The organism is Micromonospora radicis (assembly GCF_003583405.1).
GTDB classification, from domain to species: Bacteria; Actinomycetota; Actinomycetes; order Mycobacteriales; family Micromonosporaceae; genus Micromonospora; species Micromonospora radicis.
Genome location: NZ_QXEC01000014.1, coordinates 56,402 through 113,892 on the forward strand (window position 1 = coordinate 56,402; position 57,491 = coordinate 113,892).

General features: G+C 72.3%; 53 protein-coding genes and 1 pseudogene (2 of these 54 running past the window's edge). 26 read left to right on the top strand and 28 right to left on the bottom strand.

The genetic code is table 11. The features are described from left to right. Both D2L64_RS15950 and D2L64_RS15955 read left to right on the top strand, forming a co-directional pair. A protein-coding gene (locus tag D2L64_RS15950; protein WP_119577301.1) for an ABC transporter ATP-binding protein crosses the window boundary here: on the top strand, positions 1-196 show its 3' end. 773 nt of this gene lie to the left of the window's left edge; only the last 196 of its 969 coding nucleotides appear in the window; its start codon lies beyond the left edge, outside the window; its stop codon occupies positions 194-196. Then, positions 193-891 (top strand): ABC transporter ATP-binding protein, encoded by a 699-nt coding sequence (locus tag D2L64_RS15955; protein WP_119577303.1) that lies wholly within the window; start codon positions 193-195, stop codon positions 889-891. The genes D2L64_RS15950 and D2L64_RS15955 overlap by 4 nt, the downstream gene beginning before the upstream one ends. Before the next feature lie 32 nt (positions 892-923). Here D2L64_RS15955 and D2L64_RS15960 read toward each other — a convergent pair whose 3' ends face one another. The 5 genes from D2L64_RS15960 to D2L64_RS15980 form a co-directional block, all read right to left on the bottom strand. Beyond that, positions 924-1,382: an Rv0361 family membrane protein gene (locus D2L64_RS15960; RefSeq protein ID WP_119577305.1), complete on the bottom strand. Its 459-nt coding sequence runs from the start codon at positions 1,380-1,382 to the stop codon at positions 924-926. A 60-nt stretch (positions 1,383-1,442) separates the two neighbouring features. Further along, positions 1,443-2,441, bottom strand: coding sequence for a tyrosine-type recombinase/integrase (locus D2L64_RS15965; RefSeq protein ID WP_119577307.1), 999 nt, complete (start codon positions 2,439-2,441; stop codon positions 1,443-1,445). A 166-nt stretch (positions 2,442-2,607) separates the two neighbouring features. After that, positions 2,608-3,033, bottom strand: coding sequence for an Hsp20/alpha crystallin family protein (locus tag D2L64_RS15970; protein WP_119577309.1), 426 nt, complete (start codon positions 3,031-3,033; stop codon positions 2,608-2,610). A 119-nt stretch (positions 3,034-3,152) separates the two neighbouring features. Next, positions 3,153-3,569 (bottom strand): DUF6069 family protein, encoded by a 417-nt coding sequence (locus D2L64_RS15975; protein WP_119577311.1) that lies wholly within the window; start codon positions 3,567-3,569, stop codon positions 3,153-3,155. A gap of 129 nt (positions 3,570-3,698) precedes the next feature. Next, positions 3,699-4,169 (bottom strand): MarR family winged helix-turn-helix transcriptional regulator, encoded by a 471-nt coding sequence (locus D2L64_RS15980; RefSeq protein ID WP_119577313.1) that lies wholly within the window; start codon positions 4,167-4,169, stop codon positions 3,699-3,701. Between the two features lie 93 nt (positions 4,170-4,262). On the opposite strand from D2L64_RS15980, the gene D2L64_RS15985 reads away from it, so the two are divergent. The 9 genes from D2L64_RS15985 to D2L64_RS16020 all read left to right on the top strand — a co-directional run bounded on the left by D2L64_RS15985 (position 4,263) and on the right by D2L64_RS16020 (position 12,083). Then, positions 4,263-5,804 (top strand): ArnT family glycosyltransferase, encoded by a 1,542-nt coding sequence (locus D2L64_RS15985; RefSeq protein WP_119577315.1) that lies wholly within the window; start codon positions 4,263-4,265, stop codon positions 5,802-5,804. A gap of 55 nt (positions 5,805-5,859) precedes the next feature. After that, on the top strand, positions 5,860-6,627 hold the full coding sequence (locus D2L64_RS15990) for an FkbM family methyltransferase (RefSeq protein ID WP_119577317.1): 768 nt from the start codon (positions 5,860-5,862) through the stop codon (positions 6,625-6,627). Between the two features lie 4 nt (positions 6,628-6,631). Further along, a complete protein-coding gene (locus D2L64_RS15995; protein WP_119577319.1) occupies positions 6,632-7,099 on the top strand; it encodes an HNH endonuclease in 468 nt (155 codons plus the stop codon). 619 nt (positions 7,100-7,718) lie between these two features. Next, complete coding sequence (locus D2L64_RS27935) at positions 7,719-8,192, top strand: recombinase family protein (RefSeq protein ID WP_267898677.1); 474 nt, start codon at positions 7,719-7,721, stop codon at positions 8,190-8,192. Beyond that, positions 8,167-8,721, top strand: a complete 555-nt coding sequence (locus D2L64_RS28295) for a recombinase family protein (protein WP_267898678.1) — start codon at positions 8,167-8,169, stop codon at positions 8,719-8,721. The genes D2L64_RS27935 and D2L64_RS28295 overlap by 26 nt, the downstream gene beginning before the upstream one ends. Before the next feature lie 281 nt (positions 8,722-9,002). Beyond that, positions 9,003-9,425, top strand: a complete 423-nt coding sequence (locus D2L64_RS16005; protein ID WP_147376246.1) for a hypothetical protein — start codon at positions 9,003-9,005, stop codon at positions 9,423-9,425. Positions 9,426-9,451: 26 nt separating this feature from the next. Next, positions 9,452-10,207, top strand: coding sequence for an ATP-binding cassette domain-containing protein (locus tag D2L64_RS16010; RefSeq protein WP_119577323.1), 756 nt, complete (start codon positions 9,452-9,454; stop codon positions 10,205-10,207). Further along, positions 10,204-11,466 carry a hypothetical protein gene (locus D2L64_RS16015; protein WP_147376247.1) on the top strand — a complete coding sequence of 421 codons (1,263 nt, stop codon included), beginning with the start codon at positions 10,204-10,206 and terminating at the stop codon, positions 11,464-11,466. Before D2L64_RS16010 ends, D2L64_RS16015 begins: the two co-directional genes overlap by 4 nt. Further along, positions 11,463-12,083, top strand: a complete 621-nt coding sequence (locus tag D2L64_RS16020) for a hypothetical protein (protein ID WP_119577327.1) — start codon at positions 11,463-11,465, stop codon at positions 12,081-12,083. The genes D2L64_RS16015 and D2L64_RS16020 overlap by 4 nt, the downstream gene beginning before the upstream one ends. Positions 12,084-12,174: 91 nt before the next feature. On the opposite strand, the gene D2L64_RS16025 is transcribed toward D2L64_RS16020, so the two are convergent. Both D2L64_RS16025 and D2L64_RS16030 read right to left on the bottom strand, forming a co-directional pair. After that, a complete protein-coding gene (locus D2L64_RS16025; protein ID WP_119577329.1) occupies positions 12,175-15,198 on the bottom strand; it encodes a Tn3 family transposase in 3,024 nt (1,007 codons plus the stop codon). Positions 15,199-15,264: 66 nt separating this feature from the next. Continuing rightward, complete coding sequence (locus D2L64_RS16030; RefSeq protein ID WP_199714558.1) at positions 15,265-15,849, bottom strand: nitroreductase/quinone reductase family protein; 585 nt, start codon at positions 15,847-15,849, stop codon at positions 15,265-15,267. A gap of 368 nt (positions 15,850-16,217) precedes the next feature. Between D2L64_RS16030 and D2L64_RS16035 the strand changes: the two genes are divergently transcribed. Next, on the top strand, positions 16,218-16,868 hold the full coding sequence (locus tag D2L64_RS16035) for a LysE family translocator (RefSeq protein WP_119577331.1): 651 nt from the start codon (positions 16,218-16,220) through the stop codon (positions 16,866-16,868). A gap of 26 nt (positions 16,869-16,894) precedes the next feature. On the opposite strand, the gene D2L64_RS16040 is transcribed toward D2L64_RS16035, so the two are convergent. Next, positions 16,895-19,003 carry a beta-galactosidase gene (locus tag D2L64_RS16040; RefSeq protein ID WP_119577333.1) on the bottom strand — a complete coding sequence of 703 codons (2,109 nt, stop codon included), beginning with the start codon at positions 19,001-19,003 and terminating at the stop codon, positions 16,895-16,897. A 492-nt stretch (positions 19,004-19,495) separates the two neighbouring features. On the opposite strand from D2L64_RS16040, the gene D2L64_RS16045 reads away from it, so the two are divergent. From D2L64_RS16045 to D2L64_RS16070, 6 genes are all read left to right on the top strand, one after another. Beyond that, a complete protein-coding gene (locus D2L64_RS16045; RefSeq protein WP_119577455.1) occupies positions 19,496-20,713 on the top strand; it encodes an ROK family transcriptional regulator in 1,218 nt (405 codons plus the stop codon). Between the two features lie 229 nt (positions 20,714-20,942). Continuing rightward, complete coding sequence (locus tag D2L64_RS16050) at positions 20,943-23,387, top strand: glycoside hydrolase family 3 C-terminal domain-containing protein (RefSeq protein WP_119577334.1); 2,445 nt, start codon at positions 20,943-20,945, stop codon at positions 23,385-23,387. Then, complete coding sequence (locus tag D2L64_RS16055; RefSeq protein WP_119577336.1) at positions 23,384-24,463, top strand: LacI family DNA-binding transcriptional regulator; 1,080 nt, start codon at positions 23,384-23,386, stop codon at positions 24,461-24,463. The genes D2L64_RS16050 and D2L64_RS16055 overlap by 4 nt, the downstream gene beginning before the upstream one ends. After that, complete coding sequence (locus D2L64_RS16060; RefSeq protein ID WP_119577457.1) at positions 24,460-26,685, top strand: glycosyl hydrolase family 95 catalytic domain-containing protein; 2,226 nt, start codon at positions 24,460-24,462, stop codon at positions 26,683-26,685. Before D2L64_RS16055 ends, D2L64_RS16060 begins: the two co-directional genes overlap by 4 nt. A gap of 12 nt (positions 26,686-26,697) precedes the next feature. Continuing rightward, positions 26,698-27,834, top strand: coding sequence for a hypothetical protein (locus D2L64_RS16065; RefSeq protein ID WP_119577338.1), 1,137 nt, complete (start codon positions 26,698-26,700; stop codon positions 27,832-27,834). A 258-nt stretch (positions 27,835-28,092) separates the two neighbouring features. Then, positions 28,093-28,434 (top strand): RNA polymerase-binding protein RbpA, encoded by a 342-nt coding sequence (locus D2L64_RS16070; protein ID WP_046564157.1) that lies wholly within the window; start codon positions 28,093-28,095, stop codon positions 28,432-28,434. 63 nt (positions 28,435-28,497) lie between these two features. Here the strand turns inward: D2L64_RS16070 and D2L64_RS16075 are convergent, their stop codons facing one another. The 4 genes from D2L64_RS16075 to D2L64_RS16090 form a co-directional block, all read right to left on the bottom strand. After that, positions 28,498-29,031, bottom strand: coding sequence for an FxsA family protein (locus D2L64_RS16075; RefSeq protein ID WP_119577340.1), 534 nt, complete (start codon positions 29,029-29,031; stop codon positions 28,498-28,500). A gap of 85 nt (positions 29,032-29,116) precedes the next feature. Then, a complete protein-coding gene (locus tag D2L64_RS16080) occupies positions 29,117-29,926 on the bottom strand; it encodes a polyprenol monophosphomannose synthase (RefSeq protein WP_407663114.1) in 810 nt (269 codons plus the stop codon). Between the two features lie 30 nt (positions 29,927-29,956). Further along, positions 29,957-31,591: an apolipoprotein N-acyltransferase gene (gene lnt / locus D2L64_RS16085; protein ID WP_119577342.1), complete on the bottom strand. Its 1,635-nt coding sequence runs from the start codon at positions 31,589-31,591 to the stop codon at positions 29,957-29,959. A gap of 82 nt (positions 31,592-31,673) precedes the next feature. Next, positions 31,674-33,254: an FAD-dependent oxidoreductase gene (locus D2L64_RS16090; protein WP_119577344.1), complete on the bottom strand. Its 1,581-nt coding sequence runs from the start codon at positions 33,252-33,254 to the stop codon at positions 31,674-31,676. Between the two features lie 74 nt (positions 33,255-33,328). Here D2L64_RS16090 and D2L64_RS16095 point away from each other — a divergent pair, with 74 nt between their 5' ends. Then, entirely contained in the window at positions 33,329-33,910 is a 582-nt protein-coding gene (locus D2L64_RS16095; protein ID WP_119577346.1) for a helix-turn-helix domain-containing protein, read from the top strand. A gap of 452 nt (positions 33,911-34,362) precedes the next feature. Here D2L64_RS16095 and D2L64_RS16100 read toward each other — a convergent pair whose 3' ends face one another. From D2L64_RS16100 to kdd, 6 genes are read right to left on the bottom strand one after another with little or no spacing between them, the layout of a single operon-like run. Continuing rightward, a complete protein-coding gene (locus D2L64_RS16100; protein ID WP_119577348.1) occupies positions 34,363-35,694 on the bottom strand; it encodes a glutamate mutase L in 1,332 nt (443 codons plus the stop codon). Then, a complete protein-coding gene (gene kal / locus D2L64_RS16105; RefSeq protein WP_119577350.1) occupies positions 35,691-36,083 on the bottom strand; it encodes a 3-aminobutyryl-CoA ammonia lyase in 393 nt (130 codons plus the stop codon). The genes D2L64_RS16100 and kal overlap by 4 nt, the downstream gene beginning before the upstream one ends. After that, positions 36,083-36,838, bottom strand: a complete 756-nt coding sequence (gene kamE, locus D2L64_RS16110) for a lysine 5,6-aminomutase subunit beta (RefSeq protein WP_119577352.1) — start codon at positions 36,836-36,838, stop codon at positions 36,083-36,085. Before kamE ends, kal begins: the two co-directional genes overlap by 1 nt. After that, the gene (gene kamD / locus D2L64_RS16115) at positions 36,835-38,397 is read right to left on the bottom strand and encodes a lysine 5,6-aminomutase subunit alpha (protein WP_119577461.1); all 1,563 of its coding nucleotides are present in this window, start codon (positions 38,395-38,397) and stop codon (positions 36,835-36,837) included. The genes kamE and kamD overlap by 4 nt, the downstream gene beginning before the upstream one ends. Before the next feature lie 41 nt (positions 38,398-38,438). After that, on the bottom strand, positions 38,439-40,001 hold the full coding sequence (locus D2L64_RS16120; protein WP_119577354.1) for an amidohydrolase: 1,563 nt from the start codon (positions 39,999-40,001) through the stop codon (positions 38,439-38,441). 4 nt (positions 40,002-40,005) lie between these two features. Continuing rightward, the gene (kdd, locus tag D2L64_RS16125; protein WP_119577356.1) at positions 40,006-41,058 is read right to left on the bottom strand and encodes an L-erythro-3,5-diaminohexanoate dehydrogenase; all 1,053 of its coding nucleotides are present in this window, start codon (positions 41,056-41,058) and stop codon (positions 40,006-40,008) included. Positions 41,059-41,197: 139 nt separating this feature from the next. Here kdd and D2L64_RS16130 point away from each other — a divergent pair, with 139 nt between their 5' ends. Beyond that, positions 41,198-42,601, top strand: a complete 1,404-nt coding sequence (locus D2L64_RS16130) for a KamA family radical SAM protein (RefSeq protein ID WP_119577358.1) — start codon at positions 41,198-41,200, stop codon at positions 42,599-42,601. A gap of 96 nt (positions 42,602-42,697) precedes the next feature. On the opposite strand, the gene D2L64_RS16135 is transcribed toward D2L64_RS16130, so the two are convergent. Next, positions 42,698-42,892 (bottom strand): CsbD family protein, encoded by a 195-nt coding sequence (locus tag D2L64_RS16135; protein ID WP_119577360.1) that lies wholly within the window; start codon positions 42,890-42,892, stop codon positions 42,698-42,700. 176 nt (positions 42,893-43,068) lie between these two features. On the opposite strand from D2L64_RS16135, the gene D2L64_RS16140 reads away from it, so the two are divergent. Continuing rightward, a complete protein-coding gene (locus D2L64_RS16140; RefSeq protein ID WP_119577362.1) occupies positions 43,069-43,680 on the top strand; it encodes a histidine phosphatase family protein in 612 nt (203 codons plus the stop codon). A gap of 72 nt (positions 43,681-43,752) precedes the next feature. On the opposite strand, the gene D2L64_RS16145 is transcribed toward D2L64_RS16140, so the two are convergent. The 5 genes from D2L64_RS16145 to D2L64_RS16165 form a co-directional block, all read right to left on the bottom strand. Continuing rightward, entirely contained in the window at positions 43,753-45,438 is a 1,686-nt protein-coding gene (locus D2L64_RS16145) for a CDP-glycerol glycerophosphotransferase family protein (protein ID WP_119577364.1), read from the bottom strand. Then, positions 45,435-46,895, bottom strand: coding sequence for a polysaccharide pyruvyl transferase family protein (locus D2L64_RS16150; protein WP_158603509.1), 1,461 nt, complete (start codon positions 46,893-46,895; stop codon positions 45,435-45,437). The genes D2L64_RS16145 and D2L64_RS16150 overlap by 4 nt, the downstream gene beginning before the upstream one ends. 398 nt (positions 46,896-47,293) lie before the next feature. After that, positions 47,294-47,791: an Lrp/AsnC family transcriptional regulator gene (locus D2L64_RS16155; RefSeq protein WP_119577368.1), complete on the bottom strand. Its 498-nt coding sequence runs from the start codon at positions 47,789-47,791 to the stop codon at positions 47,294-47,296. A gap of 144 nt (positions 47,792-47,935) precedes the next feature. After that, on the bottom strand, positions 47,936-49,078 hold the full coding sequence (locus D2L64_RS16160; RefSeq protein ID WP_119577370.1) for an acyl-CoA dehydrogenase family protein: 1,143 nt from the start codon (positions 49,076-49,078) through the stop codon (positions 47,936-47,938). After that, a complete protein-coding gene (locus tag D2L64_RS16165) occupies positions 49,075-49,839 on the bottom strand; it encodes a M24 family metallopeptidase (RefSeq protein ID WP_119577372.1) in 765 nt (254 codons plus the stop codon). Before D2L64_RS16165 ends, D2L64_RS16160 begins: the two co-directional genes overlap by 4 nt. Positions 49,840-50,016: 177 nt before the next feature. On the opposite strand from D2L64_RS16165, the gene D2L64_RS16170 reads away from it, so the two are divergent. Beyond that, positions 50,017-50,229 (top strand): hypothetical protein, encoded by a 213-nt coding sequence (locus D2L64_RS16170; protein WP_119577374.1) that lies wholly within the window; start codon positions 50,017-50,019, stop codon positions 50,227-50,229. A gap of 37 nt (positions 50,230-50,266) precedes the next feature. On the opposite strand, the gene D2L64_RS16175 is transcribed toward D2L64_RS16170, so the two are convergent. Then, positions 50,267-50,647 (bottom strand): VOC family protein, encoded by a 381-nt coding sequence (locus D2L64_RS16175; RefSeq protein WP_119577376.1) that lies wholly within the window; start codon positions 50,645-50,647, stop codon positions 50,267-50,269. An 84-nt stretch (positions 50,648-50,731) separates the two neighbouring features. Here D2L64_RS16175 and D2L64_RS16180 point away from each other — a divergent pair. Then, positions 50,732-51,628 (top strand): annotated as a pseudogene (locus D2L64_RS16180) (5'-3' exonuclease); the annotation flags it as partial. A gap of 299 nt (positions 51,629-51,927) precedes the next feature. On the opposite strand, the gene D2L64_RS16185 reads toward D2L64_RS16180, so the two are convergent. The 3 genes from D2L64_RS16185 to D2L64_RS16195 are packed head-to-tail and all read right to left on the bottom strand — an operon-like array spanning position 51,928 to position 55,045. Continuing rightward, on the bottom strand, positions 51,928-52,746 hold the full coding sequence (locus D2L64_RS16185) for a sugar phosphate isomerase/epimerase family protein (RefSeq protein WP_119577378.1): 819 nt from the start codon (positions 52,744-52,746) through the stop codon (positions 51,928-51,930). Then, entirely contained in the window at positions 52,743-53,897 is a 1,155-nt protein-coding gene (locus tag D2L64_RS16190; protein WP_119577380.1) for a dihydrodipicolinate synthase family protein, read from the bottom strand. Before D2L64_RS16190 ends, D2L64_RS16185 begins: the two co-directional genes overlap by 4 nt. Next, positions 53,894-55,045 carry a Gfo/Idh/MocA family protein gene (locus D2L64_RS16195; protein ID WP_119577382.1) on the bottom strand — a complete coding sequence of 384 codons (1,152 nt, stop codon included), beginning with the start codon at positions 55,043-55,045 and terminating at the stop codon, positions 53,894-53,896. The genes D2L64_RS16190 and D2L64_RS16195 overlap by 4 nt, the downstream gene beginning before the upstream one ends. Positions 55,046-55,253: 208 nt before the next feature. Here D2L64_RS16195 and D2L64_RS16200 point away from each other — a divergent pair, with 208 nt between their 5' ends. The 3 genes from D2L64_RS16200 to D2L64_RS16210 all read left to right on the top strand — a co-directional run. Continuing rightward, positions 55,254-56,162, top strand: a complete 909-nt coding sequence (locus D2L64_RS16200; protein WP_233558977.1) for a class I SAM-dependent methyltransferase — start codon at positions 55,254-55,256, stop codon at positions 56,160-56,162. A gap of 10 nt (positions 56,163-56,172) precedes the next feature. Further along, the gene (locus tag D2L64_RS16205; protein ID WP_119577463.1) at positions 56,173-57,201 is read left to right on the top strand and encodes a LacI family DNA-binding transcriptional regulator; all 1,029 of its coding nucleotides are present in this window, start codon (positions 56,173-56,175) and stop codon (positions 57,199-57,201) included. Positions 57,202-57,295: 94 nt separating this feature from the next. Further along, positions 57,296-57,491: the 5' portion of a S9 family peptidase gene (locus D2L64_RS16210; RefSeq protein ID WP_119577384.1), read on the top strand. Its footprint extends 2,540 nt past the window's final position; 196 of the gene's 2,736 nt are visible here — the first part of the coding sequence; it begins with the start codon at positions 57,296-57,298; its stop codon lies off the right edge, out of view.

The following is a 57,491-nucleotide window of genomic DNA, read 5'->3' on the forward strand; positions in this document are numbered from 1 at the left end:
GCACCGCACCGCGCGGATCGGCGCCGACGGTGTCGAGGAGCTGGTCACCGAGGAGTACGCGGTGCTGGACCGGGCCGGGCGGATGCAGCTGCCCGCCGGTTTCGTCGACGCGTTGGCGTTGCGGGACCGGGTGAAGTTGACCCTGGAGCCGGATCACGTGCAGGTCCGTTCCGGTGTGGAGAGGGGTACGTCGTGAGCGAGGATCTGGTCCGGGTGCAGGGGCTGTGCCGCGACTTCGGCAGCGGCGACCGGGTGGTCCACGCGCTGCGGGAGGTGTCGCTGCGGGCCGGGCGCGGTGAGCTGGTCGCGGTGCGGGGCCGTTCGGGTGCCGGCAAGACCACCCTGCTGAACCTCATCGGCGGGCTGGACCGGCCCACCGCCGGGCGGGTGTGGGTGGCCGGGCAGGAGGTGACCGGCGCTGCGGAGCGGGAGCTGCTGCGGTTGCGGCGCGACACCGTCGGGTTCGTGTTCCAGTCGTTCGGGCTGATCCCGATCCTGTCCGCGGCGGAGAACGTCGGCGTGCCGATGCGGCTGGCGAAGGTGCCGGCCGCGCAGCGGGAGGAACGGGTGTCGGTGCTGCTGGAGCTGGTCGGGCTGGGTGGACACGCGGCGCAGCGGCCGTACGAGATGTCCGGCGGGCAGCAGCAGCGGGTGGCGATCGCGCGGGCGTTGGCCAATGACCCGGCGTTGCTGATCGCCGACGAGCCGACGGGGCAGTTGGACTCCGAGACCGGCCGGGCGGTGATGGACCTGCTGCGGGCGTTGGTGCACGCCCGGGGCATGACGGCCCTGGTCGCCACCCACGACCCGACGCTGATGGAGTTGGCCGACCGGGTGCTGGTGCTGCGCGACGGCCGGTTGGTGGGGGCCGGTGCACCGGTCGGGGTGTGACCGGGTTGGTCGTGACCGGGGCCGGGGTGTGATCAGTACGGGTCGCCGCAGATCCGCCAGTCGCCGTCCTCCCGCACCACCGACAGGTCCCGCTGTTCGCTGGTGCCGCTGTCGCGGGTCAGCCGTACGGTGACGGTGCCGTGCGGCTGACCGCCGCGGGTGGCCACCGACACGTCCACGATCTCGTAGTCGCGTACCACCGGTGGGGTGCGTACCCAGCTGGTGAAGCCGAGTTGGCTCCACCGGCCGCGCGCGTCGGCGCAGAGCCGCTCGTACGCGCCGTCGGTGTCGCCGGCGGTGACCTGGCGAAGGAAACCGTCGGCGGTCTCCCGGACGGGGCCGGCGGCCTGGGTGACCAGCTGCACGTTCCAGGCACCCAGGCCGGCGACGCCGACGCAGCACAGGGCGACGCCGACAGCGGCGACGACGAACCCGGTCCGGACCGGGTGGCGTCGCCGGGCCGGCCTGCTCCACGGCTGCGCAGCGCCCACACCACCAGACGGTAGAGGTATCGGCCGCGTCGGCGGGCCGAAAGTGGCGCCGCCCGGTGGTCAGCCGCGGCGGCGGGCGCGGGCGGCCCAGATGGCGTACGCGGGGTCGCGGTCGAGGTTGTGTCGGTCCCGGTCGTAGCGTCGGGTGGTACGGGGGTCGGCGTGACCCATGGCGTCCTGCACGTCTTCCAGCGGTACGCCCTCGGCTCGGGCGGTGGTGGCGAAGGCGTGCCGCAGCGAGTGCGGCGACAGCCGGGCCCAGGCCGGGATGCCGGCGCTGCGGGCGAGCCGGCGCACCAGCCGGAACACCGAGTGGCGGTCCAGCCGGGCGCCGCTGGTGGTGACCAGCAGTGGCCCGGTGAGCCGGGTGGTCTCCACGCCCTGTTCGGTGGCGCGCTGCGCCAGGTAGGTGTCGACGGCGTGGGCGGTGGACGGGGTCAGCGCCCGGCGGCGGGCCTTGCCGCCCTTGCCGGTGAAGCGCACGCTGCGGTGTCCCCGTTCCGCGCCGAGGTCGGCCAGGTCCAGGGCGACCAGTTCACCGACGCGCAGCCCGAGGTCGGCCAGCAGGGCGATGGCGGCCCGGTTGCGGGCGGCTGTCGGGCCGGTCTCGGCGTCGGCGGCGGCGAGCAGCGCGTCGACCTCGTCGGGGGTGAGCCCGACGGTGGCGGAGTGGTCCCGGTCGACGCGGGGCCGGTCGGCGTCGGAGACCGGGTTGGTGTCGACCGCCCGCAGCTTGACCAGGAAGTCGTACCAGCTGGACAGGGCGGACAGCCGACGGGCCACCGTGGCCGGGGTCAGCGGGCGGCCGGTACGCGCCACGACGGTGCCTTCGAGTGTCCGGGCGTACTCGTTCACGTGCAGGAAGTTCGCCCGCAGCGGGTCGAGCTGTCGCTGGGTGCACCAGGCGAGCCAGGTGGCGACATCGCGCCGGTACGCGTCACGGGTGTGTTCGCTGAGTCGGCGGTTGCGCAACCACGCCTCGGTGACGGCGACCGGGCCGCCAGGCAGCGCGGGATGGTCCGGGGTGCGCAGCAGCACCGCATTGTCGAGCGAACGCATGTGAAAAAGGCTCTCAGCCCTGGGGTCGGTTGACGATCAGGCGCGCCGGGGCGGGTGGACTCGGCTGCCGAGTGTGCGGGGAGGCATACGGGTGGCGGCCGGGTTCGGCGGGAACCGCGACGGCGGGGGCGGGACGCGGTGTCCCACCCCCGCCGTCGCGCGGCGTTCAGGCGTTGATCTGCTTGCGGCCGTTGCCGGTGGCGCTGACGGTGACCCGGCGGGGCTTGGCCCGCTCGGCCACCGGGATCCGCAGCGTCAGCACGCCGTTGTCGTAGCCGGCCTCGAGCTTGTCGGTGTCCAGGGTGTCGCCCAGGAACAACTGCCGGCTGAACACACCCATCGGACGTTCGGCGGCGACGAGTTCGACCTTGTCGCCGGCGGGCCGGCGACGCTCGGCCCGCACGGTCAGTACGTTGCGTTGCACCGTGCAGTCGATGCTCTCCGGGTCGACGCCGGGCAGGTCGAACGCGGCGTAGAAGTAGTCGCCGTCGCGGTAGGCGTCCATGTGCATGACGGCGGGGCGGCTGGTGGTGCCGAAGAACTGCTCGGCGAGCCGGTCGATCTCCCGGAACGGGTCGGTGCGCATCAACATGTCGTGCCTCCTCGGTTCCTCTGGCCGAAGGTTCGGGTGGTAGTTGAGCCTTGTGGACTCAACTTCCTGCTTCTTGTTTAGCGCCTCCGCCGGGCGTCGTCAACTGCGGCCCCGATGTGTCAGTGGTCACGCTTGGGTAGCAGGGCGACCAGGGCGGCCGGCACCACCAGGTGCATCGCCCCCAGTGCGAGCTTGGCGCCGCTGGTGGCGTCGGCCTGCAGCAGCGGCGCAAAGGACAGCAGCGTGCCGGCGATCGCGAGGCTGAACCAGATGCTGGTGGCCCGGTCACCGGCGAACCGCTCCAGGGTCGCCAGCGCCACCCACCCCAGCAGCGCCGAACCGAGGGAGACCACGATCACCGGGGCGAGGTTGACGACGAACTCCGGCCGACCCGGGCTGCGTACCGCGTAGTCGACGCCGCCCAGCGCGCCGATCAGCCAGATCGCGGCGCTGGCGGCGACCGCGGCGAGAGCGCCGGTGGCGCGACGCCGCAGGGGCGAGGCGGTGTCGATGCCGGCCAGGGTGGTGCTGCTCATGGCTGCTCCTAAGGCAGGGGATGCCGATACCGCGACCGTACCAGATAGTCTCGCCCGAAACTATCTCTCTGCAAACGATCTGTGGTTCCCGAAGGGCCGGACCGTAGGCGCAGATGCGGATCTGCGGCGCTAGCAGACCGAGCCGGCCGCCCCGCAGACCCCCGCGCCGGAGAGCCGCTCGTCGACCAGGCGCCGGATCGCGCGGAGGAACACCGCCCGCTCCGGCTCGGGCAACGCGGCCAGTACGTCCTGTTCGATCCGGGCGGCGATCTCCTGTGCCTGGTCGAGTACCCGCTCCCCCTGCGGAGTCACCTCCACCAGCCTGGCCCGCCGGTCGGTCGGCGACGGCACCCGCCGGGCCAGGCCGGCCGCCTCCAACTGGTCCAGGGTCACCACCATGGTGGTCTTGTCCACCCCGCACGACTCACCGATCTGCCGCTGGGTCAGACCACCACCACGGGCACGCGCCAGCACGTTGTGCGCCCGGGGCGAGATGCCCAGCTCGGCCAGCCCGGCGGCCTGCTCGGCCCGCAAGGCGTGACTGGCCCAACTGAGCAGGAACATCAGGTCCGACGGGCGGCCCGGCGACGGGGATGTCATCTATCGAGATTAACAAGATGTTCCGGGACGGGATGGTTGCCCGGTCACGTACCAGGGGCAGCGTCAACGGCCGGTGTCGCCGACAATGCCTACGTGACCACTCCGACGGCACCGGCGGGCACCCTCGACCCGCCGCGACGGCCCACGCTGCCCGCCCCCGGCCCCCGCAGCACCGGGCCGTGGCTGGTCGCCGGGGCGGTCACCCTGGTCCTGCTGGCACTCGCGCCCCGATACGGCTACCACCGCGACGAGCTGTACTTCCTGATCGCCGGACGCCACCTCGACTGGGGCTACGTCGACCAGGGCCCGCTGGTGCCCGCCCTGGCCCGGCTGATCGACACGATCGCGCCGGGCAGCCTGCTCGCCCTGCGTACCCCGTCGGCGTTGCTGGCGGGCGGCGCGGTGCTGCTGGTCGCGGCGATCGCCCGGCAGTTCGGCGCGGGCCGCGGCACCCAGACCTTCGCCGCGCTGCTCGGCGGCGTCTCCGGCATCGTCCTGGCCAGCGGTCACCTGCTCAGCACCACCACCGTCGACCTGGTGGTCTGGCTGGCCGCCGCGCTGTTCACCGTACGGCTGCTGCGCACCGGGGACAGCCGGTGGGCACTGGCGGTCGCGGCGGCCCTGGGGCTCGGCATGTTCAACAAGTTGCTGCCCGCGTTGCTCGCCGTGGGTCTGCTGGCCGGGCTGGCGATCGCTGGCCCGCGCCGGCTGCTGCGCGACCGCTGGGTGCTGGCGGCCGCCGGGCTCTTCGCGCTGCTCGCCGCCCCCACCCTGGGCTGGCAGGCCGTCAACGGGTTCCCCCAACTGGGCGTCGCCGCCACCATCTCCACCGGCGACAGCTCCTACAGCGGCCGACTCGACGCGTTGTTCCTCCAGTTCGTGATCATCAGTCCCTACGTCGTGCCGATCTGGGTGGCCGGTCTGGTCGCGCTGCTGCGCCGACCCGGGTGGCGGCCGTACCGGGCACTCGGGTGGGCCTGGCTGGTCGTCGTCGGCATCGTGCTGCTGGCCGGCGGCAAGGGCTACTACGACGCCCCGCTGCTGCTGGTGCTCACCGCGGCCGGCGCGTTGGTCGCGGCCGGCTGGGCGGCGTCGGGCCGGCGCCGGGTCCGGCGGCTGTCGCTGCTGGCCGTCGTCGTGCTGACCGCCCTGGGCAACGGGGTGCTGCTGCTGCCGACGTTGCCCGCCGACCGGCTGCCCGGCTTCGTGGTGGCGGTCAACTACGACGCGGGCGAGACCATCGGCTGGCCCGCGTTCGCCGACTCGCTCGCCGCCGTGCACCGCGACCTGCCGGCCGACGAACAGGCCCGCGCGGTGATCCTCGCCGCCAACTACGGGCAGGCGGGCGCGGTGGCCCGCTACGGTCCACGACGCGGCCTGCCGCCCGCCTACTCGGGGCACAACAGCATGGCCGACTTCGGCCGGCCACCGGCCGACGCCGACGTGGTGATCGCCGTCGGCTGGCCACAGCCGGACCGGTTGCGGTCCTGGTTCACCGAGGTCACCCCGGCGGGCCGGGTCGACCAGCGGGTCGAGGTCGACAACGACGAGAACGGCGGGCCGATCTGGCTGTGCCGCGGGCTGCGCCGTCCGTGGGCCGAGATCTGGGACACCGAGGTACGCCACACCGGGTGACCCCGTCCCGCACGTAGCGCCATGACCGTGCGGGTGGGCGGGCTAAGGTGCTGCGATGGGCATCCACTCCGCCGCGATCGAGGCGCTCAAGGCCGATCCCGCCACTGCCTCGCTGCGCCGCTCGCTGGAGGTCTACTACGGCGACCCCGGGCGGGACGCGGCCATGGACGCCTTCTATGCCCGTTTCGTACGCTCCGGCGACCTGGTCTTCGATATCGGTTCGCACGTGGGCGACCACATCGGCAGTTTCCGCCGGCTCGGTGCCCGGGTGGTCGCCGTCGAGCCGCAGCCGCTCTGCCTGCGGGCACTGCGGGCCATCTACGCCGACGACGACCAGGTCACCGTGGTCGAGGCGGCCTGCGGGGCGCAGCCGGGGCGGGTCGGTTTCCTGGTCAACTCCGCCAACCCGACGGTCTCCACCGCCTCCACCGACTTCGTCGCCGCAGCCATCGGCGCCGGTGGCTGGGAAGGCCAGGTGTGGGACGGCCAGATCGAGGTGCCGGTCACCACCGTCGACGCCCTGATCGCCGAGTACGGCACCCCGACCTTCGTCAAGATCGACGTGGAGGGCTTCGAGGACGCCGTCCTGGCCGGTCTGAGCCGTTCACTGCCCGCGCTGTCGTTCGAGTTCACCACCATCAGCCGGTCGGTGGCGCTGCGTTGCCTGGACCGGCTGGCCACGCTCGGCTTCGGTGGCTTCGACGTGGCACTGGGCGACGAGAAGGTGTTGACCCTCGGCTGGGTCGGTGCCGTCGAGATGGCCACCCACCTGCTCACCCTGCCGCACGAGGTCAACTCGGGCGACGTGTACTGCGTACGCTGAGGCGGTGCTGTCGCAGATCAACGGCCTGTCGGGACACTTCACCGAGGACAGCCTGCGGGCCTACCTGCTCAGTCGGGCGACCCGCGCCGACAACGGTTGTCTCCTGGTACGCGGCTACGGCAGCCGGCGCGGCGTGCACCAGAAGCTCGCCGGCCGGGCCTGGGCGCACATCGCGGCGTACGTGGTCCTCGTCGGCGGCTATGACCCGACCCTGCGGGTCCACCACGACTGCGGTACCCCCGACTGCATCGAACCGGGCCATCTGCGTCAACTGAGCCACCCGGACAGCTGCCGCGAACGCACCCAGCGCCCCCGGTGCCGCAACGGCCACGAGCGGGAGACCGATCCGGCGACCGGTCGCCTCCGGCGGGTGTGCCGTACCTGCAACCGGCAGGCCCAGCAGCGCTGGCGGGAACGGCAGGCCGCCGAGGTCGTCGCGGCCCGCGCCACGTACGCCCCGCCCCCCTCCTGACTTCCGCTGGGGCCACGGAACCCCGCCGCGACACCAGCGTAAGTCCTTACGCACCTTAACAGTCATTATGATGCATCAGGCTTTTGCCCGTTTTGTGGCGGATAATTAATGGATTGTCGGTCAATGTAATCCATTAATTGGTCAAGCCGACCGCCAGACCCAACCCCGCCGCCCCACTGAGACCGCCGGGCGATCGTTGGCCGGGCCGGCCAACGATCGCCCGCACCACCGTCGACCTGATGGCGCGAACGACTCACCCCACCCCCACCCCACTCCCCGCGCATACCCCGCGCCCCCACTCCGCGATGCCGACGGGCGCGGCGGGGGTGGGGGTGTCAGTCGAGGACGGGGATCAGTTGACCCGCAGCTGGCCCAGCCGTAGCTTCCAGCGAAAAATCAACGCTAAGAAGTTGATCTAGGCGAGTGGGGCGGCGTGTCCCTCTGGGGACCGCCGACCCCAACGCAGCATGTGGCCGGCCCCCCCCGGGTGCCGGCCGTGCTGCGCGTCGTTGACGGTGGTGCGGCAGAGGTGGCACCGGGCCGTCGACGTGCGACCCCTTCGCCTTGTGCCTCGATCGGGCGTGGTGGTTGGTGACGGTCCGGCGGCGGCGAATGTGAAATGCGGTTAGGACTTGGCGCAGGGGTGTCCGAGAATCGATCGTTTCCCGAACAAGATCAAAAAGTAGATCGGCGATCGGTCAGGGCTGTCCAACAAACCTGTCCAGAAACCGGGCGTGTCCAAGAATCCGCCGCAGCGCTTGTTGGGCACCATGGACGGCATGGGGCCACCCCCGCGCCCGTTCCGGTGGACCTTCTCGCGCCCGCTCCGCTTGCCGGGGTGCTCGTCGGCTACGGCCGGGTGTCGACCCGCGAGCAGAACCTCGCCCGCCAGGAGGCTGCGCTGACCGCGGCCGGCTGCTGTCGGGGTACTCGTTGGAGTGCAGAGGTGAGTACGGCTAGATCAGCTGTACCTAGCTCTGCACTCCAGGCCGTACCCCGACAGCTGCGCGCGCTGCTTCTTCGACAAGGCCTCGGGCAAGAACGCCGACCGGCCGGAGCTGGCCCGGATGTTCGACTACGTCCGGCCCGGTGATGCCCTGACCGTGGTGTCGCTGGATCGGCTCGGCCGGTCCCTGGAGGACCTGATCGGCATCGTGGGTCGACTCAAGCGCCAGGGGGTGGGGTTCCTGTCGCTGCACGAGAAGTTGGACACCACCACCGCCGGCGGCATGTTCGTCTTCCACGTCTTCGCCGCCCTGGCCGAGTTCATTCGCACGATCATCGTGGCCAATACCAACGAGGGCCTGGCCGCCGCCCGCGCCCGCGGCCAGCGCTTGGGCCGGCCACCGGCGATGACTCCGGAGAAGCTCGCCTACGCCCGCCAATTGCTCACCGAGCCGGACCGGTCCATCAGCGCCATCGCCAAGCTCGTCGGCGTCTCGCGCAGCACCATATACAAGGCACTGCCCGAACTGCTGCCACCGCAGTTGGCGCAGCAGCGCCTCGCCGCCCAGATCGCCGCCCTGCCCGACGACACCCGGCCCGCGCCCGACCTCGCCCTGTACAATCCTCTGCTCAGCACCCCTCCGCGTGGCCGAGGCGGGCCCCACGCTGGGCAGTGAGCGCTGAGAAGCCGCGACGGTCGGCTGTCATGATCGGCACGTTCTTACCCAGGGGACGTGAGACTGCCGGGTGGCGGCGTCACTGCGTCGACATGCTCCTGCAAGGGAAATTGGCGCACATAGACGCATGAGTCGGAGATGCTCTCTTCGTCTTTAATTCCCGTGCGTCTCCAGGCAGGGAGCGGACCTCCAAGTCATGCAAATGGCAGACAGCAAATCGGCAGCCTTGACGACGGCGACTGACAGTGCTTGGGTGAATTCGACTAGTCATCATCACAGCCATGCGCATGTGCCATCCGCAGCAAGGATCGGAGAATCGCATGAGGCGATCGACGGCGGCCGTGATGACGGTCGCCCTCGGGCTGTCCACTATCGCGGTGGCCAGTCCGGCATGGGCGAACCCGTCGGGCTGCTCCCAGGGCAACCCGATGATTTCCCAGAGCGGCGGCTACATGACTGCCGACAACGACGCGTACTGCTCCACGTCCGCGACCCGCACCTTCCGCATCGAGATCAAGAGGAACGTGAGCGCTCTGCCCGACCCGGTGGTGTCCAGCTACGACGACTACTACACGGGCAGATTCTACTACGCTAAGACCAGCAGCTGCGACGGCGGACGGACCGCGAACTACTACGGCCGCTCATTTTTCACCTCTCACCCGACCTATGAGGACACCGGCAACCTTCAGGTGACCACCTGCTGATCCTGACGCAATTCGGGGGACCCGCGATGGATGACCCAGTCATCGGACACGGACTGGCGCAGCGGTACGGGAGGCGGAATGTGTTTCGCAATCTCGACGTCGTGGTTCCGCGCGGGGTGACGGTTCTGTTGGGCCCGAACGGGGCCGGGAAGACGACACTGCTGCACACCATCGTGGGTCTCAAGCGTCCGGTGGCGGGGAACCTTCACGTTCTCGGTCGTGATGTGCTGCGCCGCGGCGGTCTTCGGGCCGTCGCGGCGCGGATCGGTTTCCTGCCACAGACGGTGTCCCACTACCCCGGCTACACCGTCCGGGATTCCGTCGGCTACGCCGCTTGGCTCAAGGGCGTACCGGAGCGAGACATCGGCGTGAAGGTGGACCGGGCGCTGCGGTTGATGAATCTGTCCGGCCGGGCCGCCTCACGCATGGGCAGCTTGTCAGGCGGGCTGCTGCGCCGGGCCGGTATCGCGCAGGCGATCGTGCACGAGCCGGCGCTGCTCATTCTCGACGAGCCGGCGGCCGGTCTCGATCCCCAGCAGCGCATCGAGCTGCGTCGTGTTCTCCGGAAGGTTGCCGACACGGCCACCGTGCTGGTCAGTACGCACGTGGTGGACGACGCCCGGCACGTCGCGGACACCCTGATCGTGCTCAACGAGGGTTCGGTGGTGTTCACCGGGACGGTGGCCGGGCTGGAAGGCCTCGCCAGGACAGGAACGGACGGGGACAGCGATCTGGAGCGCGGCTATCTGGCCGCGCTGCGGCAGCCGGCGGTGCGCGCGTGACCCCGGTCCGCATCGAGCTGCGCCGTGGGCCGGGCTTGTGGAGCCTGCCTGTCCTGGTAGGGCTCGGCGTGTTCATGGCCCGCGCCCAGATGAGCGCGGACAACGTCTGGTCGTACGCCACCGGCGCGGTGACGAGCGCCCCGGTGCTGATGGCTCCGCTAGCCGTGGGTGTTGCCGCCTGGGCGGGAGGCCGCTCGCAGCGCCGCGCAGCCCGCCACGCCTGGCTGCTGGCGGGCCGCGATCCGGCGCAGGCTCCGCTGGTCGAGGCCGGCGTGCTGGCGGCCTGCGCCACCGTGGCCTACGCCCTGGTTTCGATGGTGACGCTGGTGCCCACGGCGGCGACCGCGACGTGGGGTGGCCCGTTCTGGTGGTGGCTGGCCTCGGCCGGGGTCGGATTCACCGCCGCCATCTGTGTCGCCTACGGCGTGGGCGTGCTGCTGCCAGGTCGGTTCACCCCGTTCATCGCCGCGCTGGTCACTTACCTGGCCACCACCTGGAACCTCGGGCAGTACGGCACCTGGTACGCGATGTTCCCGTTCACCGTCGAGCTGATCCCACCGTTCAGCGCACCGCATGCCCCGACCATGCGCGGCCAGATGCTGTGGTTCACCGGCCTGGCGCTGCTGGCCCTGACCCTGGTCGCCGTCAAGGTGCGCTCCTCGGCCCGAGTGGTGATCCCGGCAGTCGGGGCGTCCCTGGCCTTGGCCGTCAGCGGCGCCGCGATCGTCATCGGCGAGAACGGCCGCTACGTCGACGTGAACCGCCACATCGTCTGGTCCTGCTCCGGCAGCTCACCCCAGGTGTGCATCCATCCCGCTTTCGCCAACAGCTTCTCGCCGATCAGTCAGCGGGCGCAGGCAATCACCCAGCGCCTGGCCGCCACACCATTCGCCATCAGCCGGGTGGAACAGCGCCCCCGAGGCGTGGGCGGCCTACCCACACCAGGCGCGATCGCCTACGCCCTCGACGCCCCCACCGTCGAGCACTACGACCGCGCGAGCCTCGACATCGCCATCGCCGCCCTCGGCGTCGACTCCTGCGCCCACGGGCCCCGGCGGGACAACACCGCTCACGCCATGGCGCAACTCGTCGTGGCGTGGGCCGTCGGCGACGACAACCTGTTCACACCACGCACCCCTGATCAGCAGCAGGCCAAAGTGCACTTCCTCAGTCTGCCGCTGAGAAACCAGCAGCAGTGGCTCACCGCCCACGCCGGCGCCGTTCGTACCTGCTCCCTGGCCCCGCAGTCGTTCACATGATCGGCCCCCGGCTACTCCTGAAGTCCCGACGAGCGGCGCCCCTGCTGCTGGCCCTCATCACCGTCGCAGTCGTCGCCCGCGAGCTCGCAGGCCAACACCTGTTCATCGGCGCCAGCGAGCCGATCCCGCTACCCTGGGCCGCCGTTCTGCCCGCGATCACCGCCTACCTCACCACCGCCGCGGCGTGGTCGGCGCTGCCGATGCAGGAGCACCTCGCCGTGCGCCGTGTCGACCTGTACGACCTGCTCTACCTGGCCGCGGCCGTCCTCATCGGCACCGCATTGGTCGCCTGGGCAGCCGAGCCGCTCACCGGCACCATCACCGAACCCGGCGCGCTACGCAACTACCTGGGCCTGCTCGGCTACTCCCTGCTCGGAGCCGCCGCCTTCCGCCTCAGCATGGGCTGGATGGTCCCCATCACGGCCTTCGGCATCGGTTTGGTCGTCGCAGGCACCGGCACCAATCTTCCGCCGCTGGACTGGCCAGCCCGCAACGACACAGACCCGGCATCCTGGGCCGTCAGCACCGCGCTCCTGCTCACCGGACTGGCAGCCTTCGCCAGCCCCACGCGCCGACGCGCCTCAGCGTTGCATGCGGCGCGCGTCGAACTCGAGTAGAGGATCCGGTCGAGACCTCAACCGTCGACGTTGCCCGCCCGCGCAGTATGACCGCAACCCCCGCCAGCAACGGCGGCTACCCGGGGCCGGCTCAGGCGAACTCCGCCGGACCGGGTAGGCGCAGCGGCCGGTAGCCGTCGGCGTCGAGCTGGGCGAGTTCGCCGTCGATGTCCACGGAGTGGGTGCCGTAGAAGTGCACATTGGCGTGGTGGGTGGGCCAGATGTGGGCGAGGACCTCGTCGTCGACCTGGCGGCCGCCGGTGCGCAGCGCGCCGACGGCGAGGCCGTGGTATTCGGTGGACCAGCAGACGATGGCGTTGGTGGCCAGGGTCAGGCACCACATCTGCTCGGTCTGCTGCTCGTGGTGCCGGCGGCGGATCGCGCCCTCACCGGCGTAGGCCAGGGAGCGGCGCAGGGCGTGCAGGTTTTCGCCCTTGTTCAACTGCCGGGCGATCCTGCGCCGGTAGGTCTCGTCAGCCAAGTACCGGGCCGCGTACACGGTGCGGCGCAGCGCCCCGTACTCCTTGATCGCCGAGGTGAGGGCGTTCTGCTGCCGCTTCGATGAGCACAGCTTCCCGACCACCAGGGCGGCGGTGGCGTGCCCGCCCTGCACCGAGGCGGCGACCCGCAGCAGGTCGTCCCACATGCTGACGATGAGGTCGGTGTTCAGCCGGCGGGTCAGCAGCGGGCCCGACCGCGGATACCGGGCCAGGACGTCGGCCTTCGCGCCCGTGCGGTAGAGGGTGATCTTCCCCAGGTCGCGGATGCGCGGCGAGAGCTGCTTGCCGACCAGGTCGAACAGGGCGAAGTTGGCCAGGGTGGCGCCGTGGGTGTCGGTGGCGTGCTCGAACGTCGGCAGGTCCGTGGCGTTGCCCAGCAGCCCGTCCAGGACGTAGTGCGACTCCGGGGCGGTGGCCACGATGACCTTCGTGTCGAACGTCGAGTGCTGATCGGAGACGTGGGTGTAGGTCGACACGCCCTGCCCGCGGGCGAAATACCGCGACAGGTGCCGCGCGGTGATGGACTTGCCCTTCACGGGAAACCGCTGCCCGTCGGATGACGACAGCGCCCCCGACCCGAACGCCCGGGTCAACGGCAGCCGGTGGTGGTAGTTCACCACCGCGGCGTTGGCCGCCTCCAGAGTCTCGGGTCGGAAGTACCACTCGGCGGTCCACGCGAGGACGTCGTACGGTACGCCGCAGGACTCGGCCATCGCGGACAGGCCCATGTTGGTGGCCTCGGCGATGATCACATACAGCAGGTTGCGCTTGAGCTCCGCCGGCCGGTTCACCTTCCCGCCCGCGTGCACCAGATGGTCGGTGAACCCGGTCCGCGCGTCGACCTCCACCAGCACCGACGCGAGAGGTAGGTGGGGCAGCATCGCGGCCAGCTCGGCGCGTAGCGCGTCGGCTTCGGCCGGTACGTCCTCGGCCGTCAACGGCGGGATGATCAGCTCCCCGTCGTCGGTGAGCCGCACCTCGCCCGGATCGCCCTTCGCCAGCTGGGTCTCCAGGTCGGCCAGGGCGGTATGCAGCTCCTCGTCGGCCTGTGCGAGGGCGTCGGCGGCGGCGGCCGGCTTGCCGACCAGGTGGCAGAACTCGGTGCGCTGCGGCGCCCACGCCTCAGCGGTCAGCAGGAACGACGCCGGGTCGGCGTACCGCCGCGACCCTGGCACGAACACATCACCGGAGCGCAGCCCATCGCGCAGGCCAATCAGCACCGCGATCTCCCAGTAGTGCCGATACTCGGTCACGTTCCCGGCCTCCGCCGCAGCGGCCAGGTACCCGGCCCACCTCGTGGGCACGAACCCCACCGGCGCCCCGGCCGGCACCTTCCGGGTCCCGGTCGCGTACAACTCTGCCAGCACCGCCACCGCCTGCAAGAGCTGCTCGGTGCCCGGCCCGCCGGCAAACCGCACCGCCGCCAGCACAGCCGGGGCGAACTGGCGCAGGTAGGTCATCGAGGCGTGCATCATCGCCAAATGCCCGTGATCACGCGGCAGCCGCTCACGTCGCTCGGTCCAGGCCGCGCGCATCCGCTCCATCCCGATCCGGCCGCGCAGCAGCCCACCGATCTGCTCATCACCCACTCCTGGGTCGAGCACGATGGTCAGGATTTCGTCGAGCAGGGCCTGCCGGTTCTCCCCACCCTTGGCGCGCTCCGCCAGGGCCTCGACGACCTTCTGCCGCGCGGCCGACTCACGTCCGGAGACGGCCTGGTCGAACAGAAGCAACGTCTCATCGAGGACATCAACGGCGGACTGGGCGAGCAGGGTCAACAGGATCGGATACCGCCGCTCCGGCTCGCGGCGCTGCAACGCCTGCCCGGTCAGCCGCCGCCCCACGCCGGCCAGGAACCGGCGACGCTCGGTCGGCAGCATCGACAAGTCCAGGGTGTGCGCGTCCAGGCGGCGCAGGTAGGCCAGCTTCTCCAGCTCCGCCTTCACCGCCGTCGGACTCGACGACGTCGGCCCCACCCCCAACCAGGCGAGAGGGGTGCGCCCGAGGTAGGCGTCGGGCACCAGCAGCAGGTCCAGCTCCGCCCGGCGACGGTCGGTCAGCAGATGCGCCACCCGCGTCCACGTCTCCGCCCGCGCCCGGGCCCGCGCCGTGGCCACGTGCTCCAGCAGGTGCACCACACCGGGCCGCACCACTCGCGATGAGATCAGATACTCACAGGCCAGCCGGAACAGCAGCTTCGGCGAGTCGTGCTCCATCGCCCGCGCGAACAGGAACTCGTCCAGGTCCTTCCACTCGGCGGTGTCCATCGCCCGCCACCCGCAGTACGCCACCACCTGCCGCAGATGATCCGTGCGGGTCTGCTCCCGCTCCCCGTAGCCGCGCAACTCGCCCATCGGCACACCCAGCCGCTGCGACAACCGGCCCACCACCGCCGCCGGCGCCGAGACCACCTCGTCCGGCACGAACCCCAACCACGGCAGCGTGCACAACTGCACCGCCGCGCCCAGCACGTTGCGGCCGGTCCGGAACTTCCGCAGGAACGCCTCGTCCGGGCCGGTCACCGTGAAGTAGCGGATCAACTCAGCCCGCGTGACCTCCGGGAACCCCCGAAGCCGCGCCAGCTCCTCCTCGGAGAACACATCCCGAGTCGCCACCCACCACCGCCCGCACATCGACCGTCACCGAACGGACGGCACGCTACGGGTCACCCACCACGAAGATCAATGGACCTTAGCGTTGGTTTTTCGCTGGAAGCTACGGACAGGCCCAGCTGGGCGCCCAGACCCGGCCCGGACCGGTCGACCTCGGCGCGGATCAGCGCCAACTCGCGCCGGAACGCATCGTGGACCATCTTCAGCGCCGCACCCCACGACGACGCCCGGGGCGGCCCGCCGGGCTGCTGGTAGAGCGCCACCACCGGGGATGGTCCGGGAGGTCTTCGCCTGGTAGTGGGCCCAGCCGGGGTCGGCCTCCACCGCGCGGGCGAAGAGCCGGTCGCGTTCGGCGCCGGTGAGCACCTGCGCGCGGGCCGGGTAGGTGAAGGTGCCGTCCTCGACGGTGACCTGCGGGTCGGCGACCAGGTTGCGGTACCACTGTGGGTGGTTGGCCGCCCCTGCGGCGGAGGCGATCACCAGGATTCGCTCCGCACCGTCGGGCAGGTACGCCACCGGGGTGGTGTGCCGGGCGCCGGTGCGCGCCCCGGTGGTGGTGAGCAGGACCAGGCGGGCACCTTCGAACGGGCCGCCGACCCGGCCGGCGTTGGCCCGGAACTCGTCGATGATCTGCTGGTTGAAGTCGTTTGGCATGTGCTGCTTTCTGCGTCGGGCAGGAGTGGGCCACGTCCGTCGCCGGTGGCCTCGGCGCAAGAGCGCACCGCAGACGGCGCGCGAGAACAGCAGACGGCGCGCGGAAGTCAGCACGCGAAGATGGCGCCAGGGCGGCGGGCCACGGGCCCACGCCCGGTTCACCGGCGGACCGGGTACCCCGTCCGCTTGTGGCCAATGGCCGACCCGGCAGTCACCCGACCGACACTAGTCAGTACGGGCGGTAGTGGCAACGGCGTGGGTCAGGCGGCGCGGCAGCGGTCGGGGAAGGGCGAGGGCATCGCGGCCGTGTTCGATCGGGACGGCATTGCCGCTAGGCTCGGTTCCGACTTCGGAGCGCGGGGCGGACGATGGTGAGTACGTCGGGTGTCGTCGGGATCGCACTGGTCGCCCTCGGCCTGGTGCTGACGCCCGGGCCGAACATGGTCTACCTGGTGTCGCGGTCGGTGACGCAGGGACGACGAGCGGGGATGATCTCGCTGCTCGGGGTGGCGGCGGGTTTCGCGGTCTACCTGGCCACCGCGGTGGCCGGTATCGCCACCGTGTTCGTGCTGGTACCGGCGCTGTACACGGCGGTGAAGCTGGCCGGTGCGGCGTACCTGCTGTGGCTGGCGTGGCAGGCGGTGCGCCCGGGCGGGCACTCGCCGTTCACCCCGACGCCGCTGCCACCGGACCCGACGCGGCGGCTGTTCACCATGGGGCTGGTGACCAACCTGCTCAACCCGAAGATCGCCATCCTGTACGTGTCGCTGTTGCCGCAGTTCATCGACCCGGCGCGCGGCAACGTGGCGGGGCAGAGCCTGCTGCTGGGGCTGACCCAGATCACGGTGGCGTTGACGGTGAACGCGTTGATCGTACTGACCGCCGGGGGCATCGCCGGGTTCCTGGGCCGGCGGCCGCTGTGGCTGCGGGTGCAGCGGATGCTGATGGGCACGGTGCTGGCGGCGCTGGCCGTCCGCATCGCCGCCGACCGTTCCCGGGCCGCGGTGGCGGCCGGCTGAGCTGCGGTGGCGGCCGGCTTGCGCGTTCAGTCGGGGTGCTCGCGCAGCACCGCGACGCCGCCGGGGCGCAGGAACACCGCGTCGTCGACGGTGGTGCCGGTGAGCAGTTCCTCGCCGCGTGTGCCGACCCGCTGTTCGCGGTGGGTGTGGTTGAGCAGGAACAACCAGCTGCGGTCGCCGTCGCGGCGGCGTACCGCCTCCACGCCCTCGGGTGCGGCCGGGCAGACGGGTGGGACACCGGCGGCTCGGGCGGCGGCGGAGAGCAGCCAGCGGTAGGTCTCGTCGTCGGGTCGGGTGGACAGGTACCAGGTGGTGCCGGCGCCGTACCGGTGGCGGGTGACGGCCGGCATGCCGTCGAGCACCCCACCGACGTACCCGCTGACCACGTCCGCTCCGGCCAGGCGCAGCGTCTCGGCCCAGATCCGGCCGGTGCCGCCGGCCGAGAGGGTGAGCTGTTCACCGTCGGCCAGCGGGTGGAACTCCTCGGCCCACACGCCGAGGACGTCGCGCAACGCGCCCGGGTAGCCGCCCAGCCGCACCCGGGCGTGTTCGTCGGCGACCCCGCTGAGGTAGGTGGCCAGCAGGTGTCCGCCACGGTGGACGTGTTCGCGTACCCAGTCGGCGGTCGCGTCGTCGACCAGGTACAGGGCGGGCAGTACGAGCAGCCGGTACCCGTCGAGCGGGTCACCGGGTACCACCATGTCGCAGCCGTAGCCGGCCTGCCACAGTCCCCGGTGCGCGGCGGTGGCCTCCGCGTGATGGTCGAGGCGGTCGGCCGGTAGGCCGGGATGGCGCAGCGCCCAGCCGCTGGCCGCGTCGACGGCGAGCGCCACCGACGCCTCGACGGTGCCGCGTACCTCGTTGAGCCGGTGCAGTGCGGCGCCGAGTTCGACCGTCTCGCGGAAGATTCGGGTGTCCGGCCCGGCGTGCGGGACGAGGGCGGAGTGGAAACGTTCGGCGCCGCCGGTGGGCGCCCGCCACTGGAAGAACATGGCGCCGTGCGAGCCGCGGGCGACGTGGGCGAGGCTGTGTCGCAGCATCCTGCCCGGTTCCTTGGTGTGCGAGCGGCCGGTGGTGTGGATCTGGTGGGCGGCGGTCTCCATCAGCAGCCAGGTGGCTTCGGGTGCGCCGCGGCGCACCGGGGCCTGGTCGGCCGGGTCGTCGCCGCCCGCCGTGGCGGAGGTCGGGGCAGCGGAGGTCGGGGCGCCGCTGGTCGAGGCGCCGCTGGTCGGGGCGTGCCGCGCGGCGGCGTGCCGGGCCCAGCCGCGCGCCAGGTCACCGACGAACGCGGTCTGCTCCTCGGCGCCGACGTCGACCGCCGACGGGTAGTGGTCGACGGCGACCAGGTCGACCTCGGTGGCCCAGCGGGCGTGGTCGACCGGTACCCAGTCGCCGAGGACGTAGTTGGTGGTGATCGGGATCGTGGGGTTCGCGGCGCGCAGCAGGTCGCGTTGCTCGGTGTACGCGGCGAGCAGGGTGTCGGACCAGAATCGGCGGAAGTCGAGCAGTTGACCCGGGTTGGCGAGGTACTGGGTGGCGCGGGGGGTGCTGATCTGCGTCCAGTCGGAGTAGTGCTGGCTCCAGAAGCTGGTGGCCCAGGCGTCGTTGAGGGTGTCCAGGTCGCCGTGGCGTACGGCCAGCCAGCGGCGGAACGCCCGGGCGGTGTGGTCGCAGTGGCAGGTGGTGCCGTACTCGTTGTGTACGCGCCAGAGCGCGACGGCCGGGTGGTGGGCGTAGCGGTCGGCGAGCGTGGCGGCGATCCGGCGGGCGGCCGCGCGGTAGGCGGGTGCGGCGGCGCAGTAGGTGTCCCGGCTGCCGTGGTGCAGCCGGACTCCCTCGGCGGTGACCGGCAGCGCGCCCGGGTGGGCGGTGGAGAACCACGGCGGCGGGGAGGCGGTGGGGGTGGCCAGGGCGACCCGGATGCCGCCGCTGTGCAGCAGGTCGAGCACCTGGTCGAGCCAGTCGAAGGTGTACCGGCCGGGGGCCGGTTCCAGTCGGGACCAGGCGAACACCCCGACCGTGACCAGGTTGACCCGGGCGCGGCGCATCAGCGCGACGTCCTGTGTCCATACCGACGGCGGCCACTGTTCCGGGTTGTAGTCACCGCCGTAGCAGAGCCGGTCGTCGCCCCACATGCCACCCACCCACCCATTTAGTTGGATAGGCATCCAAACTAGGGATCGGATTTACGCATGTCAACGTCGCCGATACTTCCGAGGTGGCCGCTTCGCATTGACAGTTCGTTGGGAAGTTAAAGAAACTGTCGGCACGCGAGGACGGGCGGCCGGTACTCGCCCCTGGTAGGCGTCGCCCGCCGACCAGGACCGGTCACCGCTCAACGGTGAGGCGGTGGCCGTCAGACCCGCGCGGGCCACCGCCCGCCGGCGGCTGACCGTCGCGTGCCGCGCCGGGTCTGGACGGAGCCGGGCGCGGCACGCGACGAGGGCGGCGCGGCCACGCGCCGCCCGGCCGGATAGCATTAGTTGGGTTTCCAATCGAATAGACCGATCGGCGACGATCCGTCCCACCAGGACACGTGCCGGCAGGCCGGCGGGCACCCGGTCCCGCCGGTGCGGTACGCGAAGATGGACGCGCGCCGCGACACCGGCGCAGGGAGCGGGCAGATCGTGATCAGCATCCACAACGAGCCGCAGCCGACCGACCTCGGCGACGTACGGGTCGCCAACCGGGCGGTCGTCCTTCGGCACGTACGCCGACACGCCCCCTGCTCCCGCGCGGACATCGCCGCCCGCACTGGCCTCAACAAGGCCACCGTCTCCAGCCTGGTCGGCGAGCTGATCGACCAGCGACTGATCCGGGAGACCGGGCTGACCGAGAACCGGGTCGGCCGGCCGGCGACGATGCTGATGCTCGACGGTGCGCCGTACGCCGCCCTGGGCCTGCAGATCGGCGCCGACGAACTGGTGGCCGTCGCCATCGACCTTGCCGGCAACCGGCTACTGACCTGGCGACGCGCCTTCACCGCCGGCACGGTCTCCCCCGCCGAGACCCTGCGCGCGCTCGCGGCGCTGGCCCGCCGGGCGATCGGCCGGGTCGGCGCGCAGGGCCGTACCGTGCTCGGCCTCACCGTCGGGGTGCCCGGGTTGGTCGACCCCACCGGGGCGGTGCCGTTGGCCACCGCCCTGGGCTGGCGCGACGTCTCCCTCGCCGCCGAGCTGCGCGCCGCACTGCGGGAACCGGACTTCGCCGTGGGCGTGGACACCGTCGCCAACCTCGCCGCCCTGGCCGAGCAGCGGCACGGCGGCTACGCCGACGGCGCCGACCTGGTGCACCTGACCGGCGGCACCACCATCGGGGCCGGCGTCATCGCCGACGGCCGGTTGCTGCGCGGCGGGCGCGGCTTCGCCGGCCAGATCGGCCACCTCTGCCTCGACCCGTCCGGGCCGGCCTGTGACTGCGGCACGCGCGGCTGCCTGAGCGCACTGGTCGGGCTGCCCGCGGTGGTGCGGCGGCTGCTGCCCGACGCCGAGGCCGACGGTCCGGTCACCGACTACCTGCCGGAGCTGGCCCGGATCGTGACCCTGGCCCGGCGCGACGACCCCGCGGTACGCGCCGGGCTGACCGAGATCGGCCGCCACCTCGGCCAGGGTGTCGCCGTCCTGGTCGACCTGCTCAACCCGGAGGTCGTGCTGCTCGGCGACCACCTGGGCACCCTCGCGCCCTGGCTGTTGCCGGCAGCCCGCTCCACGTTGGCCGCACGCGCCCACGCCCCGGGTGCCGGCGGCTGCCAACTGGCCGCCTCCACCCTGGACACCGCGGCGGCACTCGGCGGTGCCACCGCCGCACTGGCCACCGTCGAGGCAGGCCGGCCACCCACCCGCTGACCCACCCGCCGGTACCCGAGTCTTGACCGGACTCGGCGGGGGTGCCAACCTCGAAGCGAGCCGTCCCGTTCGGGCACCCGGGGCGGCTTGCTTTCCACGGATCGTCGAAGCGCTTCGCCAGCGTCCGGGCCGACGGCCGTCATCTCACCCTGACCCGCGATGCCGCTCGGCCATCCGTCGTCGAAGCGCTTCGACCTTCGGCGCGCCGGGCACTGGAAGGCGAACCACCATGAGCGACCACACCCTGCCCTCCGTTCACCACCGCGTCGACGATCTGCTCGCCCGGCTCACCCTGCCGGAGAAGATCGGCCTGCTGCACCAGTGGCAGGCCCCGGTACCCCGGCTCGACCTACCCGGCTTCCGGACCGGCACCGAGGCCCTGCACGGGGTCGCCTGGCTCGGCCCGGCCACCGTCTTCCCGCAGGTCATCGGCCTGGCCAGCAGCTGGAATCCCGAGCTGGTCCGCGCCGTCGGCACCGCCGTGGGCACCGAGGTACGCGCCAAGCACCAGGCCGACCCGCAGCGGGTCGGGCTCAACGTGTGGGCGCCGGTGGTCAACCCGCTGCGGGATCCGCGTTGGGGACGCAACGAGGAGGGCTGGTCCGAGGACCCCGGGCTGACCGGCCGGCTCGCCACCGCGTACGCCGAGGGGCTGCGCGGCGACCATCCGGACCGGCTGCGTACCGCCCCCACGGTCAAGCACTTCCTCGGCTACAACAACGAGACCGACCGGGCCACCACCTCCAGCGACCTGCCGCCCCGGGTGCTGCACGAGTACGAACTACCGGCGTTCCGCGCCCCCATCGCCGCCGGTGCGGCGGTCGCCGCGATGGCCTCCTACAACCTGGTCAACGGGGTACCCGCACACCTGAGCCCGCTGATCGCCGACGAGTTGCGCCGGTGGGCACCCGGCGAGGTACTCGTCGTCGGCGACGCGGGCGCGGTGACCAACCTCGCCGGCGTCCAGGGCCAGTTGCCCGACCAGGTCAGCGGGTTCGCCGCGGCGCTGCGCGCCGGCATCGACAGCTTCACCGAGGACGACACCGACGGCACGCCCACCCGCGAGCGGATCACCGAGGCACTGGACCGGGGGCTGATCGGCGTCGCCGACGTGGACCGGGCGGTACGCCGCATCCTCACCGTCCGACTGCGCCTGGGTGACCTGGACCCCGCCGACACCGACCCGTACGTCACCACCGCCGAGGTCCTCGACTGCCCGGCGCATCGTGACCTGGCCCGCCAGGCGGCCCGGCAGGGCGTGGTGCTGCTGCGCAACGACGGGCTGCTGCCACTGACCGGGCAACTCCGCATCGCCGTGCTCGGCCCACTCGCCGACACCGTGTACGAGGACTGGTACAGCGGCACCCTGCCGTACGCGGTGACCCTGCGCGACGCCCTGGCCGGGCGGGGCGAGCAGGTCACCACCCATCCGGGTATCGACCGGATCGTGTTGCGGGTGGCCGACGGGTACGTGCGCGGCCCGGCGGACGCCGACGGCGGGCCGTTGACCGTCGCCGCCGACGCCACCTGCTTCGACGTGTTCGACTGGGGTGGTGACGCGGTGGCGCTGCGGGCCGTCGACAACGGCCGGCACGTCGGCACCGACGACGACGGGCTGCTGGTCAACGACCGCAGCGGGCCGGGCGGCTGGGTGGTCCGGGAGACGTTCCGGTTCGTCCCGTGGCGCGACGGCACGGTGCTGCTGCGGCACCTGGCCACCGGCCGGTACGTCGCCGTCGACGGGGCCGGGCGGCTGCGGGCCGACGCGGACACGACCGAGGCCGCCACCGCCTTCGACGTCGAACTGGTCGCCGACGGTGCCGCCGAGGCCGCCGCGTTGGCCGCCGACGCCGACGTGGCGGTGGTGGCGTTGGGTAACCACCCCATGGTCAACGGCCGGGAGACCGAGGACCGGGTCGACCTGGCCCTGCCGGCCGGGCAGGAGGCGATGCTACGTGCCGTGTACGCCGCCAACCCGCGTACCGTGCTGGTGCTGACCAGCAGCTACCCGTACGCGATCGGGTGGGCGCAGGCGCACCTGCCGGCGGTGCTGTGGTCCTGCCACGGCGGGCAGGAACACGGCCGGGCCTTGGCCGACGTGCTGTTCGGCGACGCCGAGCCGGGCGGCCGACTCACCCAGACCTGGTACGCCGACGCCGCCGAACTGCCCGACCTGCTCGACTACGACGTGATCGGCGCCGACGCCACCTACCTGTACTACCGGGGTGATCCGCTGTACCCCTTCGGCCACGGGCTGTCCTACACCGACTTCGACTACACCGACCTGCGGTGCAGCGCCACCACCGCAACCGCCGGCGAGCAGGTCGAGGTGCGGGTGGAGGTCACCAACACCGGGACACGTCCCGGTACGGAGGTGGTGCAGCTCTACACCCGGCAGCGCCGCTCCCGGGTCAAGCAGCCCCTGCGGCAGCTGCGGGACTTCGCCCGGGTCACCCTCGCCCCCGGCGAACGGCGGACCGTCATGCTGCGCCTGCACACCGCCGAACTGGGCTGGTGGGACGCCGACCGGGGCGAACCGGTGGTGGAGGACGCCACCCACACCCTGCTGGTCGGGCGGTCCGCGACCGACGTGCGGCTGGTCGGCGCGGTGGCGGTACGCGCCGAACCGGCCAGCCGGCCGGCTCGGTTGTCCAGCGCGAGCGGCGCCCGGTGAGCGGGCGCGGCGGGCGGGTACCGTCCGGCCAGCCCACCATCTCCGACGTGGCCCGGCACGCCGGGGTGGCGGTCAGCACCGTGTCGTACGTGCTCAGCGGCAAACGGGCCATCTCGGAGCTGACCCGCAGCCGGGTACTGGCCAGCATCCGGCTGCTCGGCTACCACCCCAACGCCGGTGCCCGGGCGTTGGCCAGCCGACGAGCCAACGTGATCGCGCTGGTGCTGCCGCTGCGTTCGGGGATCCAGGTGCCGGTGGTGATGCAGTTCGCCACCGCCGTGGTGACCTCCGCCCGCCGTCACGACCACGACGTGCTGCTGCTCACCTCCGACGAGGGACCGGAGGGGCTGCACCGCATCGCCGCCGGTGCCCTGGTCGACGGGGTGCTGGTGATGGACGTGGAGTTGGACGACGTCCGGGTGCCGCTGCTGCGCGAGCTGGGGCGGCCCAGCGTACTCATCGGCGTACCCGCCGACACCCGCGCGTTGACCTGTGTGGACCTGGACTTCCACCGGGCCGGTCAGCTCTGCGTGGAGCACCTGGCCGGGCTCGGACACCGCCGGATCGCCCTGCTCGGCGCCCCGGCCGCCGTCTACGACCGGGGCACCGGCTTCGCGCACCGCACCCGCGCCGGAGTGTTGGCGGCGGCGGCCCGGCACGGCGTCGACGCGGTGGCGCTGCCGTGCGCGGAGAACGCCGCCGACGTGCAGCACCGGGTGGTCGGACTGTTCGCCCGGCACCCCGACGTCTCGGGCCTGATCGTGCAGAACGAGGCGGCGGTCGGGCCGGTGCAGGCCACCCTCGCCGCCCTGGGCCGCCGGGTGCCGCAGGACGTGTCGGTGGTGGCGGTCTGCCCGGACCAGTTTGCCGAACACGCCAATCCCCGGCTGACCTGCGTGCCGGTGCCCGCCGAGGAGATCGGCCGGCAGGCGGTGTCGCTGGTGATGCGCAAACTGCACGACGAACCGGTGCCGGAGGTCACCCTGCTGGCGCCGCAGTTGACCGTCCGCGAGAGCACGGCCACCGCCCCCGCCCGGCAGCCGGTGGCCGTCGACGGCCCGGCGGTGTGCGGGTGACCGGGCCACCGCACCGGATCTGGGACGACCAGCCGGCCGCGTGCTGGCAGGACGCGTTCCTGTCCGGCAACGGCGAGTACGGGATCATGGTGTACGGCCACCCGTACGCCGAACGCATCGTGGTCAACCACCACCGGTTCGTCCTGCCCAACGGCACCCGCGACGCCCGCCCACCGCAGCTGGCCGCGCTGCTGCCCCAGATCCGGGAGCTGATCCTCACCGGCCGGCGGGCCGAGGCGGGCCGGCTGCTCGCCGGTGACGGGCCGCTGCGGTGGACCCAGTCGTTCCATCCGGGGTTCGCCCTCACCGTCGACACCGACCGTGGGTCGCCGCCCCGGGACTACCGCCGCTACACCGACTTCGACACCGGCGAGGTGGTCGCGCAGTGGGCCGGTGGTGCCCGCCGCTCGTTCGTCTCCCGCGCCGACCGGCTGGTCGTCACCCACCTGGACCTGGGCGACTGTGTCCTCGGCGCGACCGGTGACCTGCCCGGCCGGCCCGAGCAGGTGCGTTACGCGGTGTCCGCCCACGAGCGCGACGGGCTGGTGTTCCTGCGGGTACGGGGCCGCTACCCGCGGGCCGACGGCGGGTACGGCTTCGAGGGGTTGACCCTGCTGCGCGGCGACGTCGAGGCCGACGGGGACCGGGTCCGGGTACGCGGTCCGGCGCTGGCGTTGACCGTGCTGGACCGGCCGGCGGCTGCCTGGCGTACCGGGGAGTTGACGCGCCGGCTGGTGGCACACCGCGACGCCCGCTACTGCGCGTTGCGGGCCCGGCACCTGACCCGGCACCGTGCCGCCTACCGGCGGGTCAGCCTGGACCTGGACGTGCCGGCGGCGCAGCGGGACCTGCCGGTCGGTGCGCTGCTGGCCCGGCAGGCGGCCGCACCGCACCTGCTGGACCGGGCCCTGCTGGAACGGCTGTTCCACGCCGGCCGGTACCTGCTGCTCAGTGCCAGCGGGGTGCTGCCGCCCCGGTTGACCGGCCTGTGGCTGGGTTCGTGGGACGCCGCCTGGGCGGGTGACTTCACCACGGACGCGAACCTGAACCTGCAACTGGCCGCCGCGAACCTCACCGCCCTGCCGGAGGTCACCGACGCCCACGCCCGGCTGGTCGGCGCCCAGGTCGACGACTGGCGGCGCAACGCCCGCGCGATCTTCGGGACGCGGGGTCTGCTGGCACCCAGCCGCACCGACGGCGAGCACGGGCACCTGTTCCACCGGCATCCCGACTGGCCGTTCACCGCGTGGCTGCCCGGCGCCCACTGGCTGCTGTTCCCCCTCTACGAGCGGCACCTGGTGACCGGGGAGCCGTTGGGTGAGGTGGCCGGTTGGCTGGTGGAGGTGGCCGAGTTCTTCGCCGACTTCCTGACCGTCACCGCCGACGACGGCACGCTGGTGTTCGTCCCGTCGTACTCGGCGGAGACCGGTCCGCTGGACGCCGACGGGGTGGCGGTACCGGCGGCGGTGAACGCCACCATGGACATCGCCGCGGCCCGGCACGCCTTCACCGTCGCCGCCGCGGTGACCGGCCAGCACCGGTGGATCGAGTTGCTGGCCCGGCTGCCGGCGTACCGCCTGGACGAGGCGGGGGCGTTGGCCGAGTGGGCCTGGCCCGGCTACCGCGGCGACGACGGGCACCGGCACGTCAGCCACCTGTACCCGGTCTGGCCCCTCGACGAGATCAACCCGGACGACACCCCGCGGCTGGCGGCCGCCGCGCACCGGGCGTTGTGCCGCCGCGGCGACGAGGACCTGTCGGCCCACGGCAGCCTGCACCGGGCGTTGGCCGCCGCCCGGCTGCGCGACGGGCCGCTGGTCGCGGCGAACCTACTCAAGATCGTTGGCCGGGACATGTTCTTCCGGTCCCTGATGAGCGCCCACAACCCGGGACGGGTCACCTACAACGCCGACGCCGCGCACACCCTGCCGGCGGTGCTGGTCGAGTCCCTGGTGCAGGGCCGACCGGGCCGGTTACGGCTGCTGCCGGCACCACTGCCCGGGCTGCCCACCGGCACGCTGCGCGGCGTCACCTGCCCGGGGCGGGTGACCGTCACCGAGTTGACCTGGCGCCCGGGTGCGGTATGGGCCCGGCTGTGCTCGCCGGTGCCGCAGCGGCTGCGGGTCACCGCCCCGTTCGGCGCGACCATCGTGGACCTGCCCGCCGGTGCGCCGACGACGGTGGAGTTCACCGCGAACGGGCCGCCCGGATGGGCGCACTAGACTTCCGCTGCGATGGACCTGCAGCCCGCCACCGACATCCGCCCCTGCGCCCACTGCGGACGCGACGTGCCGCAACGTGCCGGCGCGGGCCGCCCGTTCCGGTACTGCCGGGACAACGACGGCGCCTGCCAGCGCGCCTCCCGCAACAGCCGGATGCGGCACCGCAACGCGCCCGGCCTACCCGGCCAGGTGGCCCGCACCTGGGAGGCGGTGGACCGGCTCGACCAGATCGTGACCACGCTGACCGAGGCGCTGCACGCCGAGTTGTCGCCGGCCGGGGTGGAACGGCAACTGGCCGAGGTCCGAGCGGAGACGGCCGGCGCGGTCGCCGCGGCGCAGACCGAACGCGACGAGGCGCTGCGCGCGGCCGAGGACGCCGCCGCGCGGGCCGAACGGGACCGCCGGCAGGCGCAGGTCGCGGTCGCCGAACGCGACGCCGCCCGCGCCGACGCGGACCGGGCCGGGCAGCAGGCGACCGCCGCCGACGAGCGCGCCGCGGCCGCGGCCGCGGCCCGGGACGAGGCTTCGCGGGCCACGGCCGCCGCGCAGGCACTGCACGCGCAGGCCGAGTCCGACCGGGACGCCGCCCGCGCGCAGTTGGCCACGGTGCGGGCCGACCTGGACGCCGAACGTCGCCGCGCCGCCGAGCTGGGCGCCGAACGGGACACCGCCCGCGTCGAGGCCCGCCGCGCCGAGCAGGTCGCCGCCGACGCCGCCGGCCGGGTCGAACAGCTACAGACCGAGCTGGCACGGTGTGGCTCGGAGCTGGCCCGGTCGCAGGCCGAGGTGGCGCGGCTGCGGGGGGACAACGAGCAGGTCCGGGCCGACGCCGAGCGGGCCGCCACGCAGGCCGAGGCGGCGCGGGTACGGGCCGAACAGGCCGAGGCGGCCCGCGCGCACGCCGCCGCCGAACGGGACCAGGCGCGGACGGTGGCCCGTGAGCGGGCCGACGACCTGGCGGCGGTGACCGCCGAGGTGCGCGAGCTGCGCGTCGAGGTGACCGCCGCGCAGGCGCAGGCCGCGCAGTTGACGGCCCGGCTGCACGCCGCCGAGTCCGATCGCGACGAGGCCCGGCAGCGGGTCGCGCAACTCGCCGGCCAGGTCGGTGACCTGGCCACCGCCCTGGCGCGGCTCACGCCGGGCCGCTGACCAGGGCCACCCGCCCCCGGCGTGGCGCGGCCCGAACGGCCCGCACCCGGCGGCGGCCGGTTACCATGGTCCGCTGGCGGTGACGGTCCGCCGCGACGACCCGGCCGGGACGAGCCCGCCGGGCGTACACCATGGCCAGCTACCCTTGTCTGCGTATCCCGCGGCAGCGGGCCGGCGCGACGTGGCCGCGGGAATGCCCCGGCCGGGGCGGACCGTTGCACCGACAGGACCAGCACCACCGAAGAGGGGAAGTCGATCATGGGCGAGCGTATGCTGCGCGGTAGCCGACTGGGCGCGGTCAGCTACGAATCCGACCGCAACACGGAGCTCGCGCCCCGGCAGACCCGCGAGTACCTGTGCGCCAAGGGCCACCAGTTCGAGGTGCCGTTCGCCGTCGACGCCGAGGTGCCGACCACCTGGGAGTGCAAGTTCGACGGCAGCGTCGCCCGGCTGGTCGACGGCAGCGAGCCGGAGCAGAAGAAGGCCAAGCCGCCGCGTACCCACTGGGACATGCTCCTGGAGCGGCGGTCGATCGCCGAGCTGGAGGACATCCTCGCCGAGCGGCTGCAGGAGGTTCGGACCCGCCGCGGTCGCGCCTGACCGAACGACGACGGCGCCCCCGGAAGATGACTTCCGGGGGCGCCGTCGTCGTTCGTGGGCCGGTCAGCGTGGTTCGACGATCTCACCCTCGATGGCCCGGCCGGCGTCGGCCGCAGGCGGCGGGCTCGCCGGTTCCGGCCGCGGGGCCTCACCCGTCGGCTGCTGCGGCGCACCCCGGTACACCCGCACCCGACGCGGCCCGAACAGGTCACTGGCGGCCATCGACGACATCCGGCGCTCACTGGCCCGTTGCATCCCGGTACTGGCCAGAGTACGCACCGGCGGCACCAGCAGCACCACACCCACCAGGCCACTGACCAGACCCGGCGTCGCCAGCAGCAGCGCACCGAGCAGACCCACCAGACCGTCGGTCACCTGACGACCCGGCGGGCGACCGGACTGCGCCGCGTCGCGGAACCCACGCCAGGCGCGGATCCCCTCCCGCCGCAGCAGCACCATCCCCAGCAGCGAGGCCGCGAACACCAACAGTGTCGCCGCGCCGAAGCCGATCACCCGGCCCACCAGCACGAACACGGCCAGCTCCGCGGCCACGGAAACCAGCAGGGCCAACGGTACGAACCTCAGTGCCCGGCGCATATCACCCCATCCGCCTCACGGCGTGTCGTCCTACGGCCCGCCCGGCGGGCCAGCCGTCGTACCTCCAAGCATGACACGACCCGGCTCAGGGCCACCGTGCCTGCCCGGCCGTGGCCGCCCGCCAACCCCGCCGCATCGCACCCCGACGGTCCCGCACCGCCCAGCCGGTGATCCGCCACAACGCCTCGGCCACGATCAGCGGGCTCATCTTGCTGTCCCCGCGTTCCCGTTCGGCGAAGGTGATCGGCACCTCCACGATCCGGGCACCGGCCCGGTGCGCCAGGCGGGACAACTCCACCTGGAACGAGTAGCCCTGCGAGCACACCGAATCCAGATCCAGGGCGTCCAGCACGGTCGACCGGTAGACCCGGTAGCCGCCGGTGGCGTCGGCCACCGGCATGCCCAGCGCCAGCCGCGCGTACAGGTTGCCGCACCGCGACAGCAGCAGCCGCCGCAGCGGCCAGTTGACCACCCGCGCGCCCCGCGTCCACCGCGAACCGATCACCACGTCGGCGTGCGCGGCGGCGGCCAGCAACGCCGGCAGGTCCTCCGGGGCGTGCGAGCCGTCGGCGTCCATCTCCACCACCGCGTCGAAACCCCGCCGCCGGGCCCACCCGAACCCGGCCAGGTACGCCGCACCGAGCCCCTGCTTGCCCTCCCGGTGCAGCACGTGCACCCGCCGGTCGGCGCGGGCCAGGTCCTCGGCGATGGCACCGGTGCCATCGGGGCTGTTGTCGTCGGCGACGAGCACCTCGACCTGGGGTGCGGCCGCACGGACCCGGCCGACGATCGCCGCCACGTTGTCGGCCTCGTTGTACGTCGGGATGACCACCAGTACCCGGCCCACCCCGGGCACCCCGGTCACCGTCGGACGGATGTCGGTCCTCTGCACCACCGCTGCCCCCCCTCGTGCCGGCGCGTGGATCTAGCCGGGCCGGGCACCCGTACGGCGGCGCAGCACCGCCGCACCGGCCAGTGCCGCCACCGCCAGGGCGGCCAGCAGCACCTCCGGCAACACACCGACCCGGGTGGCCAGCGTGCGCCCCTGCGTCAGCGGCAGCTGCCGTACCACCACCGCGCGGGTGTTGAACCCGGTCGCATCGCTTACCCGCCCGTCGGGGGAGACGAACCCGGACACGCCGACCGTGGAGGCCATCAACGCCGGCCGGCCGTGCTCCACCGCCCGCAGCCGCACCATGGCCAACTGCTGGCGGGCCTCCGCCACGTCGAAGGTGGCGTTGTTGGTCTGCACCACCAGCAGCTGCGCCCCACCGATCACGGTGTCGCGGACCAGCCCGTCGTAGGCGACCTCGAAGCAGATCACGTCACCGAGCACCACCGCCGGGGTACGCACCACCCCCGGCTCGGTGCCGGCGACGAAGTCGGCGCGGACCCGGTCGACCTGCTTGCTCACCATCCGGGCGATGTTCCGCAGCGGCACGTACTCGGCGAACGGCACCGGATGCCGCTTGATGTACAGCTGCTCCAGGTCCGGGCCGCTACCCGGACGCCACAGCAGCCCCGCGTTGCGCACCTGCCCCTGCTCGGGACCGGACAGCACCGCGCCGACCAGGATCGGCACCCCGACGGCGTCGGCGGCGGCGGAGATCCGGGCACCGGCGGCCGGGTTACGCAGCGGGTCGATGTCGCTGGCGTTCTCCGGCCACACCACCAGGTCCGGTCGGGGCCGGGCCCCGGCGGCGACCTCACCGGCGAGTTCGATGGTGGCGTTGACGTGGTTGTCGAGCACCGCCTGCCGTTGGGCGTTGAAGTCCAGCCCGAGCCGCGGCACGTTGCCCTGCACGATCGCCACCGTGACGTGCTGCCCGCCGGCGGGCGCCGCCAACGGCACCAGCAGGCCACCGGTGAGCAGCAGCACCACGACCGCACCGGCACCGGCGGCCGGCGCCCACCACCGGTCGCCGCTGCCCCGCCGGGCCTGGGCCAGCCACCAGACACCGGCCACGAGCAGCCCACCGGTCAACGCCACCGCGAAGGTCACCAGCGGCGCGCCGCCGAGCGCGGCCAACCGCAGCAGCGGCGACTCGTCCTGCGCGAACGCCAGCCGCCCCCACGGGAACCCACCGAACGGGGTGCGGTCGCGCAGCGCCTCCTGCCCCACCCACAGCACCCCGGTCAGCGGCGGCCACAGCGCCGGGATCCGGTCGGCCAGCGGCGACACCCACGCCGTGGCGGTGCCCAACAGCGCCAGGTAGCCGGCCTGCAACAGGAACAGCAGCAGCCACGGCAGGTAGCCGGTGTGCAGGTTCGTCCACGCCAACAAGGGCGCGAACAGGGCCACCCCGGTCAGGAAACCCAGCCCGGCGCCGGCCCGCAGCCGCCGCCGGTGGGTGGCGGCGGCCAGTAGCGCCACCCCCACCGGCGCCAGCGGCCACCACCCGTACGGTGGGAACGCCAGCAGCAGCGCCAGCCCGGCGGCGACCGCTATCGGCACGGCCACCGGCAGCCGCAGCGGCCGTGGGGCGGGTTCGGGACGCCCGGGCGCGGTCGGCGCGGCGGCGGGGTCCACGGTCGGTGCGGGCGAGTCGGGGGCGATCACGCGCCGAAGGCTACCTGGCCGTCACCGCCGTGCGCGCCACCGGCCGCCGGGGCCGACTCGGCGGCTGCCGGGCGTGGCGGGTTCACCGGCGGCGGGCCACCAGCACCGCGTCGTGGATCACCACCTCGCGGCCCTGTGGATCCAGGCCCGGCCGCGGCCGGGCCTGCGCCACCAGCACCTCGAACCGCCCGGCGGGCAACTCCTCGGCCACCTGCTCGGCGGTGAACATCATCTCCGGGAAGTGCATCCGGCGGGCCGTGGTGCGCAGGTCCCACGGGTGATGCCCGACGATCAGCAGCCGCCCACCGGGGGCCACCGCCGCGGCCAACCGGGCGAACACCTCCCGCCGCGGCTGCGTCGGCAGGTGCAGGAACTGCGCCGACACCAGGTCGTACGCGGCCGGCGCCGGCGACCACCGCAGCAGGTCCGCGTGGGTCCACTCGATCAGCTCGGCGACCTGCGCACCGGCGGCCCGGGCGTGTTCCGCGGCCCGCCGCAGCGCGGTGGCGGAGATGTCCACCCCGGTGACCCGCCAGCCCCGCCCGGCCAACCACACCGCGTCGGCGCCCTCACCACTGCCCACGTCCAGGGCCCGCCCCGGCGGCAGGCCGTCGACCTCGGCGACCAACTGCGGATTGGCCTGCCCGCTCCACACCGCCGGCCGGGACTGGTAGCGGTGCTCCCACGCCGCCTCGGTGAACATCGTCTTCTGCTGCCGCCGGTAGGCGGCCACCGCCTCGCGGGTCTCCTCCGCCATCAGATCCGCGTTGATCGCCGCACCGGCCGTCACACCGGCCGCGGCGGCCCCGATCACCTGCGCGGCCACGTCGGTGACGTTGCCGGCCACCCACACCCCCGGCACCGCCGTGGCGCCGGTCGGGTCGGCCGGCACCTGCCAGCCGACCGGATGACCGCCCAGCTGTGCCTCGACCGGCGGCAACCCCAACGACTCCAGCAACGTCGACCGGGCCGTCACGCGTGGGGCCACCACCAGCGCGTCCAACTCCACCCGTTCACCGGAGGCCAGCCGCACCCCGGTGAGCCGGTCGTCGACCACCTCCACCTCGGCCACCGGGCCGGGCACCACCGTCACCGCGCGGGCGGCGAGCCGCTCGGCCTGCTCGGCGTCGGGTGCCGGCCCGTCGTGCAGCAGGAGCAGCACGTGCGGGCTCCACTGCCGCCACAGCTGCGCCTGGTGAACCGCCAGCGGCCCGGTGGCCAGCACCCCGATCCGCCGGTCGGCCACCTCCCGCCCATGGCAGTACGGGCAGTGCAGCACGTCCCGACCCCACCGCTGGGTCAACCCGGGCACCTCGGGCAGTTCGTCGACAAGTCCCGTGGTGACCAGCAGCCGCCGGGCCCGCACGGTCGGCCGCCCGTCGACGGTGACCAGGAAACCGTCCGGTGCGCCCGCGACGGCGTCGACCCGGCCGGTGACGATCCGCCCGCCGTAGCCGGTCACCTCACCCCGCCCGACGGCCAGCAGTTCCGCCGGCGGGATGCCCTCCCGCCCGAGGTAGTTGTGCACCCCGTCGGCGGGGGCGTTGCGCGGCTCACCGGCATCGACCACCAGCACCGAGCGGCGGGCCCGGGCCAGCGTCGCGGCCCCCGCCAACCCGGCGGCACCGCCGCCGACCACCACCACGTCGTACTCGTCGTCCATCCCGTGCCCCCTTGTCGGTTCGTCCCGCCACACGCTGCCCCGACCAGCACAGGACGGCAAGTATTCTTGCTGTTATGGCAAACGACGAGGGGGCGGTGCTGGCGGCGGTGGGCCCCCGACTACGGGCCCTGCGCAAACAGCGCGGCACCACCCTCAGCGAACTCGCCCACGCCACCGGCATCTCGGTGAGCACCCTGTCCCGGCTGGAATCCGGCCACCGCCGCCCCACCCTGGAACTGCTACTGCCGCTGGCCCGCGCCCACCAGGTGCCGCTGGACGAACTGGTCGGCGCACCCGCTGTCGGCGACCCCCGGGTACGGACCCGCCCGATCGTGCGCCACGGCATGACCTTCCTGCCACTGACCCGCCGACCCGGCGGGCTACAGGCGTTCAAACAGATCCTGCCCCCGCACACCCCACCCGACCCGCGACCAAAGTCCCACGAGGGCTACGAGTGGCTGTACGTGCTCTCCGGCCGGCTACGCCTGCACCTGGGCGAACACGACCTGATCCTCGAACCGGGAGAGGTCGCCGAGTTCGACACCCGGGTGCCGCACTGCGTCACCAACCCCGGCCCGGAACCCACCGAGGTCCTCCACCTGTTCGGCCCGCAGGGCGAACGCCTGCACGTACGGGCCCGCCCCGCCGCCAGCTGACCTCCACCCGGTGACCCGAACGCCACCGCCGGCAGGCCCAGCTCGGGGACCACCACAAGCGAAATCGGGGCGCGGCGGATGCCGCGCCCCGATGCTCCCAGGCCCCTCCCGGCCGGTGCGGCGAGAATGGGGCGCCACGACCTTCGGACCGACCGGACGGCGACTGGCTGTCCCCGTCGGGCCGTTGTCTACTGGCCGTACACCTCACCCTGCCCGTACACCGGTTACCGCGGCCGGTTCGCGCCGCCCCGCCGACCCCCGCCCGCTGGACCTGGCCGCCGCGACGACGTGCACCATGTCGCTCGGCCAGCGGACGAAGGGACGAAGCGAACAACAGCCGCTTCCCGTGGTAGGACTCAAAGACGGTACGTGGCCCACCCCCGGCCTTGTCAACCCACCCCCGACGAGTCGTCGTACCACCTCGGCGTGTCGCACCCGGATCACCGCGCGCGTCAGCGCAGCAGCGTACGCAACAGCGCCCGCGCCGCCCCGGGATGCTCGGCCGCCAGCAGACCCGCCGCGGCCAGCACGTACTCGGCGTCCACCACCGGCCGGGCAGCCCGCGGCAACGCCCACCCACCGGCATGATCGGTCAACACCGCGTCCAGCACCCCCACCGCGTCGTTGTCCCGGGCGTGGCGCAACACCCCACCCGAACCGACCAGCAGCCGCACATCCCGCAGATCCCGCCCGGCCCGCTCTCCGGTACCCACCCCACGGGCATGCCGCCGCAACGCCACCGTCGCCGCCAACGCCGCGATCCGCGCGTCCACCGCCCGCCCCGCCGCATCCGCCGGCAGAAACCCCGGATCCGCGGCCCGCAGCGCCGCCGCGGCCGTCAACCCGTCCACCTCCGCCGGCCCGACCAGCCGCTCCTCGGCCGCCGCCCGCACCACCCCCGGCGCACTCCACCGCATCCCCAGGTCACCCTCGACGGTCCGGGCCCGCCACAACGCACCGGCCACCTCCCGGCCCGGCCCGTCGGCCCGCTCGTCCGGCGTCAGCACCGAGTACACGTCGGTGGTGGCCCCACCCACGTCGACCACCACCAGATCCCCACCGGCCACCTCGGCCAGCGCTTCCACCCCGGTCAGCACCGCGTCCGGCGTCGCCGCCCGCACCAGCCGGGCGAACCGGCCACCCCGCGACAACCCCTTACCGCCGATCACATGACGCAGGAACACCTGCCGGATCGCCGCCCGCGCCGACAACGGCGCCAACACCCCGATGCGGGGCAACACGTTGTCCGCCACCGTCACCGGCACCCCCGCACCCACCAGCAGCGCGTGCAGTTCGGCCCGTACCTCGACGTTGCCGGCCAACACCACCGGCACCCGCCAGCGGGCCCGCGCCAACCGGGTCGCGTTGTGCGTCAACGTCTCGGCGTCACCACCGTCGGTACCCCCCACCAGCAACACCACGTCCGGGCGGGCCGCCCGCAACGCCGACAACCCGACCCGACCGAGCCGACCCGCGGCCACATGCACCACGTCCGCCCCCGCCGACAACCCCACCCGCCGACCCGCCTGCGCCGTCACCAACGGCTCGTAGCCGACCACCGCCAGCCGCAACCCACCCCCGGCCGACGAGCACACGTACCACGGCACGTCGACCACCCCCGGCCCGGACACCACCGCCGCCACCGCCGCGTCCAACCCGTGCAACACATCGGTGCCGACCGTGGTCGGCACCGCCGCCGCCGCGACCAGCCCACCGCCGTCGAGGTCGACCACCGCGACCTTCGTGTACGTCGAACCGACGTCGGCGCAGACCGCGACGCTCACGCCACCGGCGGTACGACCACCGTGCCGGTCGCCGTCACCGCCACCACCGGCTCGGCCAACACCTCGGCCGCCGACTCGCCCCGATCCGGCCGCCCCCGGCACACCACCCGCGCCTCGAAGTCGATGGTGCGGCTACGGGTACCCACCCGCGTCACCGTCGCCACCACCTCCAGCACGTCCCCGGCCCGCATCGGCGCCCGGAACTGCACATCCGAGTACGAGGCGAACAAACCCTCGTCACCATCGGTACGAATGCACACCTCGGTGGCCACGTCACCGAACAACCCCAACGCGTACGCCCCGTCGACCAGGTCGCCCGCGTAGTGGGCATGCGAGTACGGCACGTACCGCCGATGCGTCACGGTCAACCCGACCCGGGAATCAGTCATCACTTCGCCCTCTTGTTCATGATCAACGCATGGACCAGGTAACTGGCCACCTCACCCGGCGTGGTACCCCGACCGAAGATCCGATCCACCCCCAACTCGGCGGTCATCGTCTCGTCGAACCGCGGCCCACCCACGATCAGCAGCGGCCGCCTCCCCGCCGGCATCGCCTCCCGGAACGCCGCCGACATCTCCCGCGTGTTGTGCAGATGCGCATCCCGCTGCGTCACCACCTGCGACACCAACACCGCATCGGCCCGCTCCACCCGAGCCGCCTCCACCAACTCCGGCACACTCACCTGCGCCCCCAGATTGGTGACCTTCAACTCCCGGTAGTACTCCAGGCCCTTCTCCCCCGCGATGCCCTTGACGTTGAGGATCGCGTCGATGCCCACCGTGTGCGCGTCCGTGCCGATACACGCCCCCACCACCGACAACTTGCGCCGCAACCGCTGCTTCACCACCGCGTTGACCTCCTTGGCACCCAGCAGCGGAAAGTCCCGCTCCACCACCTGCACCGCCGCCAGGTCCACCAGATGGTTCACCCGCCCGTACACCACGAAGAAGGTGAACCCGTCACCCATCTGCTTCGCGTGCACCAGCATCGCCGGATCCATGCCCATCTTGTTCGCCAACTGGACCGCCGCACCCTCGGCACGCTTGTCATGCGGCACCGGCAACGTGAACGACATCTGCACCATGCCGTCACCCGTCGTGTCCCCGTACGGCCGCACGACCTTCTTCTCCGGCGCGCTCACCGGCCGACCCCTTCCAGGATCTCCGTCGCCGGGTTGTAGTAGTCGCCCTCGTGCCGCGCCACCCCGTCCAGGCCCTTACCCCGATCCGCAGGCCGCTTCATGATCCCGAACGTGCCCTCGGCGATCGCCGACAACAACGACTGCTCACCGATGCGCTCCAACAACTCCACCGCCGCACCGAGCACCCCATTCGCCCGCTGCTGGATGAACCCACCCGGCGCCGGCACGAAGTCCTCGTGCAACCCACCCGCCGCACCCAACACGTACCGCACGTTCTGCAAAGCGATGTCCCGATCCGACAACCACGGCGTCACCACCGCCTCGGTCATCATCCCCACCAGCAGAATCCCCTGCCCGGTCATCGCACCGACCAGATTGAAGAACCCGTCGAGCAGATTGCCCCGGAACACGTCACCGGTCATGTGCTTCGTCGGCGGCATCCACTTCAACGGCGCATCCGGAAACAACTCCCGCGCCAACAACGCGTGCGCCAACTCCAACCGCAACGACTCCGGCACATCCGGACTGATCTCGAACGCGTGCCCCAACCCCAACTGCCAGTCCGCCAACCCCGCCTCATGCGCGAAGTACTCGTTCAGCAACTGCGACACCGTCACCGTGTGCGCCTCGTCCACCGCATCCGCGGTGGTCAGATAGTTGTCCTCACCGGTGTTGATGATGATCCCCGCCCGCGCGTGCACCTGCCGCGAGAACCGCTGGTCCACGAACGTACGCACCGGATTGATGTCCCGGAACAGAATCCCGTACATCGAATCGTTGAGCATCATGTCCAGCCGCTCAAGACCCGCCAGGGTCGCCATCTCCGGCATACACAGACCCGAGGCGTAGTTCGTCAACCGCACATAACGGCCCAACTCCTTCGACGAGGAGTCCAACGCCGCCCGCATCAACCGAAAGTTCTCCTGCGTCGCGTACGTACCCGCGAACCCCTCCCGAGTCGCCCCCTCCGGCACATAGTCCAACAACGACTGCCCCGTCGACCGGATCACCGCGATCACATCCGCACCGGCCCGCGCCGCCGCCTGCGCCTGCGGAATGTCCTCGTAGATATCCCCCGTCGCCACGATCAGATAGATCCACGGCCGCCGCGCCGGATCCCCGTACCGCCGCACCAACCGGTCCCGCTCCGCACGCCGCCGGTCGATCTGCCGCACCCCCACGCCCACCGCCCGCCGCGCCGCCCGCCGCGCCACCGTCGCCGCCCGCCCCGACGGCACCACGAACCGCACCGAACCCGCCGCCGCCTTCTGCGCCAACAACGTGACGTCCGAGACACCCTCCCGGACCAGCGCGTCGAACACCGGCACCGCCACCCCGTGGCCCAACCCGACATCCGCCACCACCGCGTCGACCAACCGGTTCACCCACGGAATGCCATCCGGATCAGCACCAGCCACCCCGGCCAGCCGCAACACCGCCCGCTCCACCGACACCGTCGTATGGCTACGCGCCAACTCCACCACCGGCCGACCAGCCCGCCGCGCCAACTCCCGCGCCCGCGCCACCAACACCGGATCCAGGTCAAGCTTCCCCGTCACCACGGACCAGCCCACCACAGCGTCGACGCCTCGCCCACGACCTACCCCTCCTCGAAGATCACATCACCACGCAGCACCGTGGCCCGGCACACCGGCAACGGCGTCGGATCCGCCGCACCCCGCAACTCCGGATCCTCGGCCTGCAACACCGGCAAACCACGCTCCACCCCCACCGGCGTCGACCACACCGCGAACGTCGCCGGCGCACCCAACGCCAACACCCCCTCGCTGTCCAGGTGCACCGCCCGCCAACCACCCCGGGTATGCGCCGCGAACGCCGCCCGCTCACTCATCCGCTGCACCGGGTTGTGATGCGCCGCCGCCGCCCGCACCGAACCCCACGGATCCAACGGCGTCACCGGCGAATCGGAACCGAACGCCAACGCCACCCCCACCGCGTGCATCGCCCCCATCGGATTCGACGCCAACGACCGCGCCAACCCCAACCGCGCCTCATACATCCGACCCGCGCCACCCCACAACCGGTCGAACGCCGGCTGCATCGACGCCACCACCCCGAACTCCACGAACCCGGCGATCAACCGCCGATCCATGATCTCCGCGTGCTCCACCCGATGCCGCGCCGCCCGCACCCGATCCGTACCCAACCGCTGCGCCGCCGCCGCGAACCCCGCCAACACCGTCGAGATCGCCGCGTCACCGATCGCGTGGAACCCGCCCTGCATCCCGTGCGCCGCACAGTCCAACAGATGATCACGCACCTGCTCGACACTCAGATACCCGTGACCACACCCGTCACCATCGACGTACGGAGCCGACACATGCGCCGTACGCGACCCCAACGCCCCGTCCGCGAACAGATCACCACCGGCCCCCACCGCACCCAACTCCCGGGCCCGGGCCGCACCACCCAACTCACCCCAGTACCCGTACACCTCCGGCAACCCGGCACCGGAGATCGACAACAGCCCGGTGAAGTCCACCTCGTCGGAGATCTCCGGCCCACCACACTCGTGCACCGCGGCGATACCCAACGACGCCGCATGCGCCAACGCCACCCGCTGCGCCGCCACCCGCTGCGCCCGCGACACCGAACCACGCGCCACCGCCCGCACCACATGGTGCGCGTCCCGCCGCAACCACCCCGACCCGTCGTACCCCGGCGCATCCACCACCTCCGGACACGCCGCCAACAACGCCGACGACACCAACGCCGAATGAATCGACGCCTGCGACAGATACACCCGCCGCCCACCGGCCGCCCGAGCCAACTCCGCCGCCACCGGCGGCCGCGGCACCGGCCACGTCGACTCGTCCCACCCGTGCCCCAACACCACCGCGTCCACCGGCAACCCCGCCGCGAACACCGACACCGCGTCCAACAACTCCCCGGCCGACCGCACCCCGGACAGGTCCAGCCCCGACAACGCCAACCCGGTGTCACTGACATGCACATGCGCGTCCACGAACGCCGGCGTCACCAACGCACCAGCCAGATCCACCACCCGGTCAGCCACCGGCGCATCCGCGTCCGCACCCAACCAGGCAATCCGCCCATCCCGCACCAGCAGCGCCGTCGCGGACGGATCAGCCGGACAATGCAACACACCGGCGCGGTACAACGTCGAGGGGTTCTTCGTCATGGCCTCAGTCTGCCGCCAACCGCGCCTCGAAGAGCCCGCGCACCCCCGGCTCGCCCCGCAGCAACCCCAACGCCAACTCCGCGTGCCCCGGCACGAACCCGTTACCGACCAGCATCGTCACGTCCGCCGCCAGACCCTCGGCACCCAACGCCGCCGCCGCGAAGCTCGTCGCCATCGAGAAGAAGATCACCGTGCCGCCGTCCGCGGTCGCCAACACCGCACCGTGCTCACAACCCGGCACGTCCACGCAGACCACCGTCACGTCCGCCGGCACCCCCAACGCCGACGTCACCGCCGCCGACAACCCCACCGGATCCCGGGCATCGGCCAACACCACCTCGTCCGCCAACCCCGCCGCCACCAGCGCCTCCCGCTCGCCGGCCACCGGCACCACACCGACCGTACGACCCGCACCCGCCCGCCGTGCCGCCGCCAACGACAGCGAGCCACTCTTGCCCGCGCCGCCGACCACCGCCACCGTCACCGGCGCGGCCTCCGAGCGCTGCGCCACGTACCGCGACACCACCCGCGCCGTCAGCGCCGGCGCACCGCACACGTCCAGCACCGCCAGCGACAACTGCGGGTCCAGGTCCGCCGGCAGCACCGCCGCGATCGACCGGGCGAACAGGATTGCCCACCCGTCACACGGCACCTGCTCACTGCGCCCGTCCCACCGCGCCAGCCCGTCGGTCACCACCAGCGGGGTCAGCGTCAACGACACCAGCGTGGCCACCCGGTCGCCGGGCGCGAACCCCAGCGGAGAGCGCCGGCCAACCTCCGCCACGGTGCCGATCAGCATGCCGCCCGACCCGGTCACCGGGTTCTGCATCTTGCCCCGGGTCGAGATGATCTCCAACACCTCGGCGCGGACCGCGTCGCCGTCACCGGCGTGCTTCTCCCACAACTGGCGGAAACTCGCCGCGTCCAGGTTCAGCCGCTCCACCCGGATCCGCACCTCGTTCGGCGCGATCTCCGGCCGCGGGTCCAGCCGCCAGGCCGCCTGCGGCAGCACTCCCGCCGGTTCCACGACACGGTGCAGACCCACCGGTGACGTCACGCCGACCTCCCCTGTCCAGCCGCCTGAACCTCGGGCTGAGGCTCGCGTAGCGGGAAAACTTACGGCAGACTAATTTCTTCACCGGATAATTTCCAGTAGCCTTGCGATCCGCTGACCACCGACAACCACAGGAGGGGCCGTGACCCAGACCCACCCGCCGGTGCAGACCGAACCGGCGACCCCGCCGGCCCCCACCAGCACCACCGGCCAGCCCTACGAATACCGCCGCAACCCACTCGTCGAACCCGACTGGACCCGCTTCCCCGGCTGGCGCCACGTCACCCGCGACCAGTGGGAGAACGCGCAGTGGCAGCGCGTCAACTGCGTCAAGAACGTCAAGCAGCTCCGCGCCGTACTCGGCGACACCGTCGACGAGACCTTCTACACCGACCTGGAAGCCGACCAACGCGCCCTGGCGACCATGTCCATGCTGGTACCACCCCAGATGATCAACACGATGGTGCCGTTCGCCCCGCTCACCACCGAGGCACTGCTCGCCGACCCGATCCGGCGCTACATGATCCCGGTCGCCTCCGACCGCCGCACCGACTGGCCCTCGCACCCCTACGCCAGCCGCGACTCGCTGCACGAACACGACATGTGGGTCGCCGAGGGCCTCACCCACCGCTACCCCACCAAGGTCCTCGCCGAACTGCTCTCCACCTGCCCGCAGTACTGCGGGCACTGCACCCGGATGGACCTGGTCGGCAACTCCACCCCCGCCGTCGACAAGCTCAAGCTCACCCTCAAGCCCGTCGACCGGTACGACGCCCACATCAGCTACCTCAAGGCCCACCCCGGAGTCCGCGACGTCGTGGTCTCCGGCGGCGACGTGGCCAACGTGCCCTGGCGCAACCTCGAGTCGTACCTGATGCGGCTACTCGAGATCGAGACCATCCGCGACATCCGACTCGCCACCAAGGCACTGATGGGCCTGCCCCAGCACTGGCTCCAGCCCGACGTCGTCGAGGGCCTGGAACGGGTCGCCCGCACCGCCGCCCGCCGCGGCGTCAACCTGGCCATCCACACCCACGTCAACCACGCCCAGTCGCTCACCCCGCTGGTCGCCCGCGCCGCCCAGACCGCGCTCGACGTCGGCGTCCGGGACGTACGCAACCAGGGCGTCCTGATGCGTGGCGTGAACGCCACCAGCGAAGACCTGCTCGACCTCTGCTTCGGACTTCAGGGCGAAGCCGGCATCCTGCCGTACTACTTCTACATGTGCGACATGATCCCCAACGCCGAACACTGGCGGGTCCCGGTCTGGCACGCCCAGCAACTGCAGCACGACATCATGGGCTACCTGCCCGGGTACGCCACCCCGCGGATCGTCTGCGACGTACCGTTCGTCGGCAAACGCTGGGTGCACATGGTCACCGACTACGACCGTGACCGCGGCATCTCGTACTGGACCAAGAACTACCGCACCTCCATCGAGTCCGCCGACCTGGCCGCGCTCAGCAAGCGCTACGCCTACTACGACCCGATCGACACCCTGCCCGAGGTCGGCCGGCAGTGGTGGCGGACCCACCGCGACGACTGACCCAGCACGGACGGCGGCTCATCGGCCGCCGTCCACCAGGCCGACACGCGAGGGCGGGCCGCCGGTATCCGGCGGCCCGCCCTCGTCGCGCTGAGGTCACCGAGTGAACGCGTCCTTGGCGTTGCGCCCGGCGTCCTTGACGTTCTCACCGGCCTGCCGCGCGCGGGCCTCGCTCTGGTCGTTGGCGCCCTCGGCGCGCATGCGCTCGTTGTCGGTCATGTCGCCGATGCGCTCCTTGGCGGCGCCGCTCAGTTCCTCGACCTTGTTCTTCGCCTTGTCGGTGAAGCTCATGTCGCCTCCTCTGCTCCGCCGTTGGGGTCGTGCCCCTGTCGCTGTGGTGTTCCCCGTCGGCCCGGGGGGAAACCCGGGGCGGGTCACATCGCGTAGTGCATCCTAGGAAGCTAGGTGAAGTCCTCGAACGGTCGGCTCGACACCCACCGGCGTCTCGAGTGGGGTTGACTGGACGGATGGGACAGGGACAGATCATGCTGATCCGGCACGGCGCCACCACCTGGAGCATCAGCCGCCGGCACACGTCGTACACCGATCTGGAGCTCACCCCCGACGGCGAACTACAGGCCCGGGCACTCGGCCCGGCCCTGGCCGACCAGCGGTTCGTCGGCGTGCTGACCAGTCCCCGCCTCCGGGCCCTGCGCACCGCGCAGCTGGCCGGTCTGACCGTCACCGACACCGACGAGGACCTGGCCGAGTGGAACTACGGCGAGTACGAGGGCCGGACCACCGCGGAGATCCAACACGACCGCCCGCACTGGAACGTCTGGACCGACGGCTGCCCCGGCGGCGAGTCGCCCAGCGAGGTCGGCGAGCGCGTCGACCGGCTACTCACCAGACTGCACCCCCTGCTGGACCGCGGGTCGGTCGCCCTGGTCGGGCACGCCCACTCGCTGCGGGTACTCGGTGCCCGGTGGATCGGACTCCCGCCGTCCGCGGGTGGGCTGCTGCGTCTGGACACCGCCACGCTCAGCCTGCTCGGCCACGAACACGGCCGGCGGGTCGTCCTGCGCTGGAACCACTCCCCCGCCCCGTCGGCCGAAGCCACGTCGACCGCCCGGCACTGACCCACAAACAGTCGACCGGCTCCGGTCCACCTGCGATGGTGGACCGGAGCCGGTCGACTGTGGACTCTCAGGTCAGAGGTGACGGCCCGCCTCGTCGAGGAAGTGCTGGGCGTACCCCTCCGCCGGGATGTCCCCGAGGTAGTACTTCTTCAGATCCTGCCGGGTGCTGGCCAGCGGGTCGCTGCCGAGCAGATCGTCCAGGACCGGATCGAGACCCCGCACCCGGCCGCCGTACGCGTCGATCACGTACGCCGCCCGCGCCAGCGGGAACGCGTCCGTGAACCGGTCCGCCGGCGTGGAGACGGCCACCATCGCGAACGGCTTCTCCGAGTACAGGTAGTCGGCCACCACACTGGACACGTCCGACACCATCACGTCCGAGGCGTTGAAGCAGTCCACCACGGACATCTTCGTCTCGGCCTCGGCACCGAACACGTGCGGCCGACCGTTGGCCCGACGGTCCTCGGCCAGCAGGGTCTTGATCCGCTCCGACTCGGCGGTCAGCGCCGCCGACCGTCCGGTGTAGGGGTGCGGCCGGAACACGATGCTGCAACCCCGCGCCACCAGCGCCTTGACGATCTCGAAGCCGACGAGCAGCGACGAGTAGTTGGAGTCGGCGTAGAAGCCGGCCCAGGTCGGGGCGTACAGCACCCGCGGATTGGCGATCGAGGCGATCGGCTGGGCGGCGATGGCGACGTTCTCCACCTGCGGCCGTCCGACGATGGCGAACATCTCCGCCGGCATGCTGACGCCGTTGGCCGCGAACCGGTCGATCGCCGCCTGACCGGCGACGAAGTTCTTGTCGTACATCCGGAAGACCGGGTTGTGACTCGGCACCTTGTCGCTGTCACCGTGGTTGAGCTGGATGTGCGTCAGGTGCGCGTACCGGACCATGTGGTTGTTCTTCGTCGCGGTGTTGACGTAGAACGCCGCCCGCAGCGACGGCACGATGACGTCGTCGAGCTGACCCAGCCCCGAGCGCAGCACCACCGGCGCCGTGGTCAGGCGCAACACCTCGTTGAAGTTGGCCTCGGTGCGCACCAGCACGAAGTACTTCTTGCCGAGACGGTCCAGGTAGGGCAGCCACATGCCCACCTGGTACGCGGTGCCGGCCGGTGCGTCCCAGTGCAGCAGGAAGGCCGGCTCGTACGCGGTCAGCGCGGCGTTCAACCGGGTCTCGCTGGCGTGCCGGGCCCGTACCCGGGTCGTCGCCTGCCAGCCGGTGAACACCACCAACGCCAGCGCCGCGACCGAGACCACCAGGGAAACCACCCCCAGGGTGCCGACGAAGGCGAACCCGAGGGCGACCACCACCGCGACGCCGTTGACCAGCACTGCGCGGCTGGTGTTGGGGCGCAGGTTCGGACGCAGGCCGCTGCCGCGCAGGTTCGCCGAGACCGGGTAGACCGACCGAGAAACCGCCGACACCGCCGGCTCGGCGAGAATCGCCAGGGCCGCCACGCCGACGCCCAGCGCCAGGCCGAAGCCGAGGCCGCCGTGCACCGCGGCCAGCACGTAGGCGCTGGCGAGCAGGAGCAGGCGGGTCACCACCGTCGCCCCGGACGGGGCCGAACCGCCACTGAACGCGTTGCGCCACACCCAGCCGAGCAGGCCGACCGCGACCAGGGCCGGTGCCAGCGCCCAGAACGGTGAGCCGGCCACCGCCGCGAGCAGCAGGGCGGTCAGCGCCGCCAGCTCGGCGGCCAGGGTCGGCAGGCGACCCGCCAGCCACCCGCGAAGCCCGGACTTGGGCGTCACCGTCGGACCCCCGGCGTGCCCGAGCCGTTCATCCGCAGCACCCGGCTGACCCGGCCGCGCCAGCTCGCCAGGAAGTTCTGCTGCACCTTCAACTCCTTCTCCAACTGGGTTACCCGCTCCTCAAGTGACGCCTGCTGTCCGCGGGGCTCGCGGAAGGGTGGTTCGAAGTCGTAGGCCGGACGGGCCAGGTCACCCTCGTGTCCCTGCCGCAGCCAGCGCAACCGCGACATGACCTGGCGGCGACCGACGGTGTCCGAGGCCATCAGCGTGTGCACCGGACCGGGGAACTTGGCGGCGGCGAGCGCCTGGTCGTACGCGGGGTTCTCCTTGCCCGGCTGGAACACGTGCTCGAGGTCGTTGTGCTCGAGGAAACGCAGGTACGTCTCGAAGGTCGGCGCCTGCCGGGGCGCGAAGGTGTCGAAGTCGGCCTCCTGGTACAGCTGCTGCGCGTCGACGTCCGGCGGCAGGTCGGCGTAGAGCCGGTACGGGATGCCGTGGTACTCGGCCAGCTCGACGGTCCGGGAGTCGTGCGCCAGCACCACCGCCGGCGTACCGGCCAGCACGGCGGCCACGTTGCCGTGGATCCGGGTACCGAAGGCGAAGTGCTGCTCGGCCATGAACTCGACCCACGTCGAGGCGTCCACGAAGAACCGCATCCGGTCGTTCTCGTAGAGCGGGTGCTCGGTGTGGATCGGCATCCGCTTGTTGCCGACCTTGGCCGGGTTCTCGCCCCAGAGCATCAGCGCCAGCCGGTGGTGCTGCTGCGGCACGATCACGCTGTTGGGGTAGCGGTTCGTGTTCGCCTCGACCAGCCGGTCGACGCCCTTGACCTTCGGCGTGTACGAGATCGCCAGCGGGCTGTCCGGGGTCAGGTAGTTGACCTTGCGGACCAGCGGGCCCAACGGCCCGTTGCCGAACATCGACGGGCAGCCGATCACGCGTACGTGCTCGTCGCCGAAGCCCAGGTACTTGAGCATCCGCGCGGTGTACTCGCCGCGCACGCCGATCGAGGCGGACCGGTCCAACACGGCACGGGTGAACCGGGTGACGATCCGCTTGTACTCGTCGGGCAGCGAGTCGAACTCGGTGCCGTACGGCAGCTGCGCGCCGATGCCGACCACGGTGACCGGGATCGTCAGCTTCTCGATGACCTTGGCGAGCCGCTCCAGGTGGGGCAGGAAGGTGTCCCGGTAGGAGTTCGCCATCGGCAGGACGAACCGGTCGAACTCCTCGTTCGTCCGGTCGACGTATCGGCCCAGGTGGACCGGGCGCTCGTGCACGTACGAGTTGGCGACCAACTCGGCGTCGGGCACGCTCAGCACCCGGAACACGGCGCTGTAGAAGAGCATGTTGCCGGAGTTCGACCCGAACACGCCCAACCGTGAGGTGGCGAGGCTCTGCTCGTGGGAGAGGACTGTTGTCGGGTGTTTGCCGGCGCGTACGAGGATGCGAGTCATGACCGGACTCCGGACACCGAGTGGTTGAAGGGCGACCGCATCGGTCGGTACATCTCGTCCTCCCCTTGAAGACACGCCGATCGACCCGGGCGCCGAGGCACCGCCGCGGAACACCGGCATCGGCCGGTGTCGCTCATGATCGGGTCTCACTTCCGCAGAATCAGGGATGGATCCTAGCCCCGCCTGGTGTCGGTGGACCCCACCGGGGGGTCGCGTTTCTCGATCTTCTCGACCGGTTTGCGGCGTTCTGTCGGCCCATCCGGGGTTCACCGGCAACCGCACCGACGTTCACCGGCGGCCCACCCGGCGGCCGCCCGAGGTTCACCGGCGGCGGAGCCCGCGCGCCTCGCGCGACGCGCCGGGTCCGGCTCCCCGCGGCCGTGCGGGCACGGCCGCGGTCACGGGGTGGTCGGCTCCGGCGGCGCACCCCGCAGCCGGTGCTGGTACGCCGGCTCCGCGATCTTCGGCGGACGGTGTTCGTAGGGGGTGGAGAGCACGACCGTGGTCCGGGTGGTGACGTTGGCCGAGATCCGGATCTCCTGCAGGACGCGCTCCAGGTCGGCCGGGCCGGCCACCCGCACGAGCAGCAGGTAGAAGTCCTCGCCCGCCACCGAGTAGCACGAGTCGATCTCGGGCAGGTGGGCGAGCCGCTCCGGCGCGTCGTCCGGCTGCGAGGGGTCGAAGGGCCGGATCGCCACGAACGCGGTCAACGGCAGGTCGAGCGCCTCGAAGGAGACCCGCGCGGCATAGCCCTTGATCACGCCGCGTTGCTCCAGCCGGCGCACCCGCTGGTGCACCGCCGAGACCGACAGGCCCACCCGCTCGGCGAGGTCCGTGTACGACAGCCGGCCGTCCGCGGTCAGCGCGGCGACGATGGCCTGATCGATCTCCTCCACGGCGTGAAACCTACCCGCAAAGCCCGCCCGACGCGACGACCGGGCCCGCCCCGCGTCGCGCTCGGCGAGCCCGGTCGTCACCCAGGGTCACCGCCCGGGGTCTCAGTCCACCGCGGCCGTCCAGGGGTCGCGGCCGTCCAGGAGTCACTGCCGGGCGAGGGCCCGGGAGATGACCAGGCGCTGGATCTGGTTGGTGCCCTCGACGATCTGTAGCACCTTCGCCTCCCGCATGTACCGCTCCACCGGGTGGTCGGCGACGTAGCCGGCGCCGCCGAGCACCTGCACCGCGTCGGTGGTGACCCGCATCGCGACGTCGGTGGCGAACAGCTTCGCCTTGGCCGCCTCGATCGAGTACGGGCGGCCGGCGTCGCGCAGCCGGGCGGCAGCCAGCGTCAACGCCCGGGCGGCGGAGATCTGGGTGGCCAGGTCGGCCAGGGTGAACCCGAGTCCCTGGAAGTCGATGATGGCGCGGCCGAACTGCTGGCGCTGCCGGGCGTAGTCGACCGCGTAGTCCAGGGCGGCCTGGGCCAGGCCCACCGCACAGGCGGCGATGCCGAGCCGGCCGGAGTCCAGCGCGGACATCGCGATGGTGAAGCCGACGCCCTCGCCGCCGACGAGCCGCTCGGCCGGTACCCGGGCGTCGTCGAGGACCAGCTGCGCCACCGGCGAGGAGCGCAGGCCCATGGTGCGTTCCGCGACCTGCGGGTGGATACCCGCGGTGGCCCGGTCGGCGAGCAGGCAGGAGATGCCCCGCGGGCCGGGGCCGCCGGTACGGCAGAAGATGTTGTAGAAGTCGGCCACCTGGGCGTGGGTGATCCACGCCTTGGTGCCGGTCACCAGGTAGTCGTCGCCGTCGCGGACGGCCCTGGTGGTCAGCGCGGCGGCGTCCGAGCCACCCTGCGGTTCGGAGAGGCAGTACGCGCCGAGCAGCTCGCCACCGATCATGTCGGGCAGCAGCTTGCGTTGCTCCTCGGTGCCGAACGCGGCGACCGGGAAACAGGACAGGGTGTGTACGGAGACCGCCTCGGCGACGGCCAGCCACCGGCCGGCCAGGATCTCCAGCACCTGGAGGTAGACCTCGTACGGTTGGGCGGCGCCGCCGTACTGCTCCGGATAGGGCAGGCCGAGCAGGCCGGCCCGGCCCAGGGTGCGCAGCACCTCCCGGGGGAACTCGGCGCGGGACTCGTACTCGTCGACCTTCGGGGCGAGTTCCCGGTCGGCGATCTCGGTGGCCAGCTCCAGCAAGTCGTGGGCCTCGTCGGTGGGCAGGATCCGGTCGACAGTCATAGCGCGATGAGCTCCGTGGGGGTGGTGTTGAGCCGTCTTACGCCGTCCGTCGTGCAGACGACGATGTCCTCGATCCGGGCGCCGTGCCGCCCGGCCAGGTAGATGCCCGGTTCGACCGAGAAGGCCATGCCGGCCGCCAGCGGACGGTCGTTGCCCGCCACCACGTACGGCTCCTCGTGGCCGTCCAGGCCGATGCGGATCGCGGCGGCGACGTCGGCGGCCACCTCGACCTCGGTACGCCCGGGCCGCAGCCACTCGCCCATCCGGGCGTGTACGGCGTCGATCGCCGCACCGGCCTCGGCGAGTGCGGCGATCTCCGCGGCGGACTTGTGGATCCGCAGTTCCCGCAGCACCTCGGAGGCGAGCCGCTGCCGGGCGCCGGGCACCGCGGTACGCAGCGCGAGGACCTGCTCGGCCCACATCCGGTCGGCCAGCCCCACGGTGGCGACCGGCCCGCCGAGCGCGGCGGCCACCAGCGGGTACGGGTCGGTGCCGTCGGCGTGGTCGACCACGCGTACGCCGGTGGCCGGTGCCGGGGACGCCTCGGCCGCCGGTCGTTCCAGGGTCGGCACGATCAGGGTCGGCTCGCCCTCGGCGGGCAGCACCAGCAGGGTCAACCGCTCACCGGCGTGCGCGTCGTAGCCGGTCAGGTAGCGCAGGTCGGAGCCGGGGCTGAGCAGCAGGGCGTCCAGGCCGGCGGCGGCGGTCGCGCGTTGCGCGGCGGCCAGCCGCCGGGGCGGATACAGCTCGTCGGTTCCCACCCCGTCAGCTTAACGGTCGTTTGGGGGCGGGTGTGTGGACGGTCGCGCCGAGCGTGGCCCGCCGACCGGTCAGGAATCGAGAAGCACTCCGCGTCGCGCCGCAGCAAGCTGACCCTCAGGACATCCCGCCCGGCACATCCCGCCGGGCCGGGCAGCTCAGCTCTGCTGGAGGTCGCCTTGCGCTGGAACAACATCGTCCGCCAGACCCACCGATGGACGTCGATCACCTTCGTGGTGACCGTCATCGTCGCCTTCGTCGCCGCGGCACAGGCCGACCCCGTCGAATGGCTCTTCTATCTGCCGCTGCCCCCGCTGGCCCTACTCCTGTTCACCGGGTTGTACCTGTTCGCGCTGCCGTACGCCGTCCGGCGGCGACGCACCGCGAGCTGAGCGGGACGGCGACGCACGCGAGCCGGACCGACCCGGCTCAGTGCATCAGCCAGAGGCAGAACGGGTGGCCGTCCGGGTCCAGGCAGACCCGGACGTCATCCTGCGGCTGGAACTCGGCCAGGGTCGCGCCGCAAGCCAGCGCATGGTCCAGTGCGGCGTCCAGATCCTCGACGCCGATCTCCAGGTGCATCGACATCTGCTGCCGGTCCGGCTCGGCCGGCCAGGTCGGGCGAACGTACGCCCGTTCCCGCTGGAACGACAGCCCGACGCCGCCGTCGGCGTTGCTCAGGATGACGTCGTCGGCCTCCTCGACCTTGATCTCCCAGCCGAGCAGCCGCCGGTAGAAGCGGGCCAGCGCGGCCGGGTCGGGCGTGTCCAGGTTGACCGTGGTCAGCGTCAGTCGGGTGGGTACGGACATTCGTCGTCCTTCCGGTCGTGCCGGGCGCGTCGAACGTCGGTGGGGTGTGCCAGGCTGTCGCACGTGGCACAGCAGACCCCGATCATGCTCGTCGACGCGCCCAGCCTCTACTTCCGGGCCTACTTCGGCATCCCCGAGTCGGCCGCGAAGACCGCCGACGGCCAGCCGGTCAACGCCGTACGCGGCTTCCTGGACATGCTCGCCCAGCTGGTCCGCACCCGCCAGCCGGGACGGCTGGTGTGCGCGATGGACCACGACTGGCGGCCGCAGTGGCGGGTCGCGCTGCTGCCGTCGTACAAGGCGCACCGGGTGGCGCCCGAGGGCGGCGAGGTGGTGCCGGACACGCTCTCCCCGCAGGTGCCGATGATCCTAGAGGTGCTCGACGCGCTGGGCGTCACCGTCGTCGGCGCGACCGGCTACGAGGCCGACGACGTGCTCGGCACCCTCTCGGTCAGCCAACCCGGGCCGGTGGAGGTGGTCTCCGGCGACCGTGACCTGTTCCAGCTCGTCGACGACGAGCGCGGGGTACGGCTGCTCTACATCGGGCGCGGGGTGGCCAAGCTGGAGGACTGCGACGACGCCGCGGTCCGCGCCCGGTACGGCATCCCGGCGCGGCGCTACGCCGAGTTCGCGGCGCTGCGCGGTGACCCCAGTGACGGGCTGCCCGGGGTGGCCGGCGTCGGCGAGAAGACCGCCGCCCGGCTGATCGAGCGGTACGGCGACGTCGCCGGCGTCCTGGCCGCCCTGGACGACCCGGCTTCCGGCTTCGCGCCCGGCCTGCGCACCAAGCTCGCCGCCGCGCGGGACTATCTGGCGGTGGCGCCGAAGGTGGTCCGGGTGGCCCTGGACGTGCCGCTGCCCCCACTGCCCACCGAGCTGCCGACCGCACCGGCCCACCCGGAGCGGCTGATCGAGCTGGCCGAGCGGTGGAACCTCGCCGGCTCCACCCGCCGCCTGGTCGACGCCCTGGCCAACCGCGCCGCCCTGCCGGCACCCGGGGCTGGTGCGCCCGGGGACGCGTGCCCGGGACGATCGTCTTCAGGACACTGATTTCACAGTGAAATAAAAATTTCGGTGTGAAATCACGCCTACCCACAGATCTTCCGCCGGCCCGACGATCCGCAGGCAGTCAATGCCTGGCCCTTCCGCGCGTAACCCGGCCAATGTTGGAAGACGCAGCGCCAGAACGTGTCGATCACTCCGACAGACAATCCGGTCGCCTTACCCGAAAGGCAGTACGGCGGCCCTGCCGAACAGGCGACGTGGTGCAGGTGGCCGAGTCAGGCGACCTCGCGCAGGTAGCCGTCGATGGCGGCGGCCAGCACCTGCTCGCCGGGGCGGGCCCAGACGTCGGCGTTGAAGACCTCCACCTCGATCGGGCCGGTGTAGCCGGCCGCGTCCACCGCCTCGCGCAGGCGGCGCAGCTCGATGCAGCCGTCGCCGGGCAGCGCCCGACCGAGCAGCACGCCCGCGGGCAACGGGGTGGTCCAGTCGCAGACCTGGAACGAGGCGATCCACTCCCCCGCGCGGGCGATCTGGGCGTAGACCGTGTCGTCCCACCACACGTGGTACGCGTCCACCACGACGCCGACGATGCCCGGGTCGAAGCGTTCGGCGATGTCGAGGGCCTGCCCGAGGGTCGCGATGACACAGCGGTCGGCGCTGAACATCGGGTGCAGCGGCTCGACGGCGAGCCGTACCCCGGCGGCTTCGGCGTACGGGGCGAGTTCGGCGATCGCGTCGGCCACCCGGTGCCGGGCACCGTCGATGTCCTTGCTGCCGGCGGGCAGCCCGCCGGAGACCAGCACCAGCACCGGAGCACCGAGCGCGGCGGCCTCGTCGATGGCGCGCAGGTTCTCCGTCCGCCAGTCGTCGGCGGTGAAGAAGCCGCCCCGGCACAGCGTGGTCACCGTCAGCCCGGCGTCGCGGACCAGCTTGGCGGCGCGTTCGACGCCGTACTCGGCGACCGGCTCGCGCCACAGACCGATGCCGGGCACCCCGGCGGCGACGCAGCCGGCCACCGCGTCGGGCAGCGGCCAGTGCTGGGTGGTGGCCTGGTTGAGGGAGAAGCGCCGCAGGGCGGCGCGGTGGCCGGTCACTGCTCCACCCCCGCGACGGTGAAGAAGGCCCGGGCCCGGCCGGCGGCCAGGTCGGCGTCGGGCAGCAGGCCGGCGTCCTCGGCGAGGGTGAGCAGGGTGGCCAGCTGCGCCGGGGACCGGCCGGACTGCAGGCCGCCGACCATAGTGAAGTGGTCCTGGTGGCCGGCCAGCCAGGCGAGGAAGACGATGCCGGTCTTGTAGTACCAGGTGGGGGCGGCGAACAGGTGCCGGGCCAGCGGCACGGTGGGCGTGAAGATCCGGTCGTACCCGGCCAGGTCGCCCCGGTCGAGGGCGGCCAGCGCGGCGGCGGCGGCCGGCGCGATGGCGGCGAAGACGCCCAGCAGCGCGTCGGAGTGCCCGGTGTCGTCGCCCCGGATCAGCTCCGGATAGTTGAAGTCGTCGCCGGTGTAGAGCCGGACCCCGGCCGGCAGCCGGCGACGCAACGCCACCTCCCGTCCCGCGTCGAGCAGCGACACCTTGATCCCGTCCACCCGGGACGCGTGGGCCTTGAGCAGGGCGACCACCGTGTCGGCGGCCAGGTCCAGGTCGGCGGAGCCCCAGTAGCCGGTCAGCGCCGGGTCGAACATCGGGCCGAGCCAGTGCAGCACCACCGGACCGTCGGCGGCGGTCAACAGCTCGTCGTACACCCGCAGGTAGTCCTCGGGGTGACGGGCCGCGGCGGCCAGGTGGCGGCTGCACATGAGCACCGGTACCGCTCCGGCGTCCTGCACGTCGGCGAGCTGCTCACGGTAGGCGGCGGTGACCTCGGTCAGGGTCGCCGGGCCGGGCGGAAGCTGGTCGGTGGCGACCCCGGCGACGATCCGGCCGCCGGCCGCGCGGGCCTCCGCGGCGCTGCGCCGGATCAGCTCCCGGGTGGTCGGATAGTCCAGGCCCATGCCGCGCTGCGCGGTGTCCATCGCCTCGGCCACGCCCATTCCGTACGACCAGAGGTGCCGGCGGAAGGCCAGGGTGCGGTCCCAGTCGAGCACCGCGGGCGTACCCGGGGTGTTGTCGGCGCCCGGGTCGGCCACCACGTGCGCGGCGGCGTACGCGATGCGGCTGCGCGGCGGGCCGTCGGGGCGGGGATGGCCGGTGCCGCCGGCCAGCCGCAGCCGCCGCCCGCCGGGCAGGGTGACCGTCGTGCCGCTCACAGCGCCAGCTCCGGCACCTCGACACGGCGGCCCTCGCGGGCCGACACCAGGCCCAGCTCGGCCAGCTGCACCCCGCGTGCCCCGGCCAGGAAGTCCCACCGGAACGGCTCACCGGCGACGACGTGCCGCAGGAACGCCTCCCACTGCACCTTGAAGCCGTTGTCGAAGTCCTCGTTGTCCGGCACCTCCGTCCACTGCGACCGGAAGTCCTCGGTGACCGGCAGGTCGGGGTTCCACACCGGCTTCGGGGTGACCGCACGGTGCTGCGCCCGACACCGGCGCAGCCCGGCCACGGCACTGCCCTCGGTGCCGTCGACCTGGAACTCGACGAGTTCGTCGCGGAACACCCGCACCGCCCAGGACGAGTTGAGCTGGGCGATCACCCCGCCGTCGAGTTCGAAGACGGCGTACGCGGCGTCGTCGGCGGTGGCCTGGTAGGGCCGGCCGGCCTCGTCGACCCGGCGCGGGACGTGGGTGGCGATGGTGGCGGAGACCGCGCGTACCTCGCCGAACAGTTCCGCCAGCACGTAGTGCCAGTGCGGGAACATGTCCACCACGATGCCGCCGCCGTCTTCGGCGCGGTAGTTCCAGGAGGGACGCTGGGCGGGCTGCCAGTCGCCCTCGAAGACCCAGTAGCCGAACTCACCACGCACCGACAGCACCTGGCCGAAGAAGCCACCGTCGAGCAGCCGCTTGAGCTTGCGCAGGCCGGGCAGGAACAGCTTGTCCTGCACCACCCCGGTGCGTACGCCGGCGGTGCGGGCCGCGCGGGCCAGGTCGAGCGCGGCGGCGGTGTCCTCGGCGAGGGGTTTCTCGGTGTAGACGTGCTTGCCGGCCTCGACCGCCGCCCGGATGGCCTTCTCCCGCTGCTGGGTGACCTGGGCGTCGAAGTAGATCTCGACGTCGTCGCGGGCCAGCGCGGCGCTCAGGTCGGTGGTCCAGTCGTCCAGGCCGTGCCGTTCGGCGATCTCCCGCAGCTTGGTCTCGCTGCGCCCGACCAGGACCGGATGCGGCCAGATGCGGGTGCCGTCGGGCAGCGGTACGCCGCCGGACTCCCGGATGGCCAGCAGGGAGCGCACCAGATGCTGCCGGTAGCCCATCCGGCCGGTGACGCCATTCACGATGATGCCGATCGACCTGCGGGTCATGTCGGTCCTTCCGTCGGTGCAGGTGTCAGGTAAGCGCTTTCCTGACAGCCTAGGACCCACTCCAGCCCCGGGGCAAGTGAGAGGAAGGGCACCTTGTTGACGCCTCGTGCATAGCAGGGCCCCCCTTCTTGACCGCCCTGCTCGGGGACGCATCAGCGGCGAGGAAACTCGGTGGCCGCCGTCGGCTGCCATGGACGAGCATCACGGAATGGATCAGTCCGAGGAGATTGTCGAGTACTACACCGTCCACTCCCGCGAAGACCTCCGCCTCGGCAGTCGGCCGCAGGCCCGGCTGGAACGAATCCGGACAGTGGAACTGCTGCGGGACTTGCTGCCTCCCCCGCCGGCCCGGGTGCTGGACGTCGGCGGTGGCACCGGCGAGTACGCCCGCACCCTCACCGCCTTGGGCTACCGGGTATGCCTGCTCGATCTCGTACCCGATCACGTGGCGCAGGCTCGTGCCGGCCAACCTGCCATCGTGGCGAAGGTCGCCGACGCCCGCGCCCTTCCCGAGGACGATGATGCCTACGACGCGACGTTGCTGCTGGGCCCGCTCTACCACCTGACGCAGCGGGCCGACAGGTGCACCGCCCTGACGGAGGCCGTCCGCGTGACGCGGCCGGGCGGCCGGGTCCTCGCCGCCGGGATCTCCCGCTTCGCCGGCCCGCTCGACTCCGTGGCCACCGGGCGACTCACCGAACGGATGATCGAGGAGGCTAGGACGCTGCTCACCGACGGCAACAACGACCCGAGCCTCGGCTTCACCCACGCCTACTTCCACCGCGTCGAGGAACTGGTCGACGAATGCCGTACGGCCGGCCTGACCGACGTCACCGTCGACGGAATCGAGGGACCGGCCTGGATCGCCGCCGAGGCCGCCGTGAACGGCCCCCCAGGCGGACAGGGTGTTCGGCGCCGCCCTGGACCTCGCCCGGGTCTACTCCAGGGAACCGGCCCTGGTCGGGTCGAGCGCGCATCTGCTCGCCAGCGGCGCGGTGCCCGACCGCGCCCCCGGGACCGGGTCCCGCCCGGTCACGCTACGGGCCTGACCGATTCGACCATGGCACACGGTACGGTGACGCTGGCGGTCCGGGCGCGTGGCCGGCGCGACGCGTGAGGGGGCGGGTGTGGCGACGCTGTCCGATGTGGCACGGCGGGCGGGAGTCTCACCCGCCACGGCGTCGCGGGTGATCAACGGCAGCAGCAAACCCGTGACCGACGAGCTGCGCGAGCGGGTGCTGCGGGCCGTCGCCGACCTCCAGTACGTACCCAACGCCCACGCGCAACTGCTGGCCCGCTCGCATCGGGGTGCCGTGGGCGTCATCGTGCACGACGTCTCCGACCCGTACTTCTCCGAGATCACCCGGGGCCTGCAACGGGTCGCCACCGACCGGGGGCGGCTGCTGATGATCTGCAACAGCTACCGCGACCCGGAGCGGGAGTTGGAGTACGTCGAGCTGCTGCGCGGGCAGCAGGTCGCGGCGATCATCCTGGCCGGCTCCGGCTACCACGACCCCGACTTCACCCGGCTGCTCAACGGGAAGCTGGCCGCGTACGAGGCCACCGGCGGACGGGTGGCGGTGATCGGCCGGCACGAGCACTCCGGCGACGCGGTGATGCCCGACAACCGCGCCGGTGCCCGCCTGCTCGGCGAGGAGATCCGCCGGCTCGGGCACGAACGGGTCGGGGTGGTGGCCGGGCCGAAGATGCTGACCACCACCACCGATCGGCTGACCGGGCTGCGTGAGGCGTTCGCCGCGCACCACCGGGAACTGCCCGAACACCGCATCCGGTACGCGGCGTTCGACCGTGACACGGGTGCCGCCGCCACCGCATCGCTGCTCGACGCGGAGCCGGAACTGACCGCGATCGCCGCGCTCAACGATTCGATGGCCATCGGCGCGCTGTCGCTGCTGCGCTCGCGGGGCATAGCGGTGCCCGGCCAGGTCAGCGTGTTCGGCTTCGACGACATGCCGATGGCGCGCGATGTCACCCCGGCGTTGACCACGGTCCGGCTGCCGCTGGTGGAGCTGGGTACCCGGGCGATGGCGCTGGCGCTGGACGCGGGATCGGCCAAGCCCCGGGTGGAGTCGCTCGCCGCCGAACTCGTCCGCCGCGACAGCTCCGCCCCGGCGAAAGGAATGGCACGTTATTAACGCCTCGTGCATAGCAAGGGCCCCTTATTAACCCTCGCGATTAACGAATCAACCTCGCGCTGCCGAGTTGCGCGAGTGAGATAGACATCAGCGCATGCGTAGATTCCTGATGTCGGCTGTGCTGGCCATGGCGCTGGTGACCGGCGCGGCCGGGGTGGCCGGGGTGGCCGGGGTGGCGGTGGCCGCCCCGCCGGGCGGCCCGGCGGGCGGCCCGGCGACCCAACCGGCGACCCATGGCTGGTCGATGACCGGTGGAGAGCTGACCTGGCGTTCGGACAAGCGGGTGCCCA

Coding starts and splice junctions, on each gene's coding strand:
- D2L64_RS16010 (WP_119577323.1), top strand. CDS start 9,452: ATGGATGACCCAGTCATCGGACACGGACTGGCGCAGCGGTACGGGAGG.
- D2L64_RS15990 (WP_119577317.1), top strand. CDS start 5,860: ATGGGCATCCACTCCGCCGCGATCGAGGCGCTCAAGGCCGATCCCGCC.
- D2L64_RS16140 (WP_119577362.1), top strand. CDS start 43,069: ATGGGACAGGGACAGATCATGCTGATCCGGCACGGCGCCACCACCTGG.
- D2L64_RS16005 (WP_147376246.1), top strand. CDS start 9,003: ATGCGCATGTGCCATCCGCAGCAAGGATCGGAGAATCGCATGAGGCGA.
- D2L64_RS15970 (WP_119577309.1), bottom strand. CDS start 3,033: ATGTTGATGCGCACCGACCCGTTCCGGGAGATCGACCGGCTCGCCGAG.
- D2L64_RS28295 (WP_267898678.1), top strand. CDS start 8,167: ATGTTCGACTACGTCCGGCCCGGTGATGCCCTGACCGTGGTGTCGCTG.
- D2L64_RS16075 (WP_119577340.1), bottom strand. CDS start 29,031: ATGCGCCGGGCACTGAGGTTCGTACCGTTGGCCCTGCTGGTTTCCGTG.
- D2L64_RS16200 (WP_233558977.1), top strand. CDS start 55,254: ATGGATCAGTCCGAGGAGATTGTCGAGTACTACACCGTCCACTCCCGC.
- D2L64_RS16050 (WP_119577334.1), top strand. CDS start 20,943: ATGAGCGACCACACCCTGCCCTCCGTTCACCACCGCGTCGACGATCTG.
- D2L64_RS16020 (WP_119577327.1), top strand. CDS start 11,463: ATGATCGGCCCCCGGCTACTCCTGAAGTCCCGACGAGCGGCGCCCCTG.
- D2L64_RS16095 (WP_119577346.1), top strand. CDS start 33,329: ATGGCAAACGACGAGGGGGCGGTGCTGGCGGCGGTGGGCCCCCGACTA.
- D2L64_RS16035 (WP_119577331.1), top strand. CDS start 16,218: ATGGTGAGTACGTCGGGTGTCGTCGGGATCGCACTGGTCGCCCTCGGC.
- D2L64_RS16135 (WP_119577360.1), bottom strand. CDS start 42,892: ATGAGCTTCACCGACAAGGCGAAGAACAAGGTCGAGGAACTGAGCGGC.
- D2L64_RS16120 (WP_119577354.1), bottom strand. CDS start 40,001: ATGACGAAGAACCCCTCGACGTTGTACCGCGCCGGTGTGTTGCATTGT.
- kal (WP_119577350.1), bottom strand. CDS start 36,083: ATGACTGATTCCCGGGTCGGGTTGACCGTGACGCATCGGCGGTACGTG.
- D2L64_RS15980 (WP_119577313.1), bottom strand. CDS start 4,169: ATGACATCCCCGTCGCCGGGCCGCCCGTCGGACCTGATGTTCCTGCTC.
- D2L64_RS16070 (WP_046564157.1), top strand. CDS start 28,093: ATGGGCGAGCGTATGCTGCGCGGTAGCCGACTGGGCGCGGTCAGCTAC.
- D2L64_RS16175 (WP_119577376.1), bottom strand. CDS start 50,647: ATGTCCGTACCCACCCGACTGACGCTGACCACGGTCAACCTGGACACG.
- D2L64_RS16160 (WP_119577370.1), bottom strand. CDS start 49,078: ATGACTGTCGACCGGATCCTGCCCACCGACGAGGCCCACGACTTGCTG.
- D2L64_RS16065 (WP_119577338.1), top strand. CDS start 26,698: ATGGACCTGCAGCCCGCCACCGACATCCGCCCCTGCGCCCACTGCGGA.
- D2L64_RS27935 (WP_267898677.1), top strand. CDS start 7,719: ATGCGGTTAGGACTTGGCGCAGGGGTGTCCGAGAATCGATCGTTTCCC.
- D2L64_RS15975 (WP_119577311.1), bottom strand. CDS start 3,569: ATGAGCAGCACCACCCTGGCCGGCATCGACACCGCCTCGCCCCTGCGG.
- D2L64_RS16090 (WP_119577344.1), bottom strand. CDS start 33,254: ATGGACGACGAGTACGACGTGGTGGTGGTCGGCGGCGGTGCCGCCGGG.
- D2L64_RS15965 (WP_119577307.1), bottom strand. CDS start 2,441: ATGCGTTCGCTCGACAATGCGGTGCTGCTGCGCACCCCGGACCATCCC.
- D2L64_RS16040 (WP_119577333.1), bottom strand. CDS start 19,003: ATGTGGGGCGACGACCGGCTCTGCTACGGCGGTGACTACAACCCGGAA.
- D2L64_RS16195 (WP_119577382.1), bottom strand. CDS start 55,045: ATGACCCGCAGGTCGATCGGCATCATCGTGAATGGCGTCACCGGCCGG.
- D2L64_RS16030 (WP_199714558.1), bottom strand. CDS start 15,849: ATGCCAAACGACTTCAACCAGCAGATCATCGACGAGTTCCGGGCCAAC.
- D2L64_RS16150 (WP_158603509.1), bottom strand. CDS start 46,895: ATGACTCGCATCCTCGTACGCGCCGGCAAACACCCGACAACAGTCCTC.